The 47,500-nt window shown below is 60.4% G+C and carries 47 protein-coding genes, 1 tRNA gene and 2 rRNA genes (1 of these 50 running past the window's edge); 21 read left to right on the top strand and 29 right to left on the bottom strand.

Going from position 1 to position 47,500, the window contains the following annotated elements:
* Nucleotides 1-87: 87 nt before the first annotated feature.
* On the top strand, nucleotides 88-630 hold the full coding sequence (locus tag I6L46_RS17690; protein WP_216976552.1) for a gamma carbonic anhydrase family protein: 543 nt from the start codon (nucleotides 88-90) through the stop codon (nucleotides 628-630).
* Between the two features lie 85 nt (nucleotides 631-715).
* On the opposite strand, the gene polA is transcribed toward I6L46_RS17690, so the two are convergent.
* Nucleotides 716-3,481, bottom strand: a complete 2,766-nt coding sequence (gene polA / locus I6L46_RS17685; protein ID WP_216976550.1) for a DNA polymerase I — start codon at nucleotides 3,479-3,481, stop codon at nucleotides 716-718.
* A 400-nt stretch (nucleotides 3,482-3,881) separates the two neighbouring features.
* Here polA and elbB point away from each other — a divergent pair, with 400 nt between their 5' ends.
* Nucleotides 3,882-4,532 carry an isoprenoid biosynthesis glyoxalase ElbB gene (elbB, locus tag I6L46_RS17680; RefSeq protein WP_216976548.1) on the top strand — a complete coding sequence of 217 codons (651 nt, stop codon included), beginning with the start codon at nucleotides 3,882-3,884 and terminating at the stop codon, nucleotides 4,530-4,532.
* 77 nt (nucleotides 4,533-4,609) lie between these two features.
* On the opposite strand, the gene I6L46_RS17675 is transcribed toward elbB, so the two are convergent.
* The 4 genes from I6L46_RS17675 to I6L46_RS17660 all read right to left on the bottom strand — a co-directional run bounded on the left by I6L46_RS17675 (nucleotide 4,610) and on the right by I6L46_RS17660 (nucleotide 8,066).
* The gene (locus I6L46_RS17675; RefSeq protein WP_005342050.1) at nucleotides 4,610-4,819 is read right to left on the bottom strand and encodes a cell division protein ZapB; all 210 of its coding nucleotides are present in this window, start codon (nucleotides 4,817-4,819) and stop codon (nucleotides 4,610-4,612) included.
* Between the two features lie 246 nt (nucleotides 4,820-5,065).
* Entirely contained in the window at nucleotides 5,066-6,346 is a 1,281-nt protein-coding gene (locus I6L46_RS17670; protein WP_159164588.1) for a hypothetical protein, read from the bottom strand.
* Nucleotides 6,347-6,366: 20 nt separating this feature from the next.
* The gene (gene cysE / locus I6L46_RS17665) at nucleotides 6,367-7,146 is read right to left on the bottom strand and encodes a serine O-acetyltransferase (RefSeq protein WP_005339552.1); all 780 of its coding nucleotides are present in this window, start codon (nucleotides 7,144-7,146) and stop codon (nucleotides 6,367-6,369) included.
* 8 nt (nucleotides 7,147-7,154) lie between these two features.
* Nucleotides 7,155-8,066, bottom strand: a complete 912-nt coding sequence (locus I6L46_RS17660; RefSeq protein ID WP_005339551.1) for a cation diffusion facilitator family transporter — start codon at nucleotides 8,064-8,066, stop codon at nucleotides 7,155-7,157.
* 85 nt (nucleotides 8,067-8,151) lie between these two features.
* Here I6L46_RS17660 and I6L46_RS17655 point away from each other — a divergent pair, with 85 nt between their 5' ends.
* From I6L46_RS17655 to trmL, 3 genes are all read left to right on the top strand, one after another.
* The gene (locus tag I6L46_RS17655) at nucleotides 8,152-8,847 is read left to right on the top strand and encodes a response regulator (protein ID WP_216976546.1); all 696 of its coding nucleotides are present in this window, start codon (nucleotides 8,152-8,154) and stop codon (nucleotides 8,845-8,847) included.
* Nucleotides 8,829-10,199, top strand: coding sequence for an ATP-binding protein (locus I6L46_RS17650; RefSeq protein ID WP_254203109.1), 1,371 nt, complete (start codon nucleotides 8,829-8,831; stop codon nucleotides 10,197-10,199). The genes I6L46_RS17655 and I6L46_RS17650 overlap by 19 nt, the downstream gene beginning before the upstream one ends.
* A gap of 74 nt (nucleotides 10,200-10,273) precedes the next feature.
* On the top strand, nucleotides 10,274-10,738 hold the full coding sequence (trmL, locus tag I6L46_RS17645) for a tRNA (uridine(34)/cytosine(34)/5-carboxymethylaminomethyluridine(34)-2'-O)-methyltransferase TrmL (protein ID WP_216976544.1): 465 nt from the start codon (nucleotides 10,274-10,276) through the stop codon (nucleotides 10,736-10,738).
* 13 nt (nucleotides 10,739-10,751) lie between these two features.
* Here trmL and I6L46_RS17640 read toward each other — a convergent pair whose 3' ends face one another.
* The 4 genes from I6L46_RS17640 to lexA form a co-directional block, all read right to left on the bottom strand.
* Entirely contained in the window at nucleotides 10,752-12,041 is a 1,290-nt protein-coding gene (locus tag I6L46_RS17640) for an MATE family efflux transporter (RefSeq protein WP_254203165.1), read from the bottom strand.
* A 74-nt stretch (nucleotides 12,042-12,115) separates the two neighbouring features.
* On the bottom strand, nucleotides 12,116-12,742 hold the full coding sequence (locus I6L46_RS17635; RefSeq protein WP_005339543.1) for an SCO family protein: 627 nt from the start codon (nucleotides 12,740-12,742) through the stop codon (nucleotides 12,116-12,118).
* Between the two features lie 210 nt (nucleotides 12,743-12,952).
* Complete coding sequence (locus I6L46_RS17630) at nucleotides 12,953-13,168, bottom strand: hypothetical protein (protein ID WP_019446524.1); 216 nt, start codon at nucleotides 13,166-13,168, stop codon at nucleotides 12,953-12,955.
* Nucleotides 13,169-13,651: 483 nt separating this feature from the next.
* Nucleotides 13,652-14,275, bottom strand: coding sequence for a transcriptional repressor LexA (gene lexA, locus I6L46_RS17625; RefSeq protein ID WP_005339540.1), 624 nt, complete (start codon nucleotides 14,273-14,275; stop codon nucleotides 13,652-13,654).
* 204 nt (nucleotides 14,276-14,479) lie between these two features.
* Here lexA and plsB point away from each other — a divergent pair, with 204 nt between their 5' ends.
* Nucleotides 14,480-16,903 carry a glycerol-3-phosphate 1-O-acyltransferase PlsB gene (gene plsB / locus I6L46_RS17620; RefSeq protein WP_139733740.1) on the top strand — a complete coding sequence of 808 codons (2,424 nt, stop codon included), beginning with the start codon at nucleotides 14,480-14,482 and terminating at the stop codon, nucleotides 16,901-16,903.
* A 70-nt stretch (nucleotides 16,904-16,973) separates the two neighbouring features.
* Here plsB and ubiA read toward each other — a convergent pair whose 3' ends face one another.
* Together ubiA and I6L46_RS17610 are read right to left on the bottom strand one after the other, a co-directional pair.
* Complete coding sequence (ubiA, locus tag I6L46_RS17615) at nucleotides 16,974-17,843, bottom strand: 4-hydroxybenzoate octaprenyltransferase (RefSeq protein ID WP_005339536.1); 870 nt, start codon at nucleotides 17,841-17,843, stop codon at nucleotides 16,974-16,976.
* Complete coding sequence (locus I6L46_RS17610) at nucleotides 17,840-18,376, bottom strand: chorismate lyase (RefSeq protein WP_005339534.1); 537 nt, start codon at nucleotides 18,374-18,376, stop codon at nucleotides 17,840-17,842. Before I6L46_RS17610 ends, ubiA begins: the two co-directional genes overlap by 4 nt.
* Nucleotides 18,377-18,521: 145 nt before the next feature.
* Between I6L46_RS17610 and I6L46_RS17605 the strand changes: the two genes are divergently transcribed.
* Nucleotides 18,522-18,956, top strand: coding sequence for a flagellar basal body-associated protein FliL (locus I6L46_RS17605; protein WP_005339527.1), 435 nt, complete (start codon nucleotides 18,522-18,524; stop codon nucleotides 18,954-18,956).
* Nucleotides 18,957-19,068: 112 nt separating this feature from the next.
* The gene (locus tag I6L46_RS17600; protein WP_005339525.1) at nucleotides 19,069-19,233 is read left to right on the top strand and encodes a hypothetical protein; all 165 of its coding nucleotides are present in this window, start codon (nucleotides 19,069-19,071) and stop codon (nucleotides 19,231-19,233) included.
* A gap of 20 nt (nucleotides 19,234-19,253) precedes the next feature.
* Here I6L46_RS17600 and I6L46_RS17595 read toward each other — a convergent pair whose 3' ends face one another.
* The 4 genes from I6L46_RS17595 to I6L46_RS17585 form a co-directional block, all read right to left on the bottom strand.
* Nucleotides 19,254-19,586, bottom strand: a complete 333-nt coding sequence (locus I6L46_RS17595; RefSeq protein WP_216976540.1) for a DUF2799 domain-containing protein — start codon at nucleotides 19,584-19,586, stop codon at nucleotides 19,254-19,256.
* Nucleotides 19,587-19,724: 138 nt separating this feature from the next.
* A complete protein-coding gene (locus I6L46_RS20790) occupies nucleotides 19,725-19,850 on the bottom strand; it encodes a hypothetical protein (protein ID WP_005339521.1) in 126 nt (41 codons plus the stop codon).
* A gap of 74 nt (nucleotides 19,851-19,924) precedes the next feature.
* Nucleotides 19,925-20,905, bottom strand: coding sequence for an MDR family oxidoreductase (locus tag I6L46_RS17590; RefSeq protein ID WP_158114378.1), 981 nt, complete (start codon nucleotides 20,903-20,905; stop codon nucleotides 19,925-19,927).
* Nucleotides 20,906-20,937: 32 nt separating this feature from the next.
* Nucleotides 20,938-21,960, bottom strand: coding sequence for a LacI family DNA-binding transcriptional regulator (locus I6L46_RS17585; protein ID WP_047434109.1), 1,023 nt, complete (start codon nucleotides 21,958-21,960; stop codon nucleotides 20,938-20,940).
* A gap of 286 nt (nucleotides 21,961-22,246) precedes the next feature.
* Here I6L46_RS17585 and I6L46_RS17580 point away from each other — a divergent pair, with 286 nt between their 5' ends.
* From I6L46_RS17580 to I6L46_RS17570, 3 genes are read left to right on the top strand one after another with little or no spacing between them, the layout of a single operon-like run.
* Complete coding sequence (locus I6L46_RS17580; RefSeq protein ID WP_005356016.1) at nucleotides 22,247-22,690, top strand: PTS sugar transporter subunit IIA; 444 nt, start codon at nucleotides 22,247-22,249, stop codon at nucleotides 22,688-22,690.
* 35 nt (nucleotides 22,691-22,725) lie between these two features.
* Nucleotides 22,726-23,013: a PTS sugar transporter subunit IIB gene (locus tag I6L46_RS17575; RefSeq protein ID WP_158114379.1), complete on the top strand. Its 288-nt coding sequence runs from the start codon at nucleotides 22,726-22,728 to the stop codon at nucleotides 23,011-23,013.
* Nucleotides 23,014-23,064: 51 nt separating this feature from the next.
* Nucleotides 23,065-24,324: a PTS ascorbate transporter subunit IIC gene (locus I6L46_RS17570; protein ID WP_042030406.1), complete on the top strand. Its 1,260-nt coding sequence runs from the start codon at nucleotides 23,065-23,067 to the stop codon at nucleotides 24,322-24,324.
* A gap of 78 nt (nucleotides 24,325-24,402) precedes the next feature.
* Here the strand turns inward: I6L46_RS17570 and waaA are convergent, their stop codons facing one another.
* Nucleotides 24,403-25,668 carry a lipid IV(A) 3-deoxy-D-manno-octulosonic acid transferase gene (gene waaA, locus I6L46_RS17565; RefSeq protein ID WP_216976537.1) on the bottom strand — a complete coding sequence of 422 codons (1,266 nt, stop codon included), beginning with the start codon at nucleotides 25,666-25,668 and terminating at the stop codon, nucleotides 24,403-24,405.
* A 1-nt stretch (nucleotide 25,669) separates the two neighbouring features.
* On the bottom strand, nucleotides 25,670-26,704 hold the full coding sequence (gene waaF / locus I6L46_RS17560; RefSeq protein ID WP_216976535.1) for a lipopolysaccharide heptosyltransferase II: 1,035 nt from the start codon (nucleotides 26,702-26,704) through the stop codon (nucleotides 25,670-25,672).
* A 276-nt stretch (nucleotides 26,705-26,980) separates the two neighbouring features.
* On the opposite strand from waaF, the gene I6L46_RS17555 reads away from it, so the two are divergent.
* Nucleotides 26,981-27,757 carry a glycosyltransferase family 2 protein gene (locus I6L46_RS17555; RefSeq protein ID WP_005339515.1) on the top strand — a complete coding sequence of 259 codons (777 nt, stop codon included), beginning with the start codon at nucleotides 26,981-26,983 and terminating at the stop codon, nucleotides 27,755-27,757.
* Between the two features lie 51 nt (nucleotides 27,758-27,808).
* Here I6L46_RS17555 and I6L46_RS17550 read toward each other — a convergent pair whose 3' ends face one another.
* Nucleotides 27,809-28,846 (bottom strand): glycosyltransferase family 9 protein, encoded by a 1,038-nt coding sequence (locus tag I6L46_RS17550; RefSeq protein ID WP_158114381.1) that lies wholly within the window; start codon nucleotides 28,844-28,846, stop codon nucleotides 27,809-27,811.
* Nucleotides 28,847-28,980: 134 nt separating this feature from the next.
* Between I6L46_RS17550 and coaD the strand changes: the two genes are divergently transcribed.
* On the top strand, nucleotides 28,981-29,463 hold the full coding sequence (gene coaD / locus I6L46_RS17545) for a pantetheine-phosphate adenylyltransferase (protein WP_005356008.1): 483 nt from the start codon (nucleotides 28,981-28,983) through the stop codon (nucleotides 29,461-29,463).
* A gap of 106 nt (nucleotides 29,464-29,569) precedes the next feature.
* Here the strand turns inward: coaD and I6L46_RS17540 are convergent, their stop codons facing one another.
* From I6L46_RS17540 to radC, 6 genes are all read right to left on the bottom strand, one after another.
* Nucleotides 29,570-30,505: a VirK/YbjX family protein gene (locus tag I6L46_RS17540; RefSeq protein ID WP_233267797.1), complete on the bottom strand. Its 936-nt coding sequence runs from the start codon at nucleotides 30,503-30,505 to the stop codon at nucleotides 29,570-29,572.
* Between the two features lie 114 nt (nucleotides 30,506-30,619).
* Nucleotides 30,620-31,432 (bottom strand): bifunctional DNA-formamidopyrimidine glycosylase/DNA-(apurinic or apyrimidinic site) lyase, encoded by an 813-nt coding sequence (mutM, locus tag I6L46_RS17535; protein WP_005357390.1) that lies wholly within the window; start codon nucleotides 31,430-31,432, stop codon nucleotides 30,620-30,622.
* 24 nt (nucleotides 31,433-31,456) lie between these two features.
* Nucleotides 31,457-31,912: a hypothetical protein gene (locus I6L46_RS17530; protein WP_123174038.1), complete on the bottom strand. Its 456-nt coding sequence runs from the start codon at nucleotides 31,910-31,912 to the stop codon at nucleotides 31,457-31,459.
* 93 nt (nucleotides 31,913-32,005) lie between these two features.
* The gene (gene rpmG / locus I6L46_RS17525; RefSeq protein ID WP_005307500.1) at nucleotides 32,006-32,173 is read right to left on the bottom strand and encodes a 50S ribosomal protein L33; all 168 of its coding nucleotides are present in this window, start codon (nucleotides 32,171-32,173) and stop codon (nucleotides 32,006-32,008) included.
* A gap of 11 nt (nucleotides 32,174-32,184) precedes the next feature.
* A complete protein-coding gene (rpmB, locus tag I6L46_RS17520) occupies nucleotides 32,185-32,421 on the bottom strand; it encodes a 50S ribosomal protein L28 (RefSeq protein ID WP_005307492.1) in 237 nt (78 codons plus the stop codon).
* 136 nt (nucleotides 32,422-32,557) lie between these two features.
* On the bottom strand, nucleotides 32,558-33,232 hold the full coding sequence (gene radC / locus I6L46_RS17515; protein WP_216976533.1) for a DNA repair protein RadC: 675 nt from the start codon (nucleotides 33,230-33,232) through the stop codon (nucleotides 32,558-32,560).
* 147 nt (nucleotides 33,233-33,379) lie between these two features.
* On the opposite strand from radC, the gene coaBC reads away from it, so the two are divergent.
* The 5 genes from coaBC to pgi all read left to right on the top strand — a co-directional run bounded on the left by coaBC (nucleotide 33,380) and on the right by pgi (nucleotide 38,785).
* Entirely contained in the window at nucleotides 33,380-34,582 is a 1,203-nt protein-coding gene (gene coaBC / locus I6L46_RS17510) for a bifunctional phosphopantothenoylcysteine decarboxylase/phosphopantothenate--cysteine ligase CoaBC (protein ID WP_021231534.1), read from the top strand.
* Between the two features lie 80 nt (nucleotides 34,583-34,662).
* Entirely contained in the window at nucleotides 34,663-35,121 is a 459-nt protein-coding gene (dut, locus tag I6L46_RS17505; RefSeq protein WP_005339498.1) for a dUTP diphosphatase, read from the top strand.
* Nucleotides 35,122-35,189: 68 nt separating this feature from the next.
* Nucleotides 35,190-35,786 (top strand): nucleoid occlusion factor SlmA, encoded by a 597-nt coding sequence (gene slmA, locus I6L46_RS17500; protein WP_005339495.1) that lies wholly within the window; start codon nucleotides 35,190-35,192, stop codon nucleotides 35,784-35,786.
* A gap of 165 nt (nucleotides 35,787-35,951) precedes the next feature.
* Nucleotides 35,952-36,788 carry a mechanosensitive ion channel domain-containing protein gene (locus I6L46_RS17495; protein WP_005339493.1) on the top strand — a complete coding sequence of 279 codons (837 nt, stop codon included), beginning with the start codon at nucleotides 35,952-35,954 and terminating at the stop codon, nucleotides 36,786-36,788.
* A 347-nt stretch (nucleotides 36,789-37,135) separates the two neighbouring features.
* Nucleotides 37,136-38,785, top strand: a complete 1,650-nt coding sequence (gene pgi / locus I6L46_RS17490; RefSeq protein ID WP_005339491.1) for a glucose-6-phosphate isomerase — start codon at nucleotides 37,136-37,138, stop codon at nucleotides 38,783-38,785.
* A 156-nt stretch (nucleotides 38,786-38,941) separates the two neighbouring features.
* On the opposite strand, the gene ilvC is transcribed toward pgi, so the two are convergent.
* On the bottom strand, nucleotides 38,942-40,423 hold the full coding sequence (gene ilvC, locus I6L46_RS17485) for a ketol-acid reductoisomerase (protein WP_216976531.1): 1,482 nt from the start codon (nucleotides 40,421-40,423) through the stop codon (nucleotides 38,942-38,944).
* Between the two features lie 221 nt (nucleotides 40,424-40,644).
* Here ilvC and ilvY point away from each other — a divergent pair, with 221 nt between their 5' ends.
* Nucleotides 40,645-41,538, top strand: coding sequence for an HTH-type transcriptional activator IlvY (ilvY, locus tag I6L46_RS17480; RefSeq protein WP_043851854.1), 894 nt, complete (start codon nucleotides 40,645-40,647; stop codon nucleotides 41,536-41,538).
* On the opposite strand, the gene I6L46_RS17475 is transcribed toward ilvY, so the two are convergent.
* Complete coding sequence (locus I6L46_RS17475) at nucleotides 41,527-42,387, bottom strand: transporter substrate-binding domain-containing protein (protein WP_216976529.1); 861 nt, start codon at nucleotides 42,385-42,387, stop codon at nucleotides 41,527-41,529. The two genes, ilvY and I6L46_RS17475, sit on opposite strands and share 12 nt — an antisense overlap.
* A gap of 192 nt (nucleotides 42,388-42,579) precedes the next feature.
* On the opposite strand from I6L46_RS17475, the gene I6L46_RS17470 reads away from it, so the two are divergent.
* Complete coding sequence (locus I6L46_RS17470; protein ID WP_005339486.1) at nucleotides 42,580-42,771, top strand: hypothetical protein; 192 nt, start codon at nucleotides 42,580-42,582, stop codon at nucleotides 42,769-42,771.
* Nucleotides 42,772-42,844: 73 nt separating this feature from the next.
* On the top strand, nucleotides 42,845-45,427 hold the full coding sequence (locus I6L46_RS17465) for a bifunctional acetate--CoA ligase family protein/GNAT family N-acetyltransferase (RefSeq protein WP_216976527.1): 2,583 nt from the start codon (nucleotides 42,845-42,847) through the stop codon (nucleotides 45,425-45,427).
* Nucleotides 45,428-45,691: 264 nt separating this feature from the next.
* Here the strand turns inward: I6L46_RS17465 and I6L46_RS17460 are convergent.
* From I6L46_RS17460 to I6L46_RS17450, 3 genes are all read right to left on the bottom strand, one after another.
* A tRNA-Asp gene (locus I6L46_RS17460) sits at nucleotides 45,692-45,768 on the bottom strand.
* Nucleotides 45,769-45,865: 97 nt separating this feature from the next.
* Nucleotides 45,866-45,980: ribosomal RNA gene (gene rrf / locus I6L46_RS17455) — 5S ribosomal RNA — on the bottom strand.
* Between the two features lie 78 nt (nucleotides 45,981-46,058).
* A 23S ribosomal RNA gene (locus I6L46_RS17450) occupies nucleotides 46,059-47,500 on the bottom strand (it continues 1,447 nt past the right edge of the window).

Here is a 47,500-nt window from a genome sequence, read left to right as displayed (position 1 = left end):
ATTCATATCCAACCACAGCTTTTATACAAACTTATCCACAGAAACAGCCTTCAGGTTGCTAGAATGGCCGAAAACAAGGAGGCCAAGATGGACTTGCGACTGAGACCCTACAAGGGAAAATGCCCGCAATTGGGCAAACGGGTGTATGTAGACCCCTGCGCAACACTGGTGGGAGATATCGAGCTGGCCGACGACGCCAGCATCTGGCCCATGGTGGCGGCGCGGGGGGATGTGAACCATATCCGCATCGGCGCCCGCAGCAATATTCAGGATGGCACCGTGCTGCACCTGACTCGCAAGAGTGCTGGCAATCCTGACGGCTATCCGCTGCTGATCGGTGAAGATGTCACTGTGGGTCACAAGGCGATGTTGCACGGCTGCACCATCGGCAACCGGGTGCTGGTCGGCATGGGTGCCATTCTGCTTGATGGCGTCGTGGTTGAAGATGATGTGATGATCGGCGCAGGTTCGCTGGTGCCACCGGGCAAGCGACTCGAATCGGGCTTTCTATATATAGGGAATCCCGTCAAACAGGCTCGCCCGCTCAAACCTGCCGAGATCGCCTTTCTCAAAACCTCGGCTGACAACTATGTCCTGCTCAAGGATGAGTATCTGCAAGAGACCTCATAGGGCAGGCAGAAACAGGAAGCCCGGCATGATGCCGGGCTTCGCTTCTTATATAGCTATATAGCCGTGCAGAACGGCTGACCGGAAATCAGTGGGCCTGATCCCAGTTGTCACCGGTACCCGCTTCCACCAGCAGCGGCACATGCAGTTCGGCAGCGGCCGACATCTTCTCCTTGATGATGGCGGTGTACTCCTCCAGCTTCTCTTCGCGGATCTCGAACACCAGTTCATCGTGTACCTGCATCAGCATGCGGATCGACTCATCCTCGATACCGCGGATCCAGCTGTCCACGTTGATCATGGCGCGCTTGATGATATCGGCGGCCGTGCCCTGCATCGGGGCGTTGATGGCGGCCCGTTCGGCAGCCTTGCGCAGACCGGCGTTGCGGGACTTGATATCCGGCAGATAGAGGCGACGACCAAACAGGGTCTCGACATACCCCTGGGCTTCCGCCTGCTGACGGGTGCGCTCCATATACTCCAGCACGCCCGGGTAGCGTTCGAAGTAGAGATCCATGTACTTCTGCGCTTCGGCACGACCGATCCCCAGCTGCTTGGCCAGACCGAAGGCACTCATGCCGTAGATAAGGCCGAAGTTGATCGCCTTGGCGCTGCGGCGCATGTCGGTGGTGACCGCATCGAGCGCCACGCCGAACACCTCGGCGGCAGTCGCCTTGTGGATGTCCTTGCCCTCGGCAAAGGCGGTCAGCAGCCCCTTGTCACCGGAGAGGTGCGCCATGATGCGCAGCTCGATCTGGGAGTAGTCCGCCGCCACCAGCTTGTAACCGGCGCTAGGGATGAAGGCCTGACGGATCCGGCGCCCTTGCTCATTGCGCACCGGGATGTTCTGCAGGTTGGGATCAGATGATGACAAGCGGCCCGTAGCCGCTACCGCCTGATGATAGGAGGTGTGTACCCGCCCGGTCCGGGGCTTGATCATCAGCGGCAACTTGTCGGTGTAGGTGGACTTGAGCTTGGCCAGCCCACGATGCTCCATCAGCAGTTGCGGCAGCTCGTAGGTCTCCGCCAGCTCGGCCAGCACCTCTTCTGCGGTGGACGGTGCCCCCTTCGGAGTCTTTTTGATGATCGGCAGCCCCAGCTTGGTGAAGAGGATCTCCCCCAACTGCTTGGGCGAGGAGAGGTTGAACTCCTGCCCGGCCAGCTCGTGAGCCTGTTTCTCCAGCTCTGCCAACCGCAGCTCGATCTCCTGACTCTGCTGGTGCAGCAACTTGGGATCGATAGTGGTGCCGAGCAACTCCATCCGCGCCAGTACAGGCAACAGCGGCAGCTCAATCTCACTGAATACCTTGGCGAGACCCGGCACGGCCTCCAGCTGACCCCACAGCGCCTGATGCAGACGCAGGGTGATATCGGCATCTTCCGCCGCATAGGGGGCCGCCTGCTCCAGCTCGATCTGGTTGAAGGTGAGCTGTTTCACTCCTTTGCCCGCGATATCTTCAAAGGCGGTGGTCTCGACCCCGAGGTAACGCTTGGCCAACGAATCCATATCGTGACGACTGGCGGTGGAGTTGAGCACGTAGGACTCGAGCATGGTGTCGTAGGCGATACCCTGCAGGTCGATGTCATGGTTGAGCAGCACGTTGCGGTCGTACTTGAGGTTCTGCCCCACCTTGAGACGGGTCGGATCTTCCAGCAGCGGCTTGAGCTTGCCCAACACCACGGCCTCGCTCAGCTGTACCGGGGCCCCCAGATAGTCGTGGCCAAACGGCACATAAGCAGCCTTGCCCGGCTCAACCGCGAAGGAGACGCCAACAATCCGTGCCTCCATATAGTCGAGACTGGTGGTTTCGGTATCGAAGGCAAACAGCGGTGCCGATTTCAACTGTTCCAGCCAGCCGTCAAACTCGGCTTCGTCCAGAATGCAGCGGTAGTCGGTTTCGATGGCGGCAACCGGAGCAGCGCTCTCATCGCCAGCTTCGTCCTGTCCGGCGCTCTCGCTCCCCTCTTCACCACCGGATTCCAGCTCCTTGATCAGGTTGCGCAGCTCGTATTCGCGATAGACCGCCAGCAGGGACTCCTTGTCGATCGGCTTGAGCAACAGCTCTTCCAGACTCTGTTCCAGCTCGACATCGGTCTTGATGGTCGCCAGTCGATAGGAGAGACGAACCTGCTCCTCCTGCTCGCGGAACTTGTCGGCGAACGCCTTGGAGCCACGGAAACCGAGCGCAGCTACCTTGTCGAGGTTGGCGGCAATCTCGTCGATGCTGCCAATCCCCTGCAGCAGGGCCAGTGCGGTCTTCTCGCCGACACCGGTCATGCCGGGAATGTTGTCGACCTTGTCACCCATCAGGGCCAGATAGTCGATGATGAGCTCGGGCGGCACGCCAAACTTCTCGATCACCCCTTCCCGATCGGTCTTCACATCTTTCATGGTGTCGATCAGGGTGACATGGTCGGAGACCAGCTGTGCCATATCCTTGTCACCGGTGCTGATCAGCACCGGCAGCTGCTTCTCGGTCGCCTGGCGGGCCAGGGTGCCGATCACGTCGTCAGCCTCCACCCCTTCCACCATCAGGAAGGGGAAGCCCATCGCCTTGATCATCTGGTGGATCGGGGCAACCTGGCTACGCAGATCGTCCGGCATGCTGGCACGGGTCGCCTTGTACTCGGGATAGATGTCATCGCGGAAGGTCTTGCCCTTGGCATCAAACACCACGGCCACATGACAGTCAGGATATTGCTTGCGCAGGCTGCGCATCATGTTGGCCATGACACGGACGGCGCCGCTCGGCAAACCGGTCGATGTGCGCAGATCAGCCTGCTGGGAGGCGAAGAAGGCGCGGTAAAGATAAGAGGAGCCGTCGACCAGAATAAGGGGGTTGCTAGGGGCCATGAAATCGTCCTGCCAGAGATAAACAGCCGCTAGGATGCCACAGGCCCCCCCTCACACCAAGGGGCGTAGCAACAACACACAGCGCCTGATAAATGGACTCAACCTGTGGATAACTCTGTGTTCAAAAATGGGGCGCATCAGAGTGCACAGTGACAAAACTGTGCATAAAAATATAAAAAACCATTAAAAACAATATATTGAGATCGCAAAAACCGATCGAGAGACAGTTAGAATGATCTCGATCAATGTGGAAAAAGATTTAAGGGAGTAGGTACAGCAGGATCCAAAACGAAACAATCCTAGCACAGCAAGATGACTTGACCAGCAGATGGCGAGCGATAACCATACAAAAGTACAACAATCCATCTTGGCTCACATTTTCAACAACGAGGAGTTTGCCATGAAAAAAGTGGCCGTGATTTTGAGTGGCTGCGGCGTCTTTGACGGAGCCGAAATCCACGAGGCCGTCATCAGCCTGCTGGCGTTGGCCCGTCAGGGAGCCGCCGTCCAGTGCTTCGCCCCGAACGTGGCGCAGCTCCATGTCATCAACCACCTGACCGGTGAAGTGAGCGAGGGAGAGAGCCGCAACGTGTTGGTCGAAGCGGCCCGCATCTGCCGTGGCCAGATCAAGGATGTGGCCGAGCTGGATGCGGTAGATTATGACGCCCTGCTGGTGCCCGGCGGCTTTGGCGCCGCCAAAAACCTGTGCGACTTCGCAATCAGGGGCGCCGAATGCCAGATCCAGCCCGATGTGCTGAAAGCGTGCCAGAGCTTTGCCAAAGCCAATAAACCGGCCGCCTATATCTGCATCGCGCCCGCCATGATCCCGCTGATATATGGTGCTGGAACGCTGGCGACCATCGGCCATGACGAGGGTACCGCCAACGCCATCGAGGAGATGGGTGGCAGCCATCTCAACTGCCCGGTCAACGAGTTTGTGGTGGATCAGGAGCGCAAGGTGATCTCCACCCCCGCCTACATGCTGGCCAACAACATAGTCGAAGCCGCGGACGGCATCGAGAAGACAGTCAAACAACTGCTGGCGCTGTAATTCCCATCCCGCCAAAACAAAAATAGACGGGCCGCTCATGGAGCGGCCCGTTTTCAATTCTGCCTGAAGGCGATGAATTAGATGGTTTCGCCCATCTGATCCATTTTACCCAGCAGGGCACGCAGACGCTCCTGCCATGCAGCGTGCTCGTTACGCAGCTGATGGTTCTCGTCTTGCAGCTTGCTGTTCTGTTCTTTCAGCTCGTCGAGCTCCATCTTCAGCAGGGAGATGTTGTCGACGGCGGATTGTACTTTGGATTCGAGTTGCTCAAGGACTTCTAGTGACATATGCATACCTGTTTGTTCAATTGCGATGCCCCACAGAGGGCGATTCAAGCGCGTGGAGCCAGCATACCCCGAGCCTATCGGCACAAACAAGCCAGTGCGCTGTAAAATGCGCCTTCCATAGATGTATTGTCTAAATATGCGTCTATTTTTCTCGCATCCTGCGCCCGAGTCGCGACAACACACTGAACCGTGCGTAAAAAGCCCCGCCACCCGCGCATCATTGGCACCCTCCTGACGGCGCCGCCGTTATCCATGCAAGGCGATATAAGCCCCCAGCAACAGACAGGCGACCACATACATCAGCAGGCCGTAGAGCAGGTTCCAGCGCAGGATCAGCCCGGCACTGAGGTTGTAGCGGGAGGCCAGCGCCAGATTGGATCCGGAGAGCGGACTGGTGCCCGTGGCAAGCCCCCATCCCAGCAGGAAACACATACCGAGCAGGCTGGGATCCGGCGCCAGCGGCCAGAGCAGTGGCGCCAGCCCGGAGATACTGATGAGCGGATGCACCCCGACGATGGCCACCAGCAGTATCAGCAGCAGAGTGAGGGATGCCTCAAGCCAGCCAAAGTGATTGAACAGCGGCAAGCCGTGACCGGCACCGAGATCGATGACCGACAGCGCACTGTTGATGCCTGCCGCCAGCAAACCGGCCCCCAGAAATAGCACCAGCTGACCGCCGATGGCGGGAAAGCGTTCCACCACCTGCCGCTTGAGGGCCGCCTTGCGCCCGGCCCTCGGCATAAAGAGCAGTGCCAGCAGCGGGGCCACCAGTGCGATCACCGCCAGAATGCCGAGCTGGGGCCAGATCTGCTTGATGAGCAGTACCAGCAGCGCCAGCGTGACCGGCAACCCCAGGGTCTGCAGCCGCAGCGGATAACCGGCAAAGTCGGCCACCCCGATCCGCTCCACCTGCCAGGCGGTCAGCCCCATCGCCAGCAAGGCGGCGAGGATCCCGAACGGCAAAATATGGGAGAGCTGCAAGCCCGGCGCATATGTAAGCGCCACCGCCATGGCGACAAAGAAGGGTGACCAGAAGGCAGCGGCACAGAAGATCCGGCTCAGCACCATCACCTGACGACGCTCCAGGGTGCCATTGCGCTCCAGTCGATCGCCGATGATAAACAACACCGAGAGGTTGATGACCGCCCCCAGCAGATTGAGGCTGGCCATGGTGCTCCACAACCCCTTTCGCCCAGTCCAGGAGGTGGTGCCGGTCAAGAGACCCGAGGTGGCGAGGTTGAGGGTGCTCACCGCGGCAAACATGGTGAGCATATTGATGTTGGGCAGCAGCCAGTCACCGGCGGTGAGGGTCGCACCCTGCCACCAGGAAAAGATGAGCAGCAACAGCGCCGCGCCATACAAGGCCAGCGCCTGCCGCTTGGCGGCCCCCACCAACCAGGGCCAGGTGAGCAGTGACGCCCCCCAGGCCGCAATGGCCGCTGGCCAGGGGGAGAGTCCCAGATAGAGATGCAGCAAGTTGAGCAGCCACATCCCCAAAATCAGATAACCCGACCAACGTTTGGCCATCGACTACTCCGGCCGGGAGATCAGAGACACTGATCCATATCCAGTGAAGGCTTGTCGCACTCCGGACGGCCGACGATCTTGGCGGGTACGCCAGCGACCGTGGTATGAGGCGGCACCGGGTTGATCACCACGCTGCCCGCGCCGATTTTGGCACCCACGCCCACTTCGATATTGCCGAGCACCTTGGCGCCCGCCCCTATCATCACCCCTTCGCGGATCTTGGGATGACGATCGCCGCTCTCCTTGCCGGTACCGCCGAGGGTCACGCTCTGCAGGATGGAGACATCATCCTCAATCACTGCCGTCTCGCCCACCACTATGCCGGTGGCGTGGTCGAACATGATCCCCTTGCCGATGCGGGCGGCCGGGTGCACATCCACCCCGAACACCACCGAGATCTGGTTTTGCAGATAGAGGGCCAGCGAGCGGCGCCCCTGACGCCACAGCCAGTTGGCGACCCGATAACCCTGCAGGGCATGGAACCCCTTGAGATAGAGCAGCGGGGTGGAGAAGAGGTCGACCGCCGGATCCCGCTCCTGCACGGCGCAGATGTCGGCCGCCACTACCGTCAGCAGCTCGGGCTCGCTGCGCAGGGCCAGCTCGATCACCTCGCGCAGGGCGATGGCGGGCATGGTGGCGCTGTCGAGTTTGTTGGCCAGCTGGAAGCTGAGGGCCGAACGCAGATTCTTGTGATTTAGAATGGTGGAGTGGAAGAAGCTGGCCAGCATCGGCTCCTGGGCCGCCATGCACTCCGCTTCTTGCTGAATTTTGTGCCAGGTTTTGGCAACCAGTTCATCCATGTTGCAGCCTACTGTTGTTCTGGGTGAGGGCTCTGTTGTTCTTTTGTCAGCACCGAGATGGGGTCCATGTGGATGATGACATCCATCCGCTCGAATGCCTGGCGTACCGCCAGCTCGGCTTCATCGGCGATCTGATGGGCCTTGACCAGGGGGATCTGATCATCCAGTTCAAGATGCAACTGTACGAATCGGGTCGGCCCGGATTGACGGGTGCGCAGGTCATGTACGCCGTGTACACCTTCTACGGCACAGCAGAGCGCCATTATTCTCGCTTGTTCTTCCGCTGGCAACTGACGATCGAGCAGCGCCTGCACCGACTCGTAGCCGATGTGTCCCGCCCCCCACAACAGGAACAGCCCGATCAGGATGGCAAACAGGCCGTCGGCCCAGTACCACCCCTGCCCCGCCAGCACCAGCGCCAACAAGACACCGGCATTGAGCAGCAGATCGGAACGGTAGTGCAGCATGTCAGCCTTGATGGCCACGCTGTTGGTCTTGCGAATAACGAAACTCTGGAAGCTGACCAGCAGCAGGGTCAGCACGATGGAGCCGCCACTGACCCAGAGACCCGCCTCCAGCCGCAGAATAGGCGCCTGATTGAGCAGGGATGAAATGCCGTGCATCACCAGCAGCAAGGCGGAGCCGGAGATAAAGGCCGACTGGATGAGGCCCGCCAGCGACTCCGCCTTGCCGTGACCGAAACGGTGCTCGTCATCGGCGGGGGCCAGCGCATAGCGAATGGCCAGCAGGTTGATGATGGAGGCACTCACATCCATGAAGGAGTCGGTAAGCGACGCCAGCAGGGTCGACGAGTCGGTCATCAGCCAGGCGATCAGTTTGCCGATGATCAGCAAGGTAGCGGTGGTGACCGCCGCTATGCTGGCAAAGGTCACCCAACGGGAATATTGTTGATGGCTCAAAACCGGCTTTCCTCTGGCGATGAAAAACTTATTATACCCTGACCCCGGCGTCAGTTTGGCGCGAAAATCTGCGGAATAACACCAGATGAACAGAATACTCCTGGTCGACGACGATCTTGAATTGACCCAACTGCTCACCGAAATTCTGACCCTGGAGGGATTTCAGGTCACGGTCGCCGAGGATGGTGAAGAGGGGCTGCAACGGCTGGCGGAGCAGAGCTTCGATCTGGTGTTGCTGGATGTAATGATGCCCAAACTCAACGGCTTCGCTATGCTGGCCCAGCTGCGCAAAACCCATGAAACACCGGTACTGATGCTGACCGCCCGTGGCGACAGCCAGGATCGGGTCAACGGTCTTGAGGCGGGGGCCGACGACTATCTGGCCAAGCCTTTCGATGATCGGGAACTGCTGGCCCGGGTGCGCGCCATCCTGCGCCGAACCCAGAGCGCCCCGCCCCAGCGCGGCAACTCCTCCGACGAAGTCAGCTTTATGGACATAGTGCTGCAACCCGGCCTGCAGCAGGCCCGCTGCGGCGAACAGCTACTGGAGCTGACCGCCACCGAGTTCGGCCTGCTGGAGTGCCTGCTGCGCAATCCCGGCCAGATTGTCAGCAAGAGCCACCTCTCCGAGCAGGTGCTGGGCAAGAAGCTGGAACCCTTCGATCGCGCCATCGACATGCACCTGAGCAACCTGCGCAAGAAGTTGCCGGAACGCGCCGATGGCCAACCCCGTTTCAAAACCGTACGGGGGCGCGGCTATCTGTGGCTAGAGCAAGAATAAAGGGGGGCTCCTCCCTCAACGGGATCTCGACCCACATCTTCCTCTGGTTCTGGTTTATGTTGCTGGTGATCCTCGCGGCAGTGATCAGCCTGCCAACACTGGATCCCCGCAACCAGATCCCGCTGCCCACCCATGAGGTGGCGCGGATGCAGAACAATGTCCAGGCCCTGCTCGATGCCGCCGACCCGGATCAGGATTTCGATCTGGCCAAGGCGATGGATAACATCGCCATGCTGCCGGTGGACAATGTCTACATCCGCGACGAGAAGGGGCAGATCCAGTCCACCACCCATCCCCGCAAGTTTGTGGTGCGCTTCATGGTGGATGCTGATAACCCTGCCAACCCCATGCTGGGAAACGAAGATCGCAAGGCGATCGCCGGCCCCTTCCTGATGAAGCACCACGGCCGTAGCTACCACGTCTATTTCGGCCTCAATGCCGAAAACCCCTACCTGTTCCTGTTCATTCAGGTGCTGGATCACCCGATCCGCATTCTGGGTATCTCAATGCTGGTCAGCACGCCGCTCTGTCTGTTGCTCGCCTGGCGGCTGACCCGCCCGATCCTGCAGTTGCAAAAATCGGTCTCCCAACTGGCAGCCGGCAACCTTGAGGTGCAGATCCCCAACCTTGGCCGCCGCGACGAGATCGGCCAGCTGGCCGACCATGTCAGCCGCATGGTGGAGACGCTCAAGAGCATGATCCAGAAGCAAAAACAGCTGCTTTCCGACATCTCGCACGAGCTGCGCAGCCCCTTAACCCGAATGCAGCTGGCACAGGCGCTGATCCGCCGCAAGCAGGGCGATAGCGCCGAGTTGGCCAGGATCGAATCGGAGATAGGCCGACTGGACAAGCTCATTGGCGACCTGCTCGACCTGTCGCGGGTACAGCAGCATGTGGAGGCCCCCGTCGTGCAGCCGCTGGCCGATCTGCTGGAACCCATGCTCGAAGATGCGATGTTCGAGGCGAACCAGAGCGGCAAACAGCTCAGGCTGCCGCAACTGCCGACCGAGTCGATCCAGATGTGGCCGGAGCTGCTCTCGCGGGCCATCGAGAACCCGCTGCGCAACGCCCTCAAATATGCCCGCGAGTTCATCAAGGTGGAGTGGTATCGGGATGGCAAGGAGTGGGTGATGACCATTCGGGATGACGGGCCCGGCGTGCCCGACGAGCAGCAACAGCTGCTGTTCCAGCCCTTCTTCCGGGTCGATGATGCCCGCAACGCCAAGACCGGCGGAACCGGGCTGGGGCTGGCCATCGCGGCGGAGGCGATCCAGCGCCACGGCGGCACCATTACGGCCAGCAACAACCACCCGAGCGGCCTCACCATCACCATCAAACTACCGGTCGCCTGACCCTTTTCATCGGCACGGGCGCTGGGTATGCTGGCGCCCCTTCTTGCCTTTACACCTCTTTGCAGGAGCTCGTCATGCTCGATATCGTCCTCTACCAGCCGGAAATTCCGCCCAATACCGGCAATATCATCAGGCTTTGCGCCAACACCGGATACCGGCTCCATCTCATCGAGCCGCTGGGATTTGAGTGGGATGACAAGCGGGTGAAGCGGGCGGGACTCGACTATCACGAGTTTGCCGAGGTGAAGCGCTGGCCGAACTATGACGCCTTTCTGGCAGAGGTGGCGCCCAAGCGGGTATTTGCCTGCACCACCAAGGGACGCACCGCGCACTCGGCTGTGCAGTTTGCCCTTGGCGACGCCCTGCTGTTCGGCCCGGAGAGCCGCGGCCTGCCCATCGAGATCATCGAGAGCCTGCCATTCGAGCAGCGGGTGCGCATCCCCATGCTGCCCCAGAGCCGCAGCATGAACCTCTCCAACGCGGTCTCGGTCTTCGTCTACGAGAGCTGGCGCCAGCTCGGTTATCCCGGCGCCATGTAAGCGCCACGGCTCATCAGTGACGGGCGTCCAGCAGGCGCCCGCTTCGTTCCAGTCGCCAGCAGCTGATCCCGAGCGACAAGCCACGCCCCACCATCAGCGCAGCCATCGCAGCCCATAAAGCGGCTACGCCCCACGACTGACAAAGCCACCAGATCGGGAAGAAGCCGCCAAACGCGGCAAGCAACATGCTATTGCGCATCTCCCGTGCCCGGGTCGCCCCGATGAATACGCCATCCAGCAGGAAACACCAGACCGCCAGCAACGGCATGGCGATCAGCCAGGGAAGCTGACGATTTGCCTCCGCCACCACGGCCGGAATATCGGTGATCTGCCCCACCAGCCAACTGCCCAGCAGGGCAAACCCAAAGGTAAATGCGGTCGCAATCAGGGCGGCCCAGCCCAGATTGAGCACGATGGCCTCCCGCAGTTTCTGCCGATCCCGCTGACCGATGGCTCGTCCTACCATGGCCTCCACCGCATAGGCAAAACCATCGAGTCCGTAGGAGATAAGCATCAGGAAGTTGAGCAGCACCGCATTGGCGGCCACCGCCACATCCCCCAGTCGTGCCCCTTGCAGAGTCATGAAGGCGAAACAGAGCTGCAAACAGAGGGAGCGCAGGAAGATATCGCGGTTGAGGCCGAGCAACCGCACCATGGGCGCAAGCTGCCGCCAGCGCTGCCAACCATCCTGCCACACCGTCGGTGCCAGTTGCCGCAGCTGACGGCGTACCAGCCAGATGCCGACTGCCAGCGCGCAGTAGTCCGCCATGACCGAGGCTGCCGCCACACCCCGCACCTGCCAGCCGAGCCCGAGCACAAACAGGGCATCGAGCGCCATATTGACCAGATTGGTGAGGATCAACATCACCATGGGGCTGCGGGCATCCTGCATCCCCAACAGCCAACCCATGATCACCAGATTGCAGAGCGCCGCCGGGGCGCTCCAGATCCGCACCGCCACATATTGGCCCGCATAGAGCTGCACCTCGGGCGAGCCGCCACTCAGGGCGATCAGCCGTGGCAACAGGGGGAAGAGCAACAACAGCAGCGCCAGGCCAAGAGTAATGGCCAGCCCCAGCGCCCGCAGCAGAGTATCGAGCTGGGCACGACCGTCGGCGGCGCCGTGCGCCTGCGCCGTCAGGCCGGTGGTCGACATCCGCAAAAAGCCGAGCAACCAGAAGATGAGGTTGATCAGGGTCGCACCGACCGAGACGCCCCCCAGAAACCAGGCCTGACCGAGATGACCGATCACCCAGGTGTCCACCAGCCCCAGCAAGGGGGTGGTGATATTGGAGAAAACCATCGGCAGGGCGAGCGCAAAAACAGCGAGGTGGCGAGAGGGATCTCGCCACCAGGGGGCAACAGCTGGGGTCACGCTCAGTGGCCTGCCAACTTCAGTATGCGGGCGAAATCAGAGAGCATGGTGGCCATCTGCACCCTGGGCACCTGACCCGGCGCCACCTGCGGGCGGAACACCGCCTGCAGCTTGCCCTTGGGATTGATGAGCACGATGGAGGCGGAGTGATCGATCAGGTAATCCTTCTCCCCCTGATTGGCGATGGAGTAGATCAACCCCAGATTGCGCACGAACGGGAACAGCTTGTCGTGGGGGGCGGTAGCCGCCTTGAACTCGGGATTGAAGAAGGCGGTATAGGTCTTGAGGCGTGGAATATCGTCACGCTGGGGATCCGCCGAGATAAACACCACCTGACTGTCGGGCGCCATCTTCTTCAGCTGGTCATAGACGGAACGCATATCTGCCAGGGTGGTGGGGCAGATATCGGGGCAGAAGGTGTAGCCGACGAACAGGAAGGTCCAGTGCCCCTTCAGGTTGGCAGGAGTAAACGGCTGGTTGTCCGCATCGGTAAAGGCGAAATCATTGATGTCCCGCCCCGCCGGATAATAATCGGCCTGTTCCGGCTGCTCTGGCTGCGTGGCGTAGAACACCAAGATCAGGCAGGCTGTCAGCAGCAGAAAGAGCAGGGGATAGCGGAGCTTCATCATAACAAGAGACCCTTTCAGTTCGAGGCAGATGGCCAGCAGTGACCGGACAAGAGGGGGGCATTGTACCCCAGCGAGCCGCCAAGGTGGTTCAACCTTGTGCAACGCCCTGTCAGGAGTCGACCATTTGGCATAATTAATCGCCAGTTGCGGCCATAAAAAAACCGGCCCCCTCGGGTGCCGGTTATGGATGGATTTGTTTGTCTCTTCTGCTCAGGGGCGAGCGTTACGCCCCTGCTGCAACATCTTGCCGATGGCCCGCACGCCGATGGGAATCACGGGGGCCAGCCAGCCCTCTTCCCCCTGGCGATCGCCATGGCCACGCTTGAACAGCAGCACCAGACGCACCACCTTCTCTTTCGGGCATCCCAGCCAGAGCGTCCAGTGCGAACCACGATGGTGCAGCCAGAGACCGTAAAACCAGGTCATCCGGCTACCTTTGACGAAACGGGTGATTGACGATTCCGCTGGCGCAGCCCCAGCCTCTGAATCCCATGGCGATCTTGATGCCATACCAGTCCTCCTTGACCGACAGGTCATGTTGCTTCGTCGGCCTGAACTGGGAACAGGCCCGTCACGACTATCTGCAACCATTACGAGTGGTCCCCTTTGCCTGACAAGGCTCGGGATCTCCCCACTCCCCCTTCATATCCCGTGAAGGTGTACTGCCCGATTCTCGTTGTTACCGGCCCTCCCGTCCTGCGCATTGCGATGGCCAGAGGGAGGTGCCAAGCCCTGTCTCGGCGACAGGGCACTGATCTGAGCATATATCTGAAATGGATGATTGGTAGCCGGTCGCGCAGGACAAAAATGCCGCCGCCGATGATCTGTTTGATATGACAAGGAAAGTGTGCCAGAAACAGCACGGCCTCCCGAAGGAGGCCGTGTGGCAAACGCAGTTGGCGGGGATGACTACATCCAGTCGGCGTTGCGGATCACCCCGACCGCCAGTCCTTCGATGGTGAGCTGCTGGCAGGAGAGATCCACCTCGATGGGGGAGAGCTCTTCATTCTCCGGCAGCAGCCATACCTGACTGCCCTTGCGCTGGAAGCGCTTGACGGTAACATCCTCATCGAGACGGGCGACCACCACCTGACCGTTGCGCACCTCCTGGGTCTTGTGCACCGCCAGCAGATCGCCATCCAGAATGCCGATGTTCTTCATGCTCATCCCCTGCACCCGCAGCAGAAAATCTGCGCGCGGGTGGAACAGGGCGGGATCCACCTGATAGTGGCTCTCGATATGCTCCTGAGCCAGGATAGGTTCACCGGCAGCCACCTTGCCGATGAGCGGCAGGCCGCTCTCTTCCAGCACCTCTTCCTCTTCGAGCAACAGGCGAATGCCGCGGGACGTGCCCGGCATGATCTCGATGACCCCTTTTTTGGCCAGGGCCTTCAGATGTTCTTCGGCCGCATTGGCCGACTTGAAACCAAGCTTCTGGGCAATCTCGGCACGAGTCGGCGGCATACCGGTCTCGCTCATGTTCACCTTGATCAGCTCCAGCACTTCGGCCTGGCGGGGGGTAAGGGGTTTCATAGAATTGGCACCTGTCTTTTTATACAGCACACTGGCAGTATATACAGTGCAGTGGCCAAGGCAAGGCGCAGCTGACATTTGTCGCAACCAACCCCTCATTTACTGCTGTTTTGATCCTGCGCAGCCGACTCATCGTACCTCTCGGCGACAAGGGACTGTCGATTTGCTATGCTCACGCCGCATTTTTTTGGAGAGCAGACGCACATGTCCCTAGGACAGAAGATTTCCAGAGCCATCTTGCAATGGCCGGTCAGCGGCTTGGTCAATCACAAGAGCCTGCCGGAAAATCCCATCACAGAACTCAATCTGGATCCGGCCAGACCCATCGTCTATGCCCTGAAAACCAGTTCGATCACCGACCTGATGACCCTGCAGCAGTGCTGCGAGGATCTCGGTCTGCCCGGTCCCTTCACGCCGCTGGAACTGAACGGCCAGCTGCTGCCGCGCTATGTCTGTCTGGATCGTCCGCCTCCCCTGTTTGGCAAACGCAGCAAACCGCTCCCCTTCCTGCAGGAGTTCCACCAGCTGCTGGATCTGCACAAGCAGGATCCCGCACTGGATATCCAGGTGGTGCCCGTCACCCTGTTCTGGGGCCGTGCTCCGGGTCGGGAAGGGGAAGAAGCCTCAGGCCTCAACATCATCAGCAGCCTGGCGCCGAACCGGCTGAAGAAGGCGCTCATCGTGATCCTCAAGGGTCGCGAGAATCTGGTGCGCTTCTCGCCGCCGCTCTCCCTGCGCTACATGGCCGACAAGCACGGCACCGACGAGGCCATCGCCCACAAGCTGGCACGAGTGGCACGTACCCACTTCAGCCGCCAGCAGCTGGCCGCCACCGGCCCGAAACTGCCGAACCGCAACCTGCTGTTCAAGCAGTTGCTCGACTCCGCGGTGATCCAGCAGGCGATTGAAGAGGAGGCCCAGCGCGAAGGGATCAGCCTCGAGAAGGCGCAAAAGCGCGCCCATGGCTACATGGACGAGATCGCCTCCAACTTCTCCTACCGGCTGATCCGCCTGGGCGAGAGCTTCCTCGGCTGGCTGTGGAACAAGCTCTACCGCGGTTTGTCGGTCAATGGCGCCGAGAAGGTACGCCAGCTGGCGCAGGAGGGGCACGAGATCGTCTACGTTCCCTGCCACCGCAGCCACATGGACTACCTGCTGCTCTCCTACGTCATCTACCACCAGGGGATGGTGCCGCCCCATATCGCGGCAGGCATCAACCTCAACTTCTGGCCGGCGGGCCCGATTTTCCGCCACGGCGGCGCCTTCTTCATTCGCCGCACCTTCAAGGGCAACCCGCTCTACAGCACGGTATTCCGGGAATACCTCAACCTGCTGTTTGCCAAGGGTTACTCGGTAGAGTTCTTCACCGAAGGCGGTCGCTCCCGTACCGGCCGTCTGCTGCCGCCCAAGACCGGCATGCTGGCGATGACCCTGCAGGCGATGATGCGCGGGCTGGACAGGCCGGTCACTCTGGTGCCTGTCTATCTGGGCTACGAGCACGTGATGGAGGTGAACACCTACCACAACGAGCTCAAGGGTAGCCGCAAGGAGAAAGAGAGCTTCCTGCAGGTGCTCGGCATCCTGCGCAAGCTGCGCAACTACGGCCGTGGTTTCGTCAACTTCGGCGAACCGCTGACCCTCAACAGCTACCTGAGCGAACACATCCCCGACTGGAAAAAGCACATCGGGGAAGAGGAGCGTCCGGAGTGGATGGCGGGCACTGTCAACAATCTGGCCGAACTGCTGATGACCCGCATCAACGGCGCTGCCGCGGTCAACGGCCTGACCCTGAGCGCGCTGGCGCTGCTGGCCGCCGAGCGCCACGCCCTGACCCGCGATGAATTGCAGGCCCAGCTCAACACCTATCTGGATCTGCTCAAGGCGGTGCCTTACAGCCCGCAGAGCACCATTCCGGATGAGGATGCCAAGACCCTGCTGGATCAGGCGATGGAGCTCAACAAGTTCGAGGTCAGCGAGGACAAGCTGGGGCAGATCATCAGTCTCGACCGCTATCAGGCGATCCTGCTGACCTACTACCGCAACAACATCCTCCACCTGTTTGCCATGCCCTCTCTGGTGGCGGCACTGATCGAACGGTGCGAGGGGATCTCCCGCAGCGAGATCATGGCTCGTTGCATCGACATCTATCCGCTGCTCAAGACCGAGCTGTTCCTGCGTTATGAAGAGGATGAGCTGCCAGCGCTGGTCGACAGCCTGCTCGACGCACTGCAAACCCAGCAGCTGATCGAGACCCGCGATGACGGCTACTGGGTCAATCCGGCCAACCAGATGCGCCTGCTGCTGCTGGCGGAGAGCATTCAGGAGACCCTGCAACGCTACGCCATCGTGCTGACCCGGGTGCTGGCACAGCCTCATATCGAGGCGGAGCAGCTGGAGGCGGACGGCCTGATGATGGCAGAGCGCCTCGGCACCCTGCACGGCATCAACGCCCCCGAGTTCTTCGACCAGAAGCTGTTCAGCACCCTGATCCACACGCTGCGCAAAGAGGGTTACCTCTCCCCCGAGTGCAAGCCGGATCTCGGCCGCTTCCAGGCGCTGGCCGACAACATAGTGCCGCTGCTGAGCAACAAGATCCGCCGCACCATTCAGGCAGGCAATCAGCTCTGATCTGCAACGCAAACAAAGAAGGCCGCATGATGCGGCCTTCTTTTTTTATCGGAGTCTGCGCGGGAACATGTCACGCCAGCAGGTAGTCGAGCACCAGACCGGCAAACACCAGCGCTCCCACATAGTTGTTGTTGAGAAACGCCTGGAAGCAGGCTTCTCGCTGCCGCTCGCGAATGAGCCGCTGCTGATAGACAAACAGCACCGCCGCCCCCAGCAATCCCCAGTAATACCAGCCCCCCAGCGTCATCAGTTGCCCGACCGCCAGCAACAGCAGCAGCGTCGAGAGTTGCAGTGCGCCGATGATCCGCTTGTCGTAACGGCCAAACAGGATGGCGCTGGATTTGAGGCCGATCTTGAGGTCGTCATCCCGATCCACCATGGCGTACTGGGTGTCGTAAGCCACGGTCCAGAGCAGGTTGGCGAAGAAGAGCAGCCAGGCCACCAGCGGCAGGGCATCCGCCTGCGCCGCATAGGCCATCGGGATCGACCAGGAGAAGGCCATCCCGAGCACCAGCTGGGGATTGGAGATAAAGCGCTTCATGAAGGGGTAGCTCACTGCCAGCAGCAGGGCGACAAACGACAGACCGATGGTGAGCGGATTCATGGTCAGCACCAGACCAAACGAAATAAGCGCCAGCACGAAGAAGAGCGCCAGCACCTCCCACGGCTTGACTCTGCCCGTGGGCAAGGGGCGACCAGCGGTGCGTTTGACATGACCGTCGAAGTTGCGATCCGCATAATCGTTGATCACGCACCCTGCCGAGCGCATCAGAAAGACGCCGACCACAAACACGGTCAGCACCCAGAGATTGGGCAGGCCACCAGCGGCCAGCCAGAGCGCCCACAGGGTTGGCCACAGCAGCAGCAGAGTACCTATGGGTTTGTCGACGCGGGCCAACTGCATATAGGCAAGTCCCCGCTCCTTGGTTAACAGATTCACTCCAGCTCCTTGTCACAGACGAGAGAGGGCAGAAACAGCTCGTGCACCAGCAGTGGCCACTGCCCCAGAAACAGACGGGAACGACGCCCCCAGACAGTGGCGGCCGGACAACGGGGATTGGCGGCAATATCGAAACGGGCCAGTTGCAGGTGATCGCGGCGGGCAGGCTCATGGCCAAATACCCGCTCACCCAGCGGCTGCTCGCCAAGCTCGGCAATGCCGCTCCCTTGCAGTGCGTCATCGGCAAACAGGGTCCAGCCCAGCACGGCGGGCCCACGATCCCCGTGCAGGATCACCTCGCGGCAGGTACCGGCCGGCGAGGCCGAATCCACCAGCCACTGCTCATCGGCAGTAAGGGCGACCGGGTGATTGCCCAGCCACTCCACCGAAAAGTGGCGATTGTGCTGACGCAGCCGCCGAGTCATGGAGCCGGGCTCCAGCAGCCAGGGGCGCAAGCTGGCGGGCAATTCGCAACATTCGGGGGCCAGCCACCCGCTTAAGGGCGTGAGGGGAACAGTCAACTCGGACTTCACAGCTTCACCATCCAGAGATTTCCGTGTTCAGGTTAAAATCCGGTTTATTATCCGTAAATCAATAGCGAAATGTAAGAACATCCGTGCTTGACGACCCCGATGGCAACATCAAAAATGGGTTATCTCTTGCTGATGAGCCATCTATATGAAGATATTCAAAATTCTGCTGGTGTTGTTACTGAGCTGTGGCGCCCTGCAGCAGCAAGCTCTGGCTGAAGATGAGCCGCCCGCCGAGGGCGCAGAGGGGGCTGCCAAGCCTGGTTTCTCCTACCATGCACTCGATCCCGACATCATCACCAACTACCTGAGTGATAGCAAAACCCTCGGTTATATCCGGGTCACAGTAGAGCTGATGGCGGAAAACGAAGCCGACCTCAAGCTGCTGGAGCAGCATGACCCGCTGATCCGCGATGCCATCATCCGCCTGATTGGCAGCAAAAATGCCGATCAAGTGAAGTCCCTGACCAACCGAGAAGAGCTGCGCAAGGAGTGCGAGACAACCGTCAACGAACTGCTGGTGAAAGAGACCGGCAAGAAAGCGGTGCGCGAGCTTATCTTCACCAAGTTCCTCTACCAGTAATCCCTCCCGAAACAATCGCTTATTGGCATATCGGCCAATAAGCGAGCTTTGCCGGTTTATTCGAAATGAAAATCGATTACAATACGGCCGTCAAGTCGTAGAGGTAGTCGTTATGGGCAGCAAAACCCTGTGTGAATGGCGCCGTCACGAGATCCCCACCGATCTCAAGGCGTTGCGCAAGATAGTCCGCAAACCCAAGTTTGTCTGCAGCAAGTGTGCCCGCAGTGCCAATGACAAGGGTTACCTCTGCCAGCCGCTGCGTTTGAAAGAGGAGTAACGCCCCTCCCTGTCACGGTGTTATTGATCGGTCCACCCCTGACGCCCCTGTTCGAACAATCTGCGCGCCTGGATATCATTCGGGCAAACGCCGCGATACTCCTCGCCGGAACGGCCAGCCAGATAGAGATGCTCGGGGCGGCAATACCATGCCAATCCCTTCTGATGTCCCTGCTTCCACAGTTCGGCATCTACCTTCTTGCCACACTGGCTCTGATGGAACTCGATCCGCTCGGTGGTGAAGCCCAGCTTGCCATCCGCCTCCCCCACCTCACTCCACACCTTCTCGCAGGGATCATCGTTGGAGACACAGCCACCCAGCAGGGCAGCCAACAATATGATGGTGAGTCGCATAGTCATCCTTGAGCGTCATTTGGGCAGTTCATTCTACCCAGCAGCCCGCCCCTGACCAAGGACGAACGCTCAGCCATGTGAGCGCGGCAAAAAAAATCAGGCGGGCCCAAAGCCCGCCTGTTCGTTCAATGCCGTGGTTCACTGGTCATCGAAAGTGTCATCATCTTGCCAGCTTTCATCTTCCCACTGATCCAGCTCTTCTTCCCAGGAATCCGGCTCCCAATCATCATCAGAGGAGTCGTAATCCGGCTTGTGTCCACCCATCTTCACTCTCCTTGGATAGTTCACCCGCACTCCAATTTTATCCGGAATTGTCGGGCTCGCCAGTCAGAGAGAGTTCAAAGTTTGACCAGAGTCCGACCGGCGATCTGGCCTTGCGTGATGGCCTCGGCGGCCTCGACTACCTGTTCCAGCCCAATCTCGGTAACCGCCTGTTCAAAGAAGCTGGCGGGCAGATCCCGTGCCAGTCGCTGCCACGCCAGTTGACGACGTTCAAACGGGCACATCACCGAATCGACCCCCTGCAACCGCACGTTGCGCAGGATAAAGGGCATCACACTGGTAGGCAGATCGAAGCCGCCCGCCAGCCCGCAGGCCGCCACAGCGCCGCCATAGTTCATCTGAGCCAGCAGCTTGGCCAGCACCTGACTGCCGACGGTATCGATGGCAGCGGCCCACAGCTGTTTTTCCAGCGGTTTGGCAGGCACCAGCAGCTCGCTGCGCGGCACGATGCGGCTGGCACCCAGTGCGGTCAGCATGGCGCCCTGCTCTTCGGGACGACCGGTCAGCGCCGCCACCTGATAGCCAAGGGCTGCCAGCAGGGCAACCGAGGTGGCACCCACGCCGCCAGCCGCGCCGGTGACCAGCACCTCGCCGCTTTCGGGAGTAATGCCCGCCTCTTCCAGTGCCAGCACGCAGAGCATGGCGGTGAGACCGGCGGTACCGATGCACATGGCCTGCCGTTCATCCAGCCCAACGGGCAATGGCACCAGCCAGTCCCCCTTGACCCGCGCCTGTTCGGCCATACCGCCCCAGTGCCCTTCGCCCACGCCCCAACCGGTCAGCACCACCTTGTCGCCGGGCTGATAGCGGCTGTCGGCAGACTCGAGCACGGTACCGGCGAAGTCGATACCGGGCACCAGCGGCCACTGACGCACAATCTTGCCCTTGCCGGTTATGGCCAACCCATCCTTGTAGTTGATCGAGCTGTAAGCGACCGCCACCCGCACTTCACCTTCCGGCAACTGGCTCTCGGTCAGCCGAGTCAGAGTCGGAACAGTCTTGCCGTCTTGGTTTTCCAGTAACAGAGCCTTGAACATGGTTGCCTCTTTGATGACGTGTGAAACGGGGATCAGCTGCTTTGACGCTTTTGCAGTTGAAAATCGAGAGCCAGAGCGGTGCCCATCACGGGCTCCCCGGCCAGTTGGCGCAGGATCAGCTCGGCAGCCTCCTGTCCCATTTTGCGATAGGGGATCCTGACCGAAGTAAGGGTAGGATAACAGGCGCGCGCCACATCCAGATCGTCAAATCCCGCGATGGCGAGTTTGCCCGGCACATTCAAATGGCGACGCTGGCACTCGAACAGTACCCCAGCCGCCAGTTCGTCGTTAACGCAGATCAGCGCGTCCAGCTCGGGCCAGCGCAGCAGAAATTCACCCAGCATGGTGGCACCGGTGCTGAAGCTGGGCCGCTCCGAGGTGTTGATGATGGCATCGGGGGAGAGGTAGTTGTCGAGCAGCGCCTTCTGCCAGCCCTGCATCCGCTGTTGCAGCATCCACTGCTCCTGACGGGCACAGAGAAAACCGATATTGCGGTAGCCCCGCTCGATAAGGTGGCGGGTGAGCTGATAACCGGCATCGAAGTTGGAGACTCCCACATTCATGTCGATGGGACTGCGGGCCATAGCACCCACTTCCACCACCGGCAGGCGGGAGGCTTTCAGGCGGGTACGGATCGTCTCGCCGGGATCGCCACCAAACAGCACCACCGCCGCCGGATTGTGCTGCAAAAAGCTGGTCAGCAAGCTCTCTTCCTGCTGTTTCAGATGCTGGGCATCCCCCAGCATGATCTGATACCCCTCCTCAAGCAGGGTCTGTTGCAGGCCCGCGATCATCTCGCCACAGCCCGCTTCCGCCAGGCTGGGGACGATCACTACGATGGTCTGGGAAGTCGCAGAGGCCAGCGCCCCGGCGGCCCGATTGGGGATATAGCCGAGCTCTTCCACCGCCGCTTCGATGCGCTCGCGCATCCTGTCGGAGACCATCTCCGGCGTGCGCAGGGCACGGGAGACCGTCATGGCCCCCACACCGGCCAGCTGGGCCACATCGTTGAGGGTCACCCGACCCGTGCTACGGCGCTTCTTTGCTTCTGACATCCATCCCATCCTCGACTTGCGGCTGCTCACTTTAAGGCAAAAGAGCGCCACTGACCATTTGCTCAGGGCCGATTCTACTCTCTTTCCCCCACAATGAGGGCAGGATGACTCCCGTTAGTGGGTGAAGTGATAGCGCTATCACAGTTTGATGTTAGCGCTATCTGATAGCGCTATCACAGTTTGATGTTAGCGCTATCTGATAGCGCTAACTTTCGCGATCACCCTCACAGTTTCACCACCGCAAGATCGATAGATTGGCGCCATCTTAACTAGCCGGATCACCACCATGCTGACTCAACTGCTGACCGAGGATGTCATCCGCATCGAACCCGCAGCCCGCGACTGGCGTCACGCCATCGAACTGGCGACGGCGCCCCTGCTGGCCAATGGCACCATCGAACCCTCCTACGTGGCGGCGCTGTTTCGCTCTCATGAAGAGCTCGGCCCCTACTACGTGCTGGGCCCCGGTCTGGCGATGCCCCATGCCCGCCCCGAGGACGGTGTCAACCGACTGGGTCTGGGGCTGACCGTCATCAAGCAGGGGGTCAATTTCGACTCCGAGGGCAACGACCCGATCCGGCTGCTGATCACCCTGGCCGCCAGCGACAGCAACTCCCACGTGGAGACCATCGCCCAGCTGGCCGAGCTGTTTATGAATGAAGAGGACGTGGCGGCCATTATCGCGGCCGACACCAAAGACGACATCCTGCGCATTCTGGCGCGCTACTGATCTGCGCCACGGCGCACCTGACAGAGGAAGAGACAATGAAAATTCTGGTTGTATGCGGTCACGGTCTGGGCACCAGCCTGATGATGGAGATGAGCATCAAGAGCATCCTGAAAGAGCTGACAGTCACCGCCGAAGTGGATCATCGCGATCTGGCCTCCGCCGGCAGCGAAACCGCCGAGATCTTTGTCGCCACCCGCGACATCGCCGAGCAGTTAGAGAGCATGGGCGTCAACGGCCGTCTGGTGGCCCTCGACAACATGGTCGACAAGGCCGCGATGAAAGAGAAGCTCGCCACCGCCCTGCGCGAACTGGGCGCCCTCTAAGGATCCTCCATGCGGCCTGCGGGCCGCATCTTCCATTGCCAGGAGCTGACCATGGAATTTTTCAACTTTCTGATGTTTGACGTGCTGTCCGAGCCCGCCGTGCTGGTCGGCCTGATCGCGCTTATCGGCCTGATTGCCCAGAAGAAACCGGTGACCGAGTGCATCAAGGGCACGGTCAAGACCATCATGGGTTTCGTCATTCTGGGGGCCGGTGCCACCCTGGTGATCAACTCGCTGGGTGACTTTGCCGTCATCTTCCAGCACGCCTTCGGCATCAAGGGGGTCGTGCCCAACAACGAAGCCATCGTCTCCATCGCCCAGACCTCGTTTGGCAAGGAGATGGCGATGATCATGTTCTTCGCCATGCTGGTGAACATCCTGATCGCCCGTCTGACCCCGTGGAAATTCATCTTCCTGACCGGTCACCACACCCTGTTCATGTCGATGATGGTGGCGGTGATCCTCTCTGCCGGCGGCATGAGCGGCGTGCCGCTGATCGCGGTGGGCAGTCTGGTGGTCGGCGTCGCCATGGTCTTCTTCCCGGCCATCGCCCACCCCTTCATGAAGCAGATCACCGGCTCCGACGACGTGGCGCTGGGCCACTTCTCCACCTGCTCCTACGTGCTCTCCGCCCTGATCGGCGCCAAGTTCGGCAACAAGGCCCACAGCTGCGAAGATGTGCAGGTGCCCAAGAGCCTGCTGTTCCTGCGCGATACCCCGGTGGCCATCTCCTTCACCATGGGTATCATCTTCCTGGTGACCTCCGCCTTCGCCGGCCCCGAGTTTGTCTCCAGCGTCGCCAAGGGCAAGCACTGGTTCATGTTCTCCCTGATGCAGTCCATCACCTTCGCCGCCGGTGTCTACGTCATCCTGCAAGGTGTGCGGATGGTCATCGCCGAGATCGTACCGGCCTTCAAGGGGATCTCCGACAAGCTGGTACCGAACGCCAAGCCGGCACTCGACTGCCCCATCGTCTTCCCCTACGCCCCCAACGCCGTGCTGATCGGCTTCCTGTCGAGCTTTGCCGCCGGTCTGGTGGGGATGGCGCTGCTCTACGCCATGGGCCTGACCGTCATCATCCCGGGCGTGGTACCGCACTTCTTCGTCGGCGCTGCTGCCGGGGTCTTCGGCAACGCCACCGGTGGTCGTCGCGGCGCCATTCTGGGTGCCTTCGCCAACGGCCTGCTGCTGCTCACCATTCTGCCGGTGTTCCTGCTGCCGGTGCTGGGCGACCTCGGTTTCGCCAACACCACCTTCAGCGACTCCGACTTCGGTGTGGTCGGCATCCTGCTGGGACTGATCGTTCGCTAATTCCGGTCACCGCCAAAAACAAAACGGAGCGCATCGCGCTCCGTTTTTTTATGGCTGAGATGTATGAAAGGCTGAAAATCAGTCGTTCTCCAGCGCAGTGAGGCAGTGCGAGAGGGTTCGCGCCAGGGCTCCCTGATTGCGCAGCACCACGGCGCGGGCCTGCTCCCCCATCTCGCGGCGGGCGTTGCCGTCGGCAAACAGCTGGCTCACCCGCTCGCCCAGCTCGGCGGGACCGGCCACGATGGCGGCGCCCCCCTGAGCCACCAGCTGGCGGGTGATGTCGCTGAAGTTGAAGTAGGCGGGCCCAGTCAGGCAGGGCTTGCCGAGGGCTGCCGGCTCCAGCAGGTTGTGACCGCCGATCTTCACCAGACTACCGCCAACAAAGGCCACATCGGCCGCCGCCAGCATCAGCGGCAGCTCGCCCATGGTATCGCCGAGATAGACCTTATCCTCCGCACGCACCACAGCACCATCAGTGCGCCGCACGCAGCTATAAGGGGCACACAGCTCGGCCACCCGGTCGAACCGCTCGGGGTGGCGCGGTACCAGAATGAGCAGCGCATCGGGATGGCGTTTGAGCAGCAGATCGAAGGCGGCCAGCACCTGCTCGTCCTCACCCTGATGGGTGCTGGCCGCGATCCAGACCGGCCGATCCGCCCCCAACTGCTGGCGCAGGGCGCGCCCTTTTGCCTGCACCTCGTCACCAAACTGGATATCGAACTTGATGGAGCCGGTCACCGCCAGCCGCGAACGCTCGATACCGAGGCGGGTGAAGCGGTCGGCGTCATCCTGATGCTGGCAGAGCAGATGGGTCAGCGGCCGGCTCAGGACGTCGAAGGCGCCGTGGAAACGGGCATAACGCTGGCAGGAGCGCTCGGAAAGACGGGCGTTGATGATGGTCACCGGCAAATGGCGCGCCTCGCAGGCGGCCAGCCAGTTCGGCCACAACTCGGTCTCCATCACCCAGAGCGCGCGCGGCTTGAAGGTGTCGAGAAAGGCGGCAATGGCCCAGGGGTAGTCGAGTGGCGCGTAGCGATGGATCACCAGATCCCCCAGCTTGGCAGCCTGATCGGCACCGGTGCGGGTGGTGGTGGTGAGCAGGATCGGCAGATCGGGCCGCTCCGCCTTGAGGGCGCGAATGAGCGGCGTGATGGCCAGCGTCTCCCCCACGCTCACCGCATGGATCCAGAGCGGCGCCTCCTGTCCGGTGGCGGGCAGCCGCCCGAGATGCTCGGCCCAGCGCTTGCCAAAGCCGGGCTTGCCTTTCTTCGGCTTGTAGAGGGCCAGCAGCGCCAGCGGCAATCCCAGATGGATCAGCAGGTTGTAGAGCAGACGGTAGGGCATCTTACTGACTCTGCTCCAGCTTCTTGCAGGCATCGACCACCTGCTCCGGCGCCAGGTCGATCAGGCACTTGAGATGGCCGAACTTGCAGGTGCGCTTGAAGCAGGGGCGACACTCGATGTCGGTGTGAACGATCTCGACCCGATCCGCCAGCGGCGGGGTGTAGAGCGGTGAGGTGGAGCCATAGACGCCCACCAGCGGCCGGTTGAGGGCGGCGGCGATGTGCATCAGGCCGGAGTCGTTGGAGATGACCCGGCTGGCCAGCGCCATCAGATCGATCGCCTCGTGCAGGCTGGTCTTGCCCGCCAGCACGTGGCAGTTGGGGCGGGTCAGCAGGTTGACCCGATCCCGGATGGTATTGGCTACCGGCACATCCTTGTTGGAGCCGAAGATCCACACCTGCCACCCCTCGTCCAGATGCTGCTGGGCCACCACGGCATAGTGCCCCTCCGGCCAGCGCTTGGCCGGGCCAAACTCGGCACCGGGGCAGAGCACCAGCACCGGGCGGGCGCGATCCAGCCCCAGCCGCTCCAGCGCCTTGCTCTGGTTGACCAGATCGACGTGCAGAGAGGGATGGGGAATGGTCGGAATATCGGCCCGGCTCTTCATCTGCTCCTTGGGATAGGCGAGCGCCAGATAGCCCTCCACCATCAGCGGGAAAGCGGACTTGTTGCTGCGCATATCGTTGAGCAGACCGTAGCGGCTCTCGCCCTTCCAGCCGGTACGCACCGGAATGCGGGCAAACCAGGGGATCAGCGCCGACTTCATGGAGTTGGGTTGGACGATAGCCTGATCGTACTTCTCCGCCGCCAGCTGCTTGCCGAGGCGGCGGCGCGCCACCAGTTTGAAGTCACCGTGGCCAAGGGGCATGGTGATCGCCTTGTCCACCTCCGGCATCCGCTCCAGCAGGGCACAGCACCAGGCGGGGGCCATCACGTGCAGTTCGCACTCCGGATGGTTGGCCTTGATCGCCTTGTAGAGGCTCTGGGACATCACCATATCGCCGACCCAGGAGGGGCCGATCACCAATATTTTCATCACGCGTCTTCTCTCGGGACTGGCCCGGCAGTTAATCATCACTGGGCGAGATTATGCCCCAAGAATGGTCGGATAAATAACAGAAGATCCTTGGCAGACGCTGCCGTCACCCCATTTTTCCAGCGGTGCCCCGCTTCCAACCGGACGAGACGAGACAGGCACACAGCTGATAGAAACGGGCAATGGCGACTCTCTCTTTGACCCGTTTTTCCGTTAGAATGGCCCATCAATACGCATTCGACCCGCCAGCCGGGCAATAACCGTGAGCCCACATTCGTGAAAAAACCGACTCTGGCTGCCGTTCTGATCGTCAAGAATGAAGCCGACAACCTGCGCAAGTGCCTCGCCTCCCTCGACGGACTGGTGGACGAGATCGTCATTCTGGACTCCGGCAGTCAGGACGAGACCCCGGCCATTGCCGCCGAATTTGGCGCCCGTTTCTTCGTCAACGCCAAGTGGCCCGGCTTTGGCAAACAGCGCCGACTGGCCCAGTCCCACGTGCAATCCGACTGGGTGCTGTGGCTGGATGCCGACGAGCGGCTCACCCCCGAGCTGAAAACCGCCATCGCCAACGTGATGGCCAATCCGGCCAGCGACACCATCTACTCGATCCCGCGCCTATCCTGGGTCTTTGGCCGCTTTATCCGCCACAGCGGCTGGTATCCTGATCGGGTGCTGCGTCTCTATCCCAAGGCGCTCACCAGCTACAACGAGGCGCTGGTTCACGAAAAGGTAGAAGTGCGGGCCAACATGAAGATCGTCAATATTCATGGCGACCTGCTCCACTTCACCTATCGGGATCTGGAGCACTATCTGGTCAAATCCGCCGGTTATGCCCGCGCCTGGGCCGATCAGCGCACCGCTCGCGGCAAGAAGGGCTCCCTCAGTCAGGGGCTGATCCATGCTGTTGGCTGCTTCCTCAAGATGTACCTGCTCAAAGCAGGCTTCCTCGATGGCAAGCAGGGGCTGCTGCTGGCGATCCTCTCCGCCCACTCTACCTTCGTCAAATACGCCGACCTCTGGGTGCGCCAGCAACCGCAGCAGCCGGAATAACCGTCATACGAAACAGGGCCCCGCGGGGCCCTGTTTGCATTGCTGCATACGTTATTTGCGCCAGAAAGGCGCCGCCCAGCGGGCCATCACCGGCACCATGGCCTTGGGATCGAGCTGGCTCATATCCTCAGGATGGTCGCTATCCTCCGGCGGGCTGAAGGCGAGGTGACGCCCTTCGCTGTTGAGGGGCTTCCAGCGCAGCGGAGTGGCGGAGCGGCGCATCGGGAAGAAACCGATGGTCGGCACATCGAGCGCGCCGGCGATATGGAGCGGGCCAGTACTGCCTGCAACGAACAGGGCGGCGTTGGCCAACACCTGACAGAACATCGGCAGACCATCGCTGGAGCGGTAGATCCAGCCGTTGCCGCCGTGGGCGAGCAGCTCAGCCGCCAGCTGTTCGGCCATCTTCTCCTCGCCCGGGCCTGCGGTCAGCACGCACTGCAGCTCGGGGCAGGCCTGATTGAGCTTGATGATGATGCGGGCGTACTGCTCGATGGAGAGGTTGTTGGCCGAACCGCCGCTACCGGCATGCACCATCAGCCAGGGGCGGCTGGCATCGAGCTTGAGCTTGAGTGCCAGCTGCTCGCGCACCTGCCGCAGGATCTCGTCATCGAACTGCAGGAAGGGGGTCTTGGGCTCCACCACGGCCATCTGCTGATCGGCCAGGAAGCGGCGGATCAGCTCCAGATTGTACTCGGATTCCGGCTTCTGGGAGCGGGAGCGGCGCTGCACCAGACGCTGGTTGTAGAGCACTTGCGCCAGCTTGGTCGCCGGGGCCAGCCGGTAAGGGATATGCGCCTTCCACACCAGCATGGCGTTGCGGGAGTTGGAGAAGAGGCAGATGGACGCGTCGAACGCCGCCGCCTTGATCCGCGCCAGCAGCGCTCGCTGTTGCTCCTTGTCGGCCCGCACGCCCGGATCGATGATCACCTCGTCAATCCAGGGGCAGAGCCGGGCCAGCGGCGCCGTGTAGGCCGGAACCAGGGCAGTCACATGACACTCCATGGAGCCTTTGAGCATGGCGAAGCTAGGCCACGCCAGCATGAAGTCACCAATCTTGTCATTGCGAACGACCAGAATACGTTTCATAAAAAATCCCTTTGCTCCCTGTCACCAATGCAAGGAGGCTTGATGCGCGATGGCGTATTCTTGCCTGATGCACTGCTATTCTCAAGCGACGACCTTATAATGCGACCAAATTTCCAGGTTGCAGGACCGCAAAGATGACTACCAGGGTAATTTATCCCGGGACTTTTGATCCCGTTACCAATGGCCACGCCGATCTCATCGGCCGCGCCGCCAAGCTGTTTGACGAGGTGGTGGTCGGTGTTGCCAACAGCCCGAGCAAGCGCCCGCTGTTCGATCTGGCAGAACGTGTCCAGCTTGTCCAGCAAGTGACCAGCCAGCTACCCAACGTCAAGGTGGTGGGCTTCTCCGGTCTGCTGGTCGATTTCGCCAAAGAGCATCAGGCCAACGTGCTGATCCGCGGCCTGCGCGCCGTCTCCGACTTCGAGTACGAGTTCCAGCTGGCCAACATGAACCGCCGCCTGATGCCTGAGCTGGAAAGCGTCTTCCTCACCCCGGCGGAGGAAAACTCCTTTATCTCCTCCACTCTGGTGAAAGAGGTGGCGCTGCACGGTGGCGACATTCGTCAGTTTGTCGATCCCGTGGTGGCCCAGGCCATCGCAGCCAAACAGAAAGGGTGATCCCCTTCCATACTCGCCATTCCCAACGGCAACTACGAACAAGGGCTACCCGCGGGTAGCCCTTGTTGTATCTGTCTCGTTATAGAGAGGTCAGCCTGCTTGCCGTTTACTGACGGGCAAACCGCTCATTCATCTCCTGCACCAGCAGATCGAGCCACTCGTAGCGGCGCCGATACATGGCCCGCTTCTTGGAGGCGATCTCCTCCAGCGGCTTGCGTGGCTGGGCTTGCAGAGCGACGAAGTTGGCATCCACATCCCGGGCGTCGAACTCCTGCCACAGCTCGTCATAATCGGCCTGCAAATTGGCTTTCTGCTTGCTGCTGTAGCGCTTGGCCTGAAACACGTGGGCCCGCTTACGCACCGCCAGCACCTCTGCCGCCCCCATAGCCTGCGCCAGTTGCAGCACCAGCTGCACCAGCAGAGATTTGGGCCGCAGGCCGTGTCCCTCTTTGGTCAGCTCGCGCACCCGATCCTGAGCATTGTCGACCGCAGGCTCCGGCCCCTGCATGGAACCGATCATCAGAATCAAACGATCCACGCTGCCCGCCATCGAAAAGGCGCAGCTGTAGAGGCGCTGCCCCTCCCCGTTGACGATGGAGAGCGCCAGCTCGGCCTCGCGGCGGAAGGTGCCATCGTGACGCAACAGAATGCGGCAGCCGCTCTGGGGATAGTGCCCAAGTTCGATCCCCTCGCCCAGATAGAGGGGGTCGATCAGCTGCGGGTAGCACTCCAGCAGCAAACGGTAGTGATTTTCCAGCATCTCGGCCCGCTCACGGGCGCTGGCACAGGCGAAGCGATAGGGGCGCATCGGCTTGTCGAGCAGCTCGGGATAGACAGCTGGCAGCGCCTTGAGCGAGTCGCACTGAAACAGGCTGAAGACCCGGCTCAGCGACTTGCGATAGAGCAGGCTGCGCAGCACGAACTTGCCGCGATTGAAGGTTTTCCGGTCACATCCCTCGGGGTAGAGGAAGCGGGCCATGGATTTTGCGCAATAGCGCTCCTGCCGGGATAAATATTCCCAGTCTATTGATTTAACTGTCATTTTTATATTCTCAAACCGCCTGAACGGTCGGGATACTAGTGACAGCTGTGCAAATCTTCAACAGAGTGGAAATACGCTGTTACAACTTCCCCCGGATCTGGGCAAAAAGTGCGCTCAGCGCTGGCAATGACTGCAAAAAACCGTGGTGCGCTGGCCCATTCTTGTCTCGGTCAGCAGGGTGTGACAGTGGAAACAGGGCTGACCGCCACGGCCATAAACCTGCAACTGCTGCACGAAATAGCCCGGCTTGCCATCGGCACTGGTGAAATCCTTGAGAGTGGTGCCGCCCTGGCGAATTGCCTCGGCCAACACGCGCTTGATCTCGGCCACCAGGGTTCCCAGCCGCTCGGCACTGATATTGCCCGCCGCCCGTTTGGGGTGAATGCCGGCAGCATAGAGCGCCTCGTTCGCGTAGATGTTGCCCACCCCGACCACCACCTGATTGTCCATCAGGAACTGTTTGATGGCGGTGCTGCGCCCCTTGGCGCGCCCCTGCAGGTAATCAGCACTGAAGGCATCGGTGAGCGGCTCTGGCCCCAGCTTGGCGAGCAGCGCGTGGGCTTCGGCCGGTTCGCGAGTCCAGAGCAGGGCCCCGAAGCGGCGCGGATCGTTGAGCCGCAGCAGCTTGCCATTCTCCAGCTCGATATCCACGTGGTCGTGCTTCTCGGCCGGGGTGCCGATATCCAGCACCCGCAGGCTGCCGGACATCCCCAGATGAAGGATGGCGGTGCCGAAATCGGTCTCCAGCAGCAGGTATTTGGCACGGCGACGCACCCGATGGATGGTGAGGTCCACCAGCTCCTGAATCTCACCGGGGATCGGCCAGCGCAGGCGGCCATCCCGCACCACCACGCGTGTCACCTTGATACCGGTGAGCCAGGGGGAGATCCCCTGACGACTGACTTCAACTTCTGGCAATTCGGGCATGGGCACCTCGCAAGGAAAAGAAACTCAGGGAGCAGGACGCAGCAGATCGCGATACTGCTCGGCAGTGAGGGCGAGCCAGAGACCAGAGGGCAGCTGAGCGCCATATTGGCCGCTGTTCTGATAGAGGCCGATCTCGACCGGATCGTTCTGGCCGGCAATCCACACCTTGATGGTCACCGGGGTACCGCGCACCACCTCGCCGGGGGGCAGCAACCAGCCTTGCCAGCGTGCCAGCCGGGCATCCAGCTGCGCCGTGTCGAGTCCCAGATCCGGCATGCTGCGCCAGCCCTGACCGATCCGCTCAATCTGCCAGCTCGGCCCCTGCCAAGTGAGCACCACGGCCGCATCCGGCAACAAGGGGCGAGCCCGCTTGGCGCTGTTCTCCTGCTGGGCAGTCTCCATACGATGCAACAGGGTGATCACGATCAGCACCACCACGATGATCACGTTATTCCAGCCTTTGCGGCTCAATTTGAACATGGCAAGCCTCCCTTTGAACCGGCAGTGTACTGAATTCGGCGCATAAAAAAACCCGGCACGAAGCCGGGTTTTTGGGAATGCAGCATCAAGTAATTACTTGATTTTGCCTTCCTTGTAGATCACATGCTGACGAACAACGGGATCAAACTTTTTGATCTCCATTTTTTCGGGCATGGTGCGCTTGTTTTTGGTAGTGGTATAGAAGTGACCAGTACCGGCGCTGGAGTTCAGGCGAATTTTCTCGCGAATACCTTTAGCCATGATCTAATTCCTTATACCTTAACACCGCTGGCGCGCAGTTCAGCCAGAACCACTTCAACGCCACGCTTGTCGATGATACGCATGCCTTTTGCGGATACGCGCAGGCTTACGAAGCGTTTTTCACTCTCAACCCAGAAACGGTGAGTGTGCAGGTTCGGCAGGAAACGACGCTTGGTAGCGTTGTTAGCGTGCGAACGGTTGTTACCAACTGCCGGGCGCTTGCCGGTTACTTGGCATACTCTAGACATGTCAGTCTCTCCAAATCTTACTTCATTGCTCGAGCAAATATCTGCCCCGCTGGCCTTCGATTGCGGGGCAAACAGAAGGCGGCATTTTATACAGCATCCGTGATCAAAGATCAACTAATACGGTGCCAGAGCACAGTTATAGCCAACCGCGCTCGGCAAAAGAAACCGTGATGCCATCACCGATCACCAAGTGATCCAGCACTCTGATATCGATCAGGGCCAAAGCGGCCGTGATCCGATCCGTGATCTGGCGGTCGGCCCTACTGGGCTCGGCGACGCCGGACGGGTGATTATGCGCCAGAATCACCGCGGCTGCATTATGTTTGAGCGCGATCTGCACGATTTCTCTTGGCCAGACGCTCGCCGAGTCGATAGTGCCGTAAAAAAGCTCAACAAATTGAATGACTCTGTGCTGATTGTCGAGCAGCAGCAGGGCAAACACCTCGCGCGGCCGATCCCGCAGCTGGGCTTGCAGATAGTCGCGGGTCAGCTGGGGCGAGGTGAGGGCATCACCCCGTTGCAACTGCTGCGCCAGATGGCGTTTGGCCATCTCCAGCACCGCCTGCAACTGGGCATATTTGGCCGGGCCAAGGCCGTGTGCCTCGCAGAATGCCTGTTGATCCGCCCCCAGCAAGCTGCGCAAAGAGCCGAATTGATTCAATAGATTACGTGAAAGATCCACTGCACTCAGTCCATTGACGCCAGTGCGCAGAAAGATGGCGAGCAGCTCGGCATCGGAGAGCGCCGCAGGCCCCTGACGCAGCAACTTCTCTCTGGGGCGTTCATCTTCCGGCCACTCTTTGATGCTCATTTGTCTCTCCCTCATCCCTGCTGAGAAAAAACATAGCAAAAAATTGCGCGCGCCCGACCACACCCCTTGATGCCAACCCCTGTCGTCATCCATTGCCTGTGGTATCTTAGCCGACCAGTCAGAATGAGCCGGATAGAGAAACAGCAGATGAGATTGGCCGATAAACGCATCCTGTTGGGTGTCAGCGGCGGGATCGCCGCCTACAAGAGTGCCGAGCTGGTACGCCGCCTGAAAGATCAGGGCGCCGAAGTGCGGGTGGTGATGACCCGCTCCGCCAAGGAGTTCATCACCCCGCTGACCCTGCAGGCGGTCTCCGGTCATCCGGTGGCCTACAGCCTGCTGGATCCCTCCGCCGAAGCGGGCATGGGCCATATCGAGCTGGCCAAGTGGGCCGATCTGGTACTGATCGCCCCCGCCAGCGCCAACCTGATGGCGCGGATGGCTGCAGGCATGGCTGACGAACTGCTCACCACCCTCTGTCTGGCCACTCCGGCGCCCATCGCGCTGGCACCTGCCATGAACCAGCAGATGTATCTCAACGCTGCGACCCAGGCCAACCTCAAGACCCTGGCCAGCCGCGGCATTCTGCTGTGGGGGCCGGATGCAGGAAGCCAGGCCTGTGGCGATGTGGGCCCGGGCCGGATGCTGGATCCCCTCGAACTGGTGGAGCGCTGCTGCCAGCAGCTGGCCGCCGAACCCTTGCTGGCAGGCGTCAAGCTGCTGCTCACCGCAGGGCCAACCCGCGAGGCGCTCGATCCGGTGCGCTACATCAGCAACCACAGCTCCGGCAAGATGGGCTACGCCATCGCCCGCGCCGCCCGTGAAGCGGGCGCCGAAGTGACGCTGGTGAGTGGGCCGGTGACGCTGGCTACACCTGCTGGAGTCACCCGCATCGATGTCGAGAGCGCCGAGCAGATGCATCAGGCGGTGATGAGCCGGGTGGGCGAGTGCGACCTCTTCATCGGCTGCGCGGCGGTAGCCGACTATCGTCCTGAGCAGGTCGCCAGCCAGAAGATCAAGAAAACCGGCGACAACGACCAGATGGTGGTGAAGCTGGTGAAAAACCCCGACATCATCGCGGCCGTCGGCGCCCTTTCAGACAAACCCTTCACCGTCGGATTTGCCGCCGAAACCGTGGATGTGGAACAATACGCCCTCGACAAGTTGCAGCGTAAGCGGCTGGACATGATCGCCGCCAACGATGTGTCCCGCGAGGGGCAAGGCTTCAACGCCGATGACAACGCCCTGACCGTGTTCTGGCAAGGGGGCCAGGCCCCGCTGCCGCTGGCCGACAAGCTGACGCTGGCCCGTCACCTGATCGCCCTGATTGCGCGCCACTACCGGCACTGAGCGTCCCGAAAGAACAAGACTCACGGCGCCCCGCCTGCCAAGAGGGACGCCAATACAAGATCCAACTGAAAAAGCGATTCATGACTACACAAATTGAACTGAAGATTCTGGATGCCCGTATCGGTACCGAGTACCCGCTGCCCGCCTACGCCACACCGGGCTCTGCTGGCATGGATCTGCGCGCACTGCTGGATGCGCCGCTGACTCTGGCTCCGGGTGATACCACCCTGGTGCCGACCGGTCTGGCCATCCACATCCAGGATCCGGGTCTGTGTGCCACCATCCTGCCCCGCTCCGGCCTCGGCCATAAGCACGGCATCGTGCTGGGCAACCTGGTCGGTCTCATCGATTCCGACTATCAGGGTCAGCTGATGGTCTCGGTCTGGAACCGCGGCAAGGATGAGTTCACCATGCAACCCGGCGAGCGCATCGCCCAGCTGGTGATCATGCCGGTAGTTCAGGCCAGCTTCCAACTGGTCGATGAGTTCAACCAGAGCGAACGGGGTGAAGGCGGTTTTGGTTCTTCTGGTCGCCAATAACAGACCACACCAGCCCGATAGGCGGTGCCTAATAACAGAATCAAGCCATTGTTTTTTTAGGGGAATCCATGGCAAGCAGTAATCAGAAACAGAGTCGGCGCGATCAGATCCTGCAGGCGCTCGCCCATATGCTGGAAACCAGTCCGGGTCAGCGCATCACCACGGCCCGTCTGGCGGCCGAGGTCGGCGTCTCTGAAGCAGCCCTCTATCGACACTTTCCAAGCAAGGCGCGGATGTTCGAGGGGCTGATCGACTTTATCGAGGATTCCCTGCTGTCACGGGTCAATCTGATCATGGCGGAAGAGAAGGACACCATGGCGCGCTGCCACCATATCCTGCAGCTGCTGCTGGTGTTCGCCGAGCGCAATCCCGGCATCACCCGCATCCTCAACGGCGATGCCCTGCTGGGTGAGCACGATCGGCTGCGGGATCGCATCAGCATCCTGTTCGACAAGCTGGAGACCCAGATCAAACAGGTGCTGCGCGAGAAGCGGCTGCGTGAAGGTCAGGGCTTCCAGCTCGACGAGACCATGCTGGCCAATCTGCTGCTGGCCTACACCGAAGGCCGCATCAGCCAGTTCGTGCGCTCCGAGTTCAAGCTCAAGCCGACCGCCGGTTTCGAAGATCAGTGGCAATTTATCCGCAGCCAGCTGCTGCAGAGCTGATGATTTTTTCGCATCATTCAGCAAAAAGAAGGGAGGCTTTGGCCTCCCTTCTTTTTTGTGTCAGGTTTTTATGGCAGAAAAGAAGTACCAGATGCGACCCGTACTGTCGCGCTGCGGTGTTAGATTTATCCACCATAAACCTTTTAGAACCTGACAGGACATCCTATGGAACCCGAAATCATTACCGAAGCGCAGACCTGGCTGGTCAATAATCAGGGACTGCTGATCGAATACGGCGTCAATATCGCCGCCGCCCTGCTGACCCTGCTGGTCGGCTATATCGCCGCCAACCTCATCAGCGGTGGCGTGGTCAAGGTGATGCAGGCCCGCAAGCTGGACACCACAGTCACCCACTTCGTCGGCAGCATCCTCAAATACGCTATTCTGGTGTTCGTGGTGATAGCCGCGCTGGGCCGTGTCGGCGTGCAGACAGCCTCCTTCGTCGCCATTATCGGTGCCGCCGGTCTGGCCATCGGTCTGGCGCTGCAAGGCTCGCTCTCCAACTTCGCTGCCGGCTTCCTGCTGATCATCTTCCGCCCCATCAAGGCGGGCGAGTTCATCGAAGTGGCGGGCACCGCGGGTGTGGTGCAGTCCGTTCAGCTCTTTACCACCACCCTCACCTCCGGTGACAACAAGATGGTGGTAGTCCCGAACTCCGCCATCCTCAACGGCACCATCGTCAACTACTCGCGTATGGATACCCGCCGCGTCGATATGACCTTTGGCATCGGCTACGGCTCTGACCTGCGCAAGGCCAAACAGATCCTCGAGCGTCTGGTAAGCGAAGAGCCGCGCATCCTGAAAGATCCGGCCGCTACCATCGCCGTTGCCGCGCTGGCCGACTCCTCGGTCAATATCGTGGTGCGCCCCTGGGTGAAAACCGCTGACTACTGGGGTGTCTGGTTCGACTTCCACGAGAAGGTGAAACTGACCTTTGATGCCGAAGGCATCGAGATCCCCTTCCCGCAGATGGTGATGCACATGCAAAAACCGCAGGCGTGATCGCGGTTCTGCTGCAACAGACAATGCCAGCCTTCGGGCTGGCATTGTCGTTTCTGGCCCCAGCCCATGGCCATGTCGGTGCATAACCACGCCAACCGGATGAAAACAATTTCAGGCCATCGGGGTGGCTCCAATCATGAGCAAGCGCAAGATCCGCCTTGCTTTCGTGACACATAATCCCAATGTTCTGGTTGTATGCTCCCGGCAGTGACCCATTGCGGTAAAAGACAATCGGTAAAAATCTGTTACACGGGCCGCCCGATCGGCTCGCTATAATGCTCGGATAATAAGGTTTGGCGGGACCTTGCCTGCAAGGTTCAAACACAACTTGGCATTTCAGGAATCCTATGAAAAATATCAATCCAACCCAAACCCAGGCCTGGCAGGCACTGGAAGCCCACTTTGCAGCAAACAAAGAGACCCGACTCAAGGATCTGTTCGCGCAGGACCCGAAGCGCTTTGACAAGTTTTCCCTCACCTTCGGCGGCGACATCCTGGTTGATTACTCGAAGAACCTGATCACCGAAGAAACCCTCAAGTTGCTGGTTGATCTGGCCAAAGAGACCGATCTTCGCAGCGCGATCGATGCCATGTTCAATGGCGACAAGATCAACATGACCGAAGGCCGCTCCGTACTGCACGTGGCCCTGCGCAACCGCTCCGACCGCCCCATCGAGTGCGACGGCAAGGACGTGATGCCAGAAGTGAACGCCGTACTGGCCAAGATGAAAGGCTTCTGCGAGAAAATCATCTCCGGCGAGTGGAAAGGCTACACCGGTAAAGCGATCCAGCACGTGGTCAATATCGGTATCGGTGGCTCAGATCTGGGCCCGGTAATGATCACCGAGGCACTGCGTCCCTACAAAAACCACCTGCAGATGCACTTCGTCTCCAACGTCGATGGCACCCACATCGCTGAGACCCTGAAGAAGATCGATCCGGAAACCACCCTGTTCCTGGTGGCCTCCAAGACCTTCACCACCCAGGAGACCATGACCAACGCCCTGACCGCCCGCGACTGGTTCATCAACATCGCCGGTGACAAGGCCCACGTTGCCAAGCACTTCGCCGCGCTCTCCACCAACGGCAAGGCTGTGGCCGAGTTCGGCATCGACACCAACAACATGTTCGAGTTCTGGGACTGGGTTGGCGGCCGCTACTCCTCCTGGTCTGCCATCGGCATGCCCATCGCCCTCTCTGTCGGTTTCGAGAACTTCGAAGCCCTGCTGCAAGGCGCCTTCGAGATGGACATGCACTTCGCCACTGCCTCCTACGAGCAGAACGTGCCGGTACTGCTGGCGCTGATCGGCCTGTGGTACAACAACTTCTACGGTGCCGAGTCCGAAGCTATTCTGCCGTATGATCAGTACATGCACCGCTTCCCTGCCTACTTCCAGCAAGGCAACATGGAATCCAACGGCAAGTACGTGGATCGCAACGGCAAGCCGGTTGACTACCAAACCGGCCCCATCATCTGGGGTGAGCCGGGCACCAACGGCCAGCACGCCTTCTACCAGCTGATCCATCAGGGCACCAAGCTGATCCCCTGCGACTTCCTGGCGCCAGCCATCAGCCACAACCCGATCGGTGACCACCATCCGAAACTGCTGGCCAACTTCTTCGCCCAGACCGAGGCACTGGCCTTCGGCAAGAGCAAGGAAGAGGTTGAAGCCGAGTTCCTGGCAGCTGGCAAAACCCTGGAGCAGGTCAAGGATCTGGTGCCGTTCAAGGTGTTCGAAGGCAACCGCCCGACCAACTCCATCCTGTTCAAGAGCCTGACCCCGAAAACCCTGGGTGCCCTGATCGCCATGTACGAGCACAAGATCTTCGTACAGGGCGCAATCTGGAACATCTTCAGCTTCGACCAGTGGGGCGTGGAGCTGGGCAAACAGCTGGCCAACAAGATTCTACCGGAGCTGGGCAACAACGAGGCTGTCACCAGCCACGACTGCTCCACCAACGGTCTGATCAACACCTGGAAAGCGTGGAAAGCCTGATTTATCGGGCCTTTCTGAATGCAAAAGCCCCGCTCGATGAGCGGGGCTTTTTTATGACTGTCGGGCTGATTTTTCTGGCTGGCCGGTCGGGTGTCCAGTCCGACCGGCGACGGGGATCGTCATCCCCGCCCCTTCATCATCCAGCCCGATGCGGGCTTAACCGCCAACGGAGATGCGTTTCATGTCCTTCATGTAACCGCGCAGTACCTGGCCGATTTTTTCGATCGGGTGGTTGCGGGTCGCCTCATTTGCCGCCAGCAGCGCCAGGTTATCCACGCTCTGCCCTTCCGCCTTGCTGGCACCCAGATCGCCCGCTTTCAGGGTCGGCATGAAGTGCTCGCGCAGCAACGGCACGGCTGCGTTGGCGAACAGGTAGTTACCGTACTCGGCGGTATCGGAGATGACCACGTTCATCTCGTACAGACGCTTGCGGGCAACGGTGTTGGCGATCAGCGGCAACTCGTGCAGGGATTCGTAGTAGGCGGACTCCTCGTAGATACCGGAAGCCACCATGGTCTCGAACGCCAGCTCGACACCCGCCTTGACCATGGCCACCATCACCACGCCATTGTCGAAGTACTCCTGCTCGGCAATCTTGCCTGCAAACGCCGGGGCGTTTTCGAAGGCCGATTTACCGGTCTCTTCGCGCCAGCCGAACAGCTTGGCATCGTCTTCGGCCCAGTCGGCCATCATGCCGCGAGAGAACTCACCGGCAATGATGTCGTCCATATGCTTCTCGAACAGCGGGCGCATCAGGGTCTTGAGCTGCTCGGAGAGCTCGAAGGCGCGCAGCTTGGCAGGGTTGGAGAGGCGGTCCATCATCAGGCTGATACCACCCTGTTTCAGGGCTTCGGTGATGGTCTCCCAGCCGAACTGGATCAGCTTGCCGGCGTAGGCCGGGTCTGTGCCTTCGGCAACCAGCTTGTCGTAGCAGAGCAGGGAACCGGCCTGCAGCATGCCGCAGAGGATGGTCTGCTCGCCCATCAGGTCGGATTTCACTTCCGCCACGAAGGAGGATTCCAGCACCCCGGCACGGTCGCCGCCGGTGGCAGAGGCCCACGCCTTGGCGATGGCCATGCCTTCGCCTTTCGGGTCATTTTCCGGGTGAACGGCGATCAGGGTCGGTACACCAAAGCCACGCTTGTACTCTTCACGCACTTCGGTACCCGGGCACTTGGGCGCAACCATCACGACGGTGATGTCGGAGCGGATCTGCTGACCCTCTTCCACCACGTTGAAGCCGTGGGAGTAGCCCAGCGCGGCGCCCTGCTTCATCAGCGGCATCACGGTTTTCACCACGTCGGAGTGCTGCTTGTCCGGGGTCAGGTTCAGCACCAGATCGGCGGTCGGGATCAGCTCTTCATAGGTACCGACCGCGAAGCCGTTGTCGGTGGCTTTCTGCCATGAGGCGCGCTTCTCGGTGATGGCGGCCTTGCGCAGGGCGTAAGAGATATCCAGCCCGGAGTCACGCATGTTCAGGCCCTGGTTCAGACCCTGGGCACCACAGCCCACAATCACCACCTTCTTGCCCTTCAGCACGTTGCAGCCGTCCGCGAACTCTTCGCGCTGCATGAAACGACACTTGCCCAGTTGGGCCAACTGCTGACGCAGGTTCAAGGTGTTGAAATAGTTAGCCATGGTGATTGCTCCGTTCGATTGATTCCATGCCGGGTAGCGGCGTTGTCTGAACCACTATAGCGCGGGACACTTATTGCCTGAACTGATATATTCGAAACAGTACATTGCAATAATTGAAACGTTAACCCTTCATAATCGCCTGCTGAATGTACCGCGAGATGGCAGAAACAAGCCGCCAACCGCTGGATATCGGGCACACATGCCGCGCCAGGAGCTGAAAGATGGACCTTCGCAATCTCGAGCTGTTTCTCCACCTCGCCGACTCCCTCCACTTCGGCAAGAGCGCCGATGCCATGGCGGTCAGCCCCTCCACCCTCAGTCGCGCGATCCAGCGGCTGGAGCAGGAGACCGGCTGCGTGCTGTTCGAGCGGGACAACCGCTCGGTGCGGCTCACACCTGCCGGCGAGAAACTGCGGGAGTTTGGCGGCGGCCTGTTGCAGGAGTGGCGTCAGCTCAAGCAGGAGCTCAAACGCAGCGATGAACCGCTACAGGGGCGGCTGCGGGTATTCTGCTCGGTCACTGCCAGTTACTTTCTGCTGCCCGAGGTGCTGGAGCGCTTTCGCCGCCGCTACCCCCAGCTGGAGATCAAGCTGGAGACCGGCGACCCGGCGCTGGCGGTGGACAAGATCCTGGCCGACGAGGCAGATCTCGCCATCGCTGCCCGCCCCGATGCCCTGCCCGCCAAGCTGGAGTTCGCCAGCCTGCAGCAGGTGCCGCTGGTCTTTATCGCGCCGCGCAACGCCCCGCAACTGAACCAGTGGTTCCGTCAGGGAGAACCTGATTGGGAGCAGCTGCCAGTCATCCTCTCCGAGCAGGGCTTGGCCCGCAAACGCAGCGATCAGTGGTTTCGCAACAAGGGGATCGCCCCCAACATCTACGCCGAAGTGGCGGGTAACGAGGGGATCGTCGCCATGGTGGCGCTCGGTTGTGGTGTGGGGCTGGTGCCGGCGGCGGTGATCGATCACAGCCCGCTCGGCGACAAAGTGCGGATCATCGACCTCAAGCCCGCCTTCAAGCCATTTGATGTGGGGATCGGGGTGCTCAAGAAGCGACTGGAAGAGCCGCTGATCCGCGCCTTCTGGGATACAGCGCAGAACCAGAACTCACTGCGCTGAGACGGGCTGGTAGATGAGCGTTGGGTCGGCCATCATCTTGCGACTCGACAACGGCAGATCAGGGTTGTTCAGCTCGAGGCGCTGCCGCTGGTCGAGCTGCAAACGGCGGATGGTGCTGCCAAACCCCTCCTCGAAGATCCGGTCAAAATCCCCGGTTTGCCGCGCCCGCTGCAGGCCAAGCTCGATGCGCTGCGCCAGCTCCGGATATTTGGGCGAAACAAAGAAGAGCAGCGCCAGCGGATAGCGAAACACCAGATGGGGCTCGATGGCCAGATCCGGGTGCTGTTTCAGCTCATCCTCGACCTCGATGACGGAGCGCAGGAAGCAATCAAAACGCTTCTTGCGCAACATATTGAACAGCGCTTCGTAGAGGTTGCCCGCTATCACATTGAGGCCGTTGGCCCTCAGCAACTGGGTGTCAGGCCAGGATCTGTGCTGGCCGATGATGAGCCCGGAGCGGCGCCAGTCGGCCAACGAGTGAATGGCGGCAAAGCGCCCCTCATCCCCCTGCCGGATCAGGCAAACCCGCCAGCCGAGCAGCCCCTTGGCCAATGGAATGTGTACCGCCAGCAGATCCCTTTCCCGCTCCTCATCGGGAGCAAACACTCCGACCTGAACCAGCTCGCCGCTGTGCAGCTCTTTCACCGTCCGCCCCTGTTCCATCGGCGGGCTGGAGACCAGCTGGTAGGGGCCATATTCGGGCACGGTGAGATCGAGGGAGAGGCGCAACAACTGGACGACGGCGGGGTTGGGGTGATCCAGCAGCAGATTCCAGGCGCGGATAGGCTGCTCGGTTGCCGATACGCCAACCGTCCACAGTGCCATGCACCACCACCAGACTCTGATCATCCTGTGCACCATCCGTGACTCGTGCTCCTCGCCATACTATAACGCCAGCCAGCGCCTCAACGGCGCCCTCTCTGAAAGATGTGTGAGCGCTCTCGTGTCAAATCTCGTGTCAAAAGTGACAATAGGCAAACCCGGCAGGTCATCGCAGACTGGGCGTTCATCAACAAACGCCAAGGCGCAGGGAGGAGAGCCATGAAACAGCATCTGGTAGAGATCAAGGGTTCAACCCTGTTTGACGAGTATCTGCAAAGCATGGGCGTACCCAGCACGGCGCTCGATCGGGAGCAGGATATCTATCTGCAGGAACGCCACCTGGGAGCCATTCGCCGGGTGCAGGGCGAACTGCGCTTTTATCTGCGTGCCAATGCCCTCAACAAACGGTGATCAGGATCCGGTCACAGAACCCGCAGCAAAGGCGTATTAGACTGGTATCTTCCCCCTTTTGTCGGGAGTGCCCATGAAAGCAAGCGGTCTGGATCGGCTGTTCAAACCCCACTCAATCGCCGTGATCGGCGCCTCGACCGACCCGCTCAAGGCGGGTCATGTCATCGTGCGCCACCTGCTGGCGGGCCAGTTCAAAGGGCCCATCCTCCCTGTCACCCCGCGCAACAAGTCCATCGCCGGCGTGCTGGCCTATCCCGATATTGCCAGCCTGCCGCTGACCCCGGATCTCGCCATCATCTGCACCAGGCGGGAGCGGGTCTTGCCGTTGCTGGAAGCACTCGGCCAGAAGGGCGCAGGGGCGGCCATCATACTGGCCGCCGACTTTCCCCCCGAGGAGCGGCTGGAGCTGAAACGGGTCTGCCAGCAATACGGCATTCGCCTGCTCGGCCCCAACAGCATGGGGATGCTGCTGCCCGGCCAAGGGATCAACGCCAGCTTTTCACCCATTGCCGCCAAGCCGGGACAGGTCGCCTTTCTGTCGCAATCCGCCGCCGTCAGCACCACCATTCTGGATTGGGCCAAGCAGCATGAGCTGGGCTTCTCCGCCTTCATCTCCCTGGGTGATCACTGCGACATCGACTTCGGCCAGCTGCTGGATCAGCTCTCCCGCGACAGCGTCACCCGCGCCATCTTGATCTACATGGACAAGCTGCACGACGCCCGCCACTTTCTCTCGGCGGCGCGGGCAGCCTCGCGCAACAAGCCGATCCTGGTGCTGAAAAGCGGGCGCCACGATCCGGCCCACGGTCTCGACAATGTCTATGATGCCGCCATCCGCCGTGCTGGCATGCTGCGGGTACGGGATACCCACGAACTGTTTGCCGCGGTGGAAACCCTCAGCCACTCCATGACCCTCAAGGGGGAGCGGCTTGCCATCATCTCCAACGGCCGCGGACTGGCCAATATGGCGGTGGATGTGCTGCTGGAGCGTGGCGGCAAGCTGGCTCGCCCGCCGCTCGACATCGGCAGCGATGCCACCATCGCCACCTATCAGGAGGCGTTGGACAGCGTGTTGCAGGAGGATGGTATCGACGCCATCCTGATTATCCACGCACCCTCGCTCACAGCACCGAATGCACCGCTGGCCAGCCATCTTATCGCCCATCTGAAACAGCATCCCAGAGCGCGCCGTTTCAACATCCTCACCAACTGGGCGGGTGAATACTCGGCGCAGGAGGGGCGCAAACTCTTTACCGAAGCGGGCTTCCCGACCTACCGCACACCGGAAAGCGCCATGGCCGCCTTCATGCACATGGTGGAATACCGCCGCAACCAGAAGCAGCTGATGGAAACCCCGGCATCCCTGCATGGCAACCAGCTCAATGGCGAGCTCTGCCAGCAGCTGATCCGCCAAGCACAGGAGCGCAAACAGCTAAGATTGGATACCCATCTGGTACACCCGATTTTGCAAGCCGCCGGTCTCTCGACCCTGCCAACCTGGATCGTTACCGACGCCATTGAGGCGACCCTGACCGCAGAGCAGATCGGCTATCCGGTGGCAGTGAAGCTGCGCTCGCCCGACATCCTGCACAAGTCTGCCGTGCACGGCGTGGTGCTCAATCTGCGCACCTCGGCCGAAGTGGCGCAAGCTGCAGATGCCATTCTGGACAGGGTCAAACAGCATGATCCGGGCGCCCGCATCGAAGGCTTGCTGGTGCAACGCATGGCTCGCCGCAGCGGTGGCCTGGAGCTGCGGGTGCGGATCCAGCAAGACGCCATCTTTGGCCCCGTCATTCTGCTGGGTGAATCTGGTGCGGAACCGCAGGAGATGGTGGCAGCCTTGCCACCGCTCAATCAGGCACTGGCTCGTTACCAGATCATCGGCGCCCTCAAGAGCCGCAAGATCCGTGAACAGGCCACGCCGGAGCGACTGGATATTGATGCTCTCGGTCAGGTGCTCTGCCAACTCTCCGAGCTGCTGCTCGCCTTTCCGGAGATTCAGGAACTGGACCTACACCCACTGCAAGCGTGCGGCGCAGAGATGGTGGTGCTGGATGCCAGCCTCACACTGGCTGACCCCGCCCTCCCGGCCAGCAACCGACTGGCTATCCGCCCCTATCCTACCGAACTGGAGGAGGGTGCCTGGCTTAAAGATCAGCGCCATATCCTGCTGCGCCCGATCCGGCCGGAAGATGAACCGGCTCACGAGCAGTTCGTGCTGCAGGTCTCCGATGAAGACAGGTACAAACGCTTCTTCGCCGATGTAGGCGAACTGGGCCATGAAGAGCTGGCTCGCATGACACAGATCGATTACGACCGAGAGATGGCCTTCGTGGCAGTGGGGCAAGATGGCGAGCTGCAGGATCAGATCCTCGGCGTGGTACGCGCTATCTCGACTCCGGACCTGAGCGATGCCGAGTTTGCCATTCTGGTGCGATCGGACTTGAAAGGGGTGGGCCTCGGCAAACTGATGATGGAGAAGATCATCCGTTACGCCAAAGAGCAGGGGATTGGCCAGCTATCCGGCATGACCATGCCCAGCAATCGTGGCATGGTCAACCTCGCCAAACGGCTTGGCTTCAAGATCGATGTGCAAATGGAAGAGGGGGTGGTCAATATGGAACTTCCCTGCAACCAGCAGGCGGCAGAAGGCTGATTTGACCACCTGCAGGGTCGTTCAAATGGCAGTAAATAACTGATAAGGCTCGGATATAGCCAGAAAATGGCGGGAATAATCGGCTATCTGGCCATTCTTCCGACAGGTAAAAGCCAGACATTGGCGGTTTAACACGCTAAAAACACCAACGCGCGGTCGTGAGAGCGGGCTTTGTGTTGATTCTGGTGTGCAAATATGTGGGCCACTGGGCAAAAACCGCCCATAGCAAAAAGGCCTTCCCATCTGGGAAGGCCTTCAAATTAGTGGCGGAGCGGACGGGACTCGAACCCGCGACCCCCGGCGTGACAGGCCGGTATTCTAACCGACTGAACTACCGCTCCGCATTCGGTTAGCTTTCGCTAAATCTTCTGCTGCATTTTCTGAGGTGTCATCCTCGCAGCCAGTGACGTGATTCTTCACATCGCTGTTTAATTGGGTGCCTGGCAGTGTCCTACTCTCGCATGGCGAATGCCACACTACCATCGGCGCTACCGCGTTTCACTTCTGAGTTCGGCATGGGATCAGGTGGTTCCACGGCGCTATGGCCGCCAGGCAAATTCTTCAATCTGAGAAAGCTGATGTAAGTAGTTTCGTATTCGTTACAAGGCTCGAAACACTTCTTGGGTGTTGTATGGTTAAGCCTCACGGGTAATTAGTATGGGTTAGCTCAACACATCACTGCGCTTACACACCCCACCTATCAACGTTGTGGTCTCCAACGGCCCTTTAGGACCCTCAAGGGGTCAGGGATGACTCATCTCAGGGCTCGCTTCCCGCTTAGATGCTTTCAGCGGTTATCGATTCCGAACTTAGCTACCGGGCAGTGCCACTGGCGTGACAACCCGAACACCAGAGGTTCGTTCACTCCGGTCCTCTCGTACTAGGAGCAACTCCCTTCAATCATCCAACGCCCACGGCAGATAGGGACCGAACTGTCTCACGACGTTCTGAACCCAGCTCGCGTACCACTTTAAATGGCGAACAGCCATACCCTTGGGACCGACTTCAGCCCCAGGATGTGATGAGCCGACATCGAGGTGCCAAACACCGCCGTCGATATGAACTCTTGGGCGGTATCAGCCTGTTATCCCCGGAGTACCTTTTATCCGTTGAGCGATGGCCCTTCCATTCAGAACCACCGGATCACTATGACCTACTTTCGTACCTGCTCGACCTGTCCGTCTCGCAGTTAAGCTGGCTTATGCCATTGCACTAACCTCCTGATGTCCGACCAGGATTAGCCAACCTTCGTGCTCCTCCGTTACTCTTTGGGAGGAGACCGCCCCAGTCAAACTACCCACCAGGCACTGTCCGCGAGCCCGATTCAGGGCCCTGCGTTAGAACATCAAACATACAAGGGTGGTATTTCAAGGACGGCTCCAGCGCAACTGGCGTCACGCCTTCAAAGCCTCCCACCTATCCTACACATGTAGGTTCAATGTTCAGTGCCAAGCTGTAGTAAAGGTTCACGGGGTCTTTCCGTCTAGCCGCGGGTACACCGCATCTTCACGGCGAATTCGATTTCACTGAGTCTCGGGTGGAGACAGCATGGCCATGGTTACACCATTCGTGCAGGTCGGAACTTACCCGACAAGGAATTTCGCTACCTTAGGACCGTTATAGTTACGGCCGCCGTTTACCGGGGCTTCGATCAAGAGCTTCGCTTGCGCTAACCCCATCAATTAACCTTCCGGCACCGGGCAGGTGTCACACCCTATACGTCCACTTTCGTGTTTGCAGAGTGCTGTGTTTTTGATAAACAGTCCCAGCCATCTGGTCACTGCGACTCCCAACTGCTCTATCCGCAAGGGACTTCACTGTCAAGAGCGAACCTTCTCCCGAAGTTACGGTTCTATTTTGCCTAGTTCCTTCACCCGAGTTCTCTCAAGCGCCTTGGTATTCTCTACCCGACCACCTGTGTCGGTTTGGGGTACGATGACTTGTAATCTGAAGCTTAGAGGCTTTTCCTGGAAGCAGGGCATCAATGGCTTCCACACCGTAGTGTGTTCGTCTCGTGTCTCAGTGTTGTGTCTCCGGATTTGCCTAGAAACACCACCTACGCACTTTCACCAG

The organism is Aeromonas sp. FDAARGOS 1416, from assembly GCF_019048085.1.
Taxonomy (GTDB): domain Bacteria; phylum Pseudomonadota; class Gammaproteobacteria; order Enterobacterales; family Aeromonadaceae; genus Aeromonas; species Aeromonas veronii.
Note: the sequence above shows the minus strand (reverse complement) of the source record. Positions and strands in the feature narration are given on the sequence as shown.

What these genes read in the sequence shown, in the direction of transcription:
- I6L46_RS17690 (WP_216976552.1), top strand. Translation starts at nt 88, where the DNA reads ATGGACTTGCGACTGAGACCCTACAAGGGAAAATGCCCGCAATTGGGC.
- polA (WP_216976550.1), bottom strand. Translation starts at nt 3,481, where the DNA reads ATGGCCCCTAGCAACCCCCTTATTCTGGTCGACGGCTCCTCTTATCTT.
- elbB (WP_216976548.1), top strand. Translation starts at nt 3,882, where the DNA reads ATGAAAAAAGTGGCCGTGATTTTGAGTGGCTGCGGCGTCTTTGACGGA.
- I6L46_RS17675 (WP_005342050.1), bottom strand. Translation starts at nt 4,819, where the DNA reads ATGTCACTAGAAGTCCTTGAGCAACTCGAATCCAAAGTACAATCCGCC.
- I6L46_RS17670 (WP_159164588.1), bottom strand. Translation starts at nt 6,346, where the DNA reads ATGGCCAAACGTTGGTCGGGTTATCTGATTTTGGGGATGTGGCTGCTC.
- cysE (WP_005339552.1), bottom strand. Translation starts at nt 7,146, where the DNA reads ATGGATGAACTGGTTGCCAAAACCTGGCACAAAATTCAGCAAGAAGCG.
- I6L46_RS17655 (WP_216976546.1), top strand. Translation starts at nt 8,152, where the DNA reads ATGAACAGAATACTCCTGGTCGACGACGATCTTGAATTGACCCAACTG.
- trmL (WP_216976544.1), top strand. Translation starts at nt 10,274, where the DNA reads ATGCTCGATATCGTCCTCTACCAGCCGGAAATTCCGCCCAATACCGGC.
- I6L46_RS17640 (WP_254203165.1), bottom strand. Translation starts at nt 12,041, where the DNA reads ATGGTTTTCTCCAATATCACCACCCCCTTGCTGGGGCTGGTGGACACC.
- I6L46_RS17635 (WP_005339543.1), bottom strand. Translation starts at nt 12,742, where the DNA reads ATGATGAAGCTCCGCTATCCCCTGCTCTTTCTGCTGCTGACAGCCTGC.
- I6L46_RS17630 (WP_019446524.1), bottom strand. Translation starts at nt 13,168, where the DNA reads ATGACCTGGTTTTACGGTCTCTGGCTGCACCATCGTGGTTCGCACTGG.
- lexA (WP_005339540.1), bottom strand. Translation starts at nt 14,275, where the DNA reads ATGAAACCCCTTACCCCCCGCCAGGCCGAAGTGCTGGAGCTGATCAAG.
- plsB (WP_139733740.1), top strand. Translation starts at nt 14,480, where the DNA reads ATGTCCCTAGGACAGAAGATTTCCAGAGCCATCTTGCAATGGCCGGTC.
- I6L46_RS17605 (WP_005339527.1), top strand. Translation starts at nt 18,522, where the DNA reads ATGAAGATATTCAAAATTCTGCTGGTGTTGTTACTGAGCTGTGGCGCC.
- I6L46_RS17600 (WP_005339525.1), top strand. Translation starts at nt 19,069, where the DNA reads ATGGGCAGCAAAACCCTGTGTGAATGGCGCCGTCACGAGATCCCCACC.
- I6L46_RS17595 (WP_216976540.1), bottom strand. Translation starts at nt 19,586, where the DNA reads ATGCGACTCACCATCATATTGTTGGCTGCCCTGCTGGGTGGCTGTGTC.
- I6L46_RS20790 (WP_005339521.1), bottom strand. Translation starts at nt 19,850, where the DNA reads ATGGGTGGACACAAGCCGGATTACGACTCCTCTGATGATGATTGGGAG.
- I6L46_RS17590 (WP_158114378.1), bottom strand. Translation starts at nt 20,905, where the DNA reads ATGTTCAAGGCTCTGTTACTGGAAAACCAAGACGGCAAGACTGTTCCG.
- I6L46_RS17585 (WP_047434109.1), bottom strand. Translation starts at nt 21,960, where the DNA reads ATGTCAGAAGCAAAGAAGCGCCGTAGCACGGGTCGGGTGACCCTCAAC.
- I6L46_RS17580 (WP_005356016.1), top strand. Translation starts at nt 22,247, where the DNA reads ATGCTGACTCAACTGCTGACCGAGGATGTCATCCGCATCGAACCCGCA.
- I6L46_RS17575 (WP_158114379.1), top strand. Translation starts at nt 22,726, where the DNA reads ATGAAAATTCTGGTTGTATGCGGTCACGGTCTGGGCACCAGCCTGATG.
- I6L46_RS17570 (WP_042030406.1), top strand. Translation starts at nt 23,065, where the DNA reads ATGGAATTTTTCAACTTTCTGATGTTTGACGTGCTGTCCGAGCCCGCC.
- waaA (WP_216976537.1), bottom strand. Translation starts at nt 25,668, where the DNA reads ATGCCCTACCGTCTGCTCTACAACCTGCTGATCCATCTGGGATTGCCG.
- waaF (WP_216976535.1), bottom strand. Translation starts at nt 26,704, where the DNA reads ATGAAAATATTGGTGATCGGCCCCTCCTGGGTCGGCGATATGGTGATG.
- I6L46_RS17550 (WP_158114381.1), bottom strand. Translation starts at nt 28,846, where the DNA reads ATGAAACGTATTCTGGTCGTTCGCAATGACAAGATTGGTGACTTCATG.
- coaD (WP_005356008.1), top strand. Translation starts at nt 28,981, where the DNA reads ATGACTACCAGGGTAATTTATCCCGGGACTTTTGATCCCGTTACCAAT.
- I6L46_RS17540 (WP_233267797.1), bottom strand. Translation starts at nt 30,505, where the DNA reads ATGACAGTTAAATCAATAGACTGGGAATATTTATCCCGGCAGGAGCGC.
- mutM (WP_005357390.1), bottom strand. Translation starts at nt 31,432, where the DNA reads ATGCCCGAATTGCCAGAAGTTGAAGTCAGTCGTCAGGGGATCTCCCCC.
- I6L46_RS17530 (WP_123174038.1), bottom strand. Translation starts at nt 31,912, where the DNA reads ATGTTCAAATTGAGCCGCAAAGGCTGGAATAACGTGATCATCGTGGTG.
- rpmG (WP_005307500.1), bottom strand. Translation starts at nt 32,173, where the DNA reads ATGGCTAAAGGTATTCGCGAGAAAATTCGCCTGAACTCCAGCGCCGGT.
- rpmB (WP_005307492.1), bottom strand. Translation starts at nt 32,421, where the DNA reads ATGTCTAGAGTATGCCAAGTAACCGGCAAGCGCCCGGCAGTTGGTAAC.
- radC (WP_216976533.1), bottom strand. Translation starts at nt 33,232, where the DNA reads ATGAGCATCAAAGAGTGGCCGGAAGATGAACGCCCCAGAGAGAAGTTG.
- coaBC (WP_021231534.1), top strand. Translation starts at nt 33,380, where the DNA reads ATGAGATTGGCCGATAAACGCATCCTGTTGGGTGTCAGCGGCGGGATC.
- dut (WP_005339498.1), top strand. Translation starts at nt 34,663, where the DNA reads ATGACTACACAAATTGAACTGAAGATTCTGGATGCCCGTATCGGTACC.
- slmA (WP_005339495.1), top strand. Translation starts at nt 35,190, where the DNA reads ATGGCAAGCAGTAATCAGAAACAGAGTCGGCGCGATCAGATCCTGCAG.
- I6L46_RS17495 (WP_005339493.1), top strand. Translation starts at nt 35,952, where the DNA reads ATGGAACCCGAAATCATTACCGAAGCGCAGACCTGGCTGGTCAATAAT.
- pgi (WP_005339491.1), top strand. Translation starts at nt 37,136, where the DNA reads ATGAAAAATATCAATCCAACCCAAACCCAGGCCTGGCAGGCACTGGAA.
- ilvC (WP_216976531.1), bottom strand. Translation starts at nt 40,423, where the DNA reads ATGGCTAACTATTTCAACACCTTGAACCTGCGTCAGCAGTTGGCCCAA.
- ilvY (WP_043851854.1), top strand. Translation starts at nt 40,645, where the DNA reads ATGGACCTTCGCAATCTCGAGCTGTTTCTCCACCTCGCCGACTCCCTC.
- I6L46_RS17475 (WP_216976529.1), bottom strand. Translation starts at nt 42,387, where the DNA reads ATGATCAGAGTCTGGTGGTGGTGCATGGCACTGTGGACGGTTGGCGTA.
- I6L46_RS17470 (WP_005339486.1), top strand. Translation starts at nt 42,580, where the DNA reads ATGAAACAGCATCTGGTAGAGATCAAGGGTTCAACCCTGTTTGACGAG.
- I6L46_RS17465 (WP_216976527.1), top strand. Translation starts at nt 42,845, where the DNA reads ATGAAAGCAAGCGGTCTGGATCGGCTGTTCAAACCCCACTCAATCGCC.